General features: G+C 71.7%; 56 protein-coding genes and 1 pseudogene (2 of these 57 cut by a window edge). 32 read left to right on the forward strand and 25 right to left on the reverse strand.

Annotated elements, in window-relative coordinates; genetic code table 11:
* Positions 1–61, reverse strand: the beginning of a protein-coding gene (gene cydB / locus PUW82_RS06185) for a cytochrome d ubiquinol oxidase subunit II (protein ID WP_274221410.1). 971 nt of this gene lie to the left of the window's left edge; 61 of the gene's 1,032 nt are visible here — the first part of the coding sequence; its start codon is at positions 59–61; its stop codon lies off the left edge, out of view.
* A 10-nt stretch (positions 62–71) separates the two neighbouring features.
* On the reverse strand, positions 72–1,499 hold the full coding sequence (locus PUW82_RS06190; RefSeq protein ID WP_274221411.1) for a cytochrome ubiquinol oxidase subunit I: 1,428 nt from the start codon (positions 1,497–1,499) through the stop codon (positions 72–74).
* Positions 1,500–1,695: 196 nt separating this feature from the next.
* Between PUW82_RS06190 and moaA the strand changes: the two genes are divergently transcribed.
* Positions 1,696–2,706, forward strand: coding sequence for a GTP 3',8-cyclase MoaA (gene moaA, locus PUW82_RS06195; protein ID WP_274221412.1), 1,011 nt, complete (start codon positions 1,696–1,698; stop codon positions 2,704–2,706).
* A gap of 1 nt (position 2,707) precedes the next feature.
* Here moaA and PUW82_RS06200 read toward each other — a convergent pair whose 3' ends face one another.
* On the reverse strand, positions 2,708–3,868 hold the full coding sequence (locus tag PUW82_RS06200) for an MFS transporter (RefSeq protein WP_274221413.1): 1,161 nt from the start codon (positions 3,866–3,868) through the stop codon (positions 2,708–2,710).
* 23 nt (positions 3,869–3,891) lie between these two features.
* On the opposite strand from PUW82_RS06200, the gene PUW82_RS06205 reads away from it, so the two are divergent.
* Entirely contained in the window at positions 3,892–4,485 is a 594-nt protein-coding gene (locus tag PUW82_RS06205; protein WP_274221414.1) for a TetR/AcrR family transcriptional regulator, read from the forward strand.
* 15 nt (positions 4,486–4,500) lie between these two features.
* Here the strand turns inward: PUW82_RS06205 and PUW82_RS06210 are convergent, their stop codons facing one another.
* The 4 genes from PUW82_RS06210 to PUW82_RS06225 form a co-directional block, all read right to left on the reverse strand.
* Complete coding sequence (locus PUW82_RS06210; protein WP_274221415.1) at positions 4,501–5,127, reverse strand: helix-turn-helix transcriptional regulator; 627 nt, start codon at positions 5,125–5,127, stop codon at positions 4,501–4,503.
* A gap of 176 nt (positions 5,128–5,303) precedes the next feature.
* Positions 5,304–6,254, reverse strand: a complete 951-nt coding sequence (locus tag PUW82_RS06215) for an aldo/keto reductase (protein ID WP_274221416.1) — start codon at positions 6,252–6,254, stop codon at positions 5,304–5,306.
* A gap of 255 nt (positions 6,255–6,509) precedes the next feature.
* Entirely contained in the window at positions 6,510–6,791 is a 282-nt protein-coding gene (locus PUW82_RS06220) for a GlsB/YeaQ/YmgE family stress response membrane protein (RefSeq protein WP_274221417.1), read from the reverse strand.
* Positions 6,792–6,912: 121 nt separating this feature from the next.
* Positions 6,913–7,950: an LLM class flavin-dependent oxidoreductase gene (locus tag PUW82_RS06225; protein WP_274221418.1), complete on the reverse strand. Its 1,038-nt coding sequence runs from the start codon at positions 7,948–7,950 to the stop codon at positions 6,913–6,915.
* Between the two features lie 76 nt (positions 7,951–8,026).
* Between PUW82_RS06225 and PUW82_RS06230 the strand changes: the two genes are divergently transcribed.
* From PUW82_RS06230 to PUW82_RS06255, 6 genes are all read left to right on the forward strand, one after another.
* Positions 8,027–8,536 carry a bifunctional nuclease family protein gene (locus PUW82_RS06230; protein ID WP_274221419.1) on the forward strand — a complete coding sequence of 170 codons (510 nt, stop codon included), beginning with the start codon at positions 8,027–8,029 and terminating at the stop codon, positions 8,534–8,536.
* A 41-nt stretch (positions 8,537–8,577) separates the two neighbouring features.
* Complete coding sequence (locus PUW82_RS06235; protein ID WP_274221420.1) at positions 8,578–9,225, forward strand: SDR family oxidoreductase; 648 nt, start codon at positions 8,578–8,580, stop codon at positions 9,223–9,225.
* Between the two features lie 178 nt (positions 9,226–9,403).
* Positions 9,404–9,901 carry a GNAT family N-acetyltransferase gene (locus PUW82_RS06240; protein ID WP_274221421.1) on the forward strand — a complete coding sequence of 166 codons (498 nt, stop codon included), beginning with the start codon at positions 9,404–9,406 and terminating at the stop codon, positions 9,899–9,901.
* A gap of 70 nt (positions 9,902–9,971) precedes the next feature.
* Complete coding sequence (locus tag PUW82_RS06245) at positions 9,972–10,820, forward strand: aldo/keto reductase (RefSeq protein WP_274221422.1); 849 nt, start codon at positions 9,972–9,974, stop codon at positions 10,818–10,820.
* A 110-nt stretch (positions 10,821–10,930) separates the two neighbouring features.
* A complete protein-coding gene (locus PUW82_RS06250; RefSeq protein ID WP_274221423.1) occupies positions 10,931–11,662 on the forward strand; it encodes a sulfurtransferase in 732 nt (243 codons plus the stop codon).
* Position 11,663: 1 nt separating this feature from the next.
* Entirely contained in the window at positions 11,664–12,347 is a 684-nt protein-coding gene (locus PUW82_RS06255; protein ID WP_274221424.1) for an NAD-dependent deacylase, read from the forward strand.
* Positions 12,348–12,350: 3 nt separating this feature from the next.
* On the opposite strand, the gene map is transcribed toward PUW82_RS06255, so the two are convergent.
* Positions 12,351–13,121, reverse strand: a complete 771-nt coding sequence (map, locus tag PUW82_RS06260) for a type I methionyl aminopeptidase (RefSeq protein ID WP_274221425.1) — start codon at positions 13,119–13,121, stop codon at positions 12,351–12,353.
* Between the two features lie 71 nt (positions 13,122–13,192).
* Between map and PUW82_RS06265 the strand changes: the two genes are divergently transcribed.
* From PUW82_RS06265 to PUW82_RS06275, 3 genes are all read left to right on the forward strand, one after another.
* A complete protein-coding gene (locus PUW82_RS06265) occupies positions 13,193–13,456 on the forward strand; it encodes a helix-turn-helix domain-containing protein (RefSeq protein ID WP_420792735.1) in 264 nt (87 codons plus the stop codon).
* Between the two features lie 35 nt (positions 13,457–13,491).
* Positions 13,492–14,577, forward strand: coding sequence for a winged helix DNA-binding domain-containing protein (locus PUW82_RS06270; RefSeq protein ID WP_274221427.1), 1,086 nt, complete (start codon positions 13,492–13,494; stop codon positions 14,575–14,577).
* A 101-nt stretch (positions 14,578–14,678) separates the two neighbouring features.
* Complete coding sequence (locus PUW82_RS06275) at positions 14,679–15,134, forward strand: SRPBCC family protein (protein ID WP_274221428.1); 456 nt, start codon at positions 14,679–14,681, stop codon at positions 15,132–15,134.
* Positions 15,135–15,200: 66 nt separating this feature from the next.
* On the opposite strand, the gene PUW82_RS06280 is transcribed toward PUW82_RS06275, so the two are convergent.
* Positions 15,201–15,416 carry a hypervirulence associated TUDOR domain-containing protein gene (locus PUW82_RS06280; protein ID WP_274221429.1) on the reverse strand — a complete coding sequence of 72 codons (216 nt, stop codon included), beginning with the start codon at positions 15,414–15,416 and terminating at the stop codon, positions 15,201–15,203.
* A gap of 132 nt (positions 15,417–15,548) precedes the next feature.
* Here PUW82_RS06280 and PUW82_RS06285 point away from each other — a divergent pair, with 132 nt between their 5' ends.
* Complete coding sequence (locus PUW82_RS06285) at positions 15,549–16,373, forward strand: SDR family NAD(P)-dependent oxidoreductase (RefSeq protein WP_274221430.1); 825 nt, start codon at positions 15,549–15,551, stop codon at positions 16,371–16,373.
* A gap of 138 nt (positions 16,374–16,511) precedes the next feature.
* Here the strand turns inward: PUW82_RS06285 and PUW82_RS06290 are convergent, their stop codons facing one another.
* Complete coding sequence (locus PUW82_RS06290) at positions 16,512–17,150, reverse strand: isochorismatase family protein (RefSeq protein WP_274221431.1); 639 nt, start codon at positions 17,148–17,150, stop codon at positions 16,512–16,514.
* Between the two features lie 125 nt (positions 17,151–17,275).
* On the opposite strand from PUW82_RS06290, the gene PUW82_RS06295 reads away from it, so the two are divergent.
* The 3 genes from PUW82_RS06295 (at position 17,276) to PUW82_RS06305 (ending at position 19,947) form a co-directional block, all read left to right on the forward strand.
* Entirely contained in the window at positions 17,276–18,241 is a 966-nt protein-coding gene (locus tag PUW82_RS06295; protein ID WP_274221432.1) for a GlxA family transcriptional regulator, read from the forward strand.
* Positions 18,242–18,334: 93 nt separating this feature from the next.
* A complete protein-coding gene (locus tag PUW82_RS06300; RefSeq protein ID WP_274221433.1) occupies positions 18,335–18,712 on the forward strand; it encodes a hypothetical protein in 378 nt (125 codons plus the stop codon).
* On the forward strand, positions 18,712–19,947 hold the full coding sequence (locus tag PUW82_RS06305) for an NAD(P)/FAD-dependent oxidoreductase (protein WP_274221434.1): 1,236 nt from the start codon (positions 18,712–18,714) through the stop codon (positions 19,945–19,947). Before PUW82_RS06300 ends, PUW82_RS06305 begins: the two co-directional genes overlap by 1 nt.
* On the opposite strand, the gene PUW82_RS06310 is transcribed toward PUW82_RS06305, so the two are convergent.
* The 3 genes from PUW82_RS06310 to PUW82_RS06320 are packed head-to-tail and all read right to left on the reverse strand — an operon-like array spanning position 19,931 to position 22,205.
* The gene (locus PUW82_RS06310) at positions 19,931–20,557 is read right to left on the reverse strand and encodes a DUF2238 domain-containing protein (RefSeq protein WP_274221435.1); all 627 of its coding nucleotides are present in this window, start codon (positions 20,555–20,557) and stop codon (positions 19,931–19,933) included. The two genes, PUW82_RS06305 and PUW82_RS06310, sit on opposite strands and share 17 nt — an antisense overlap.
* Positions 20,554–21,417 carry an endonuclease/exonuclease/phosphatase family protein gene (locus tag PUW82_RS06315; protein WP_274221436.1) on the reverse strand — a complete coding sequence of 288 codons (864 nt, stop codon included), beginning with the start codon at positions 21,415–21,417 and terminating at the stop codon, positions 20,554–20,556. Before PUW82_RS06315 ends, PUW82_RS06310 begins: the two co-directional genes overlap by 4 nt.
* A complete protein-coding gene (locus PUW82_RS06320; protein ID WP_274221437.1) occupies positions 21,414–22,205 on the reverse strand; it encodes a glycosyltransferase family A protein in 792 nt (263 codons plus the stop codon). The genes PUW82_RS06315 and PUW82_RS06320 overlap by 4 nt, the downstream gene beginning before the upstream one ends.
* An 83-nt stretch (positions 22,206–22,288) precedes the next feature.
* Here PUW82_RS06320 and PUW82_RS06325 point away from each other — a divergent pair, with 83 nt between their 5' ends.
* Positions 22,289–24,022 carry an NYN domain-containing protein gene (locus tag PUW82_RS06325; protein ID WP_274221438.1) on the forward strand — a complete coding sequence of 578 codons (1,734 nt, stop codon included), beginning with the start codon at positions 22,289–22,291 and terminating at the stop codon, positions 24,020–24,022.
* Positions 24,023–24,035: 13 nt separating this feature from the next.
* Here the strand turns inward: PUW82_RS06325 and PUW82_RS06330 are convergent, their stop codons facing one another.
* The 3 genes from PUW82_RS06330 to PUW82_RS06340 form a co-directional block, all read right to left on the reverse strand.
* On the reverse strand, positions 24,036–25,553 hold the full coding sequence (locus PUW82_RS06330; RefSeq protein ID WP_274221439.1) for an MATE family efflux transporter: 1,518 nt from the start codon (positions 25,551–25,553) through the stop codon (positions 24,036–24,038).
* A gap of 109 nt (positions 25,554–25,662) precedes the next feature.
* The gene (locus PUW82_RS06335; protein WP_274221440.1) at positions 25,663–26,769 is read right to left on the reverse strand and encodes a sensor histidine kinase; all 1,107 of its coding nucleotides are present in this window, start codon (positions 26,767–26,769) and stop codon (positions 25,663–25,665) included.
* Positions 26,766–27,434 carry a response regulator transcription factor gene (locus tag PUW82_RS06340; RefSeq protein WP_274221441.1) on the reverse strand — a complete coding sequence of 223 codons (669 nt, stop codon included), beginning with the start codon at positions 27,432–27,434 and terminating at the stop codon, positions 26,766–26,768. The genes PUW82_RS06335 and PUW82_RS06340 overlap by 4 nt, the downstream gene beginning before the upstream one ends.
* A gap of 87 nt (positions 27,435–27,521) precedes the next feature.
* Between PUW82_RS06340 and PUW82_RS06345 the strand changes: the two genes are divergently transcribed.
* From PUW82_RS06345 to PUW82_RS06355, 3 genes are all read left to right on the forward strand, one after another.
* Positions 27,522–28,202 (forward strand): D-alanyl-D-alanine carboxypeptidase family protein, encoded by a 681-nt coding sequence (locus PUW82_RS06345; protein WP_274221442.1) that lies wholly within the window; start codon positions 27,522–27,524, stop codon positions 28,200–28,202.
* Positions 28,203–28,260: 58 nt separating this feature from the next.
* Positions 28,261–29,550 carry a M18 family aminopeptidase gene (locus PUW82_RS06350; RefSeq protein WP_274221443.1) on the forward strand — a complete coding sequence of 430 codons (1,290 nt, stop codon included), beginning with the start codon at positions 28,261–28,263 and terminating at the stop codon, positions 29,548–29,550.
* A gap of 100 nt (positions 29,551–29,650) precedes the next feature.
* Positions 29,651–30,925 carry an MFS transporter gene (locus PUW82_RS06355; protein WP_274221444.1) on the forward strand — a complete coding sequence of 425 codons (1,275 nt, stop codon included), beginning with the start codon at positions 29,651–29,653 and terminating at the stop codon, positions 30,923–30,925.
* A gap of 15 nt (positions 30,926–30,940) precedes the next feature.
* Here the strand turns inward: PUW82_RS06355 and chrA are convergent, their stop codons facing one another.
* Entirely contained in the window at positions 30,941–32,152 is a 1,212-nt protein-coding gene (gene chrA, locus PUW82_RS06360) for a chromate efflux transporter (protein WP_274221445.1), read from the reverse strand.
* A gap of 175 nt (positions 32,153–32,327) precedes the next feature.
* Here chrA and PUW82_RS06365 point away from each other — a divergent pair, with 175 nt between their 5' ends.
* Complete coding sequence (locus PUW82_RS06365; protein WP_274221446.1) at positions 32,328–36,851, forward strand: lamin tail domain-containing protein; 4,524 nt, start codon at positions 32,328–32,330, stop codon at positions 36,849–36,851.
* Positions 36,852–36,870: 19 nt separating this feature from the next.
* Here PUW82_RS06365 and PUW82_RS06370 read toward each other — a convergent pair whose 3' ends face one another.
* A complete protein-coding gene (locus tag PUW82_RS06370; protein ID WP_274221447.1) occupies positions 36,871–37,800 on the reverse strand; it encodes a GTP-binding protein in 930 nt (309 codons plus the stop codon).
* Positions 37,801–37,877: 77 nt separating this feature from the next.
* Between PUW82_RS06370 and ykgO the strand changes: the two genes are divergently transcribed.
* A complete protein-coding gene (gene ykgO / locus PUW82_RS06375) occupies positions 37,878–38,000 on the forward strand; it encodes a type B 50S ribosomal protein L36 (RefSeq protein WP_274221448.1) in 123 nt (40 codons plus the stop codon).
* 90 nt (positions 38,001–38,090) lie between these two features.
* Positions 38,091–38,870, forward strand: coding sequence for an isocitrate lyase/PEP mutase family protein (locus tag PUW82_RS06380; protein ID WP_274221449.1), 780 nt, complete (start codon positions 38,091–38,093; stop codon positions 38,868–38,870).
* A 48-nt stretch (positions 38,871–38,918) separates the two neighbouring features.
* On the opposite strand, the gene PUW82_RS06385 is transcribed toward PUW82_RS06380, so the two are convergent.
* Entirely contained in the window at positions 38,919–39,776 is an 858-nt protein-coding gene (locus PUW82_RS06385) for an SDR family oxidoreductase (protein WP_274221450.1), read from the reverse strand.
* 97 nt (positions 39,777–39,873) lie between these two features.
* Here PUW82_RS06385 and PUW82_RS06390 point away from each other — a divergent pair, with 97 nt between their 5' ends.
* The 4 genes from PUW82_RS06390 to PUW82_RS06405 all read left to right on the forward strand — a co-directional run bounded on the left by PUW82_RS06390 (position 39,874) and on the right by PUW82_RS06405 (position 43,439).
* Entirely contained in the window at positions 39,874–40,254 is a 381-nt protein-coding gene (locus tag PUW82_RS06390) for a winged helix-turn-helix transcriptional regulator (RefSeq protein ID WP_274221451.1), read from the forward strand.
* A 95-nt stretch (positions 40,255–40,349) separates the two neighbouring features.
* The gene (locus tag PUW82_RS06395; RefSeq protein WP_274221452.1) at positions 40,350–40,946 is read left to right on the forward strand and encodes a PadR family transcriptional regulator; all 597 of its coding nucleotides are present in this window, start codon (positions 40,350–40,352) and stop codon (positions 40,944–40,946) included.
* Between the two features lie 71 nt (positions 40,947–41,017).
* Positions 41,018–42,706 carry an ABC1 kinase family protein gene (locus PUW82_RS06400; RefSeq protein ID WP_274221453.1) on the forward strand — a complete coding sequence of 563 codons (1,689 nt, stop codon included), beginning with the start codon at positions 41,018–41,020 and terminating at the stop codon, positions 42,704–42,706.
* A 10-nt stretch (positions 42,707–42,716) separates the two neighbouring features.
* The gene (locus PUW82_RS06405; protein ID WP_274221454.1) at positions 42,717–43,439 is read left to right on the forward strand and encodes an NUDIX hydrolase; all 723 of its coding nucleotides are present in this window, start codon (positions 42,717–42,719) and stop codon (positions 43,437–43,439) included.
* A gap of 21 nt (positions 43,440–43,460) precedes the next feature.
* Here the strand turns inward: PUW82_RS06405 and PUW82_RS06410 are convergent, their stop codons facing one another.
* Positions 43,461–44,771: an SLC13 family permease gene (locus PUW82_RS06410; protein WP_274221455.1), complete on the reverse strand. Its 1,311-nt coding sequence runs from the start codon at positions 44,769–44,771 to the stop codon at positions 43,461–43,463.
* 99 nt (positions 44,772–44,870) lie between these two features.
* Here PUW82_RS06410 and PUW82_RS06415 point away from each other — a divergent pair, with 99 nt between their 5' ends.
* The 4 genes from PUW82_RS06415 (at position 44,871) to PUW82_RS06430 (ending at position 49,267) form a co-directional block, all read left to right on the forward strand.
* The gene (locus PUW82_RS06415; protein WP_274221456.1) at positions 44,871–46,253 is read left to right on the forward strand and encodes a serine hydrolase; all 1,383 of its coding nucleotides are present in this window, start codon (positions 44,871–44,873) and stop codon (positions 46,251–46,253) included.
* A gap of 9 nt (positions 46,254–46,262) precedes the next feature.
* Positions 46,263–47,447: a PQQ-dependent sugar dehydrogenase gene (locus tag PUW82_RS06420; RefSeq protein ID WP_274221457.1), complete on the forward strand. Its 1,185-nt coding sequence runs from the start codon at positions 46,263–46,265 to the stop codon at positions 47,445–47,447.
* Between the two features lie 50 nt (positions 47,448–47,497).
* Complete coding sequence (locus PUW82_RS06425) at positions 47,498–48,052, forward strand: NYN domain-containing protein (RefSeq protein ID WP_274221458.1); 555 nt, start codon at positions 47,498–47,500, stop codon at positions 48,050–48,052.
* An 87-nt stretch (positions 48,053–48,139) separates the two neighbouring features.
* Positions 48,140–49,267, forward strand: a complete 1,128-nt coding sequence (locus tag PUW82_RS06430; RefSeq protein WP_274221459.1) for a baeRF11 domain-containing protein — start codon at positions 48,140–48,142, stop codon at positions 49,265–49,267.
* Positions 49,268–49,346: 79 nt separating this feature from the next.
* On the opposite strand, the gene PUW82_RS06435 is transcribed toward PUW82_RS06430, so the two are convergent.
* Both PUW82_RS06435 and PUW82_RS06440 read right to left on the reverse strand, forming a co-directional pair.
* On the reverse strand, positions 49,347–51,110 hold the full coding sequence (locus tag PUW82_RS06435; RefSeq protein ID WP_274221460.1) for a pyruvate dehydrogenase: 1,764 nt from the start codon (positions 51,108–51,110) through the stop codon (positions 49,347–49,349).
* Positions 51,111–51,190: 80 nt separating this feature from the next.
* Positions 51,191–52,900 carry an AMP-binding protein gene (locus PUW82_RS06440; protein WP_274221461.1) on the reverse strand — a complete coding sequence of 570 codons (1,710 nt, stop codon included), beginning with the start codon at positions 52,898–52,900 and terminating at the stop codon, positions 51,191–51,193.
* A gap of 121 nt (positions 52,901–53,021) precedes the next feature.
* On the opposite strand from PUW82_RS06440, the gene PUW82_RS06445 reads away from it, so the two are divergent.
* Together PUW82_RS06445 and PUW82_RS06450 are read left to right on the forward strand one after the other, a co-directional pair.
* The gene (locus PUW82_RS06445) at positions 53,022–53,405 is read left to right on the forward strand and encodes a DUF3054 domain-containing protein (protein ID WP_274221462.1); all 384 of its coding nucleotides are present in this window, start codon (positions 53,022–53,024) and stop codon (positions 53,403–53,405) included.
* Between the two features lie 10 nt (positions 53,406–53,415).
* Entirely contained in the window at positions 53,416–53,913 is a 498-nt protein-coding gene (locus PUW82_RS06450) for a DUF427 domain-containing protein (protein ID WP_274221463.1), read from the forward strand.
* A gap of 52 nt (positions 53,914–53,965) precedes the next feature.
* Here the strand turns inward: PUW82_RS06450 and PUW82_RS06455 are convergent.
* The 3 genes and pseudogenes from PUW82_RS06455 to PUW82_RS06465 all read right to left on the reverse strand — a co-directional run.
* A pseudogene (locus PUW82_RS06455) lies at positions 53,966–54,616 on the reverse strand (NADPH-dependent F420 reductase); the annotation flags it as partial.
* Positions 54,617–54,655: 39 nt separating this feature from the next.
* Complete coding sequence (locus PUW82_RS06460; RefSeq protein WP_274221464.1) at positions 54,656–55,432, reverse strand: siderophore-interacting protein; 777 nt, start codon at positions 55,430–55,432, stop codon at positions 54,656–54,658.
* 36 nt (positions 55,433–55,468) lie between these two features.
* Positions 55,469–55,581 carry the 3' portion of a lactonase family protein gene (locus PUW82_RS06465; RefSeq protein WP_274221465.1) on the reverse strand. 910 nt of this gene lie beyond the right edge of the window, so 113 of the gene's 1,023 nt are visible here — the last part of the coding sequence; the start codon falls outside the window, past its right edge; the stop codon is at positions 55,469–55,471.

The following is a 55,581-nucleotide window of genomic DNA, read 5'->3' on the forward strand; positions in this document are numbered from 1 at the left end:
GGACGAAGTAGCCCACGAAGAGGACACCGACGATGAAGAACCAGACGTATGCGAGATCCATGGCGTGCTCCTCAGTAAACGGTGGTCTGGGTGTGGGAGGAGGAGGCGGCCTCTGCCTCGGGGGAGCCCGGCTCGGGCAGGGGGTCCGGACCCTTCTGCGCGGCCTTGCGGATGAGGCCGAACTCCACCACCGCGAGGGCGGCGTAGACCAGCGTGAACGCGATGAGCGAGATCAGCACGGTCCAGCCCGGAACGTTCGGCGAGACGCCGTCCTCGGTGAGCATGAGGCTGAAGACGATCCACGGTTGGCGGCCCATCTCGGTGAAGACCCAGCCGACGAGGCTGCCGAGCAGCGGCAGCGGCGCTGACCAGATGGCGACCTTCCACATCCACGGTGCGACGGGGCGGGTCGCCTTCGTGCGGGTGACCCACAGACCCGCGACCGAGATCAGCGTCGCGATGCCGCCGAGGCCGATCATCCAGCGGAACGACCAGTAGGTGACCCAGACGATCGGGCGGTAGTCGACTCCGGCGCCGAAGGTCTCGGTGTACTGGGCCTGGAGATCGTTCAGACCCTCGACGCAACCGTCGAAGCTGTGGGTCGACAGGAATGACAGCAGATACGGCACGCGCAGCGACCACACCTCGGCGCTGCCGTCCGGTGTGCCGATCGAGAAGATCGAGAACGAGGCGTCGGCACCGCAGGCGGTGTTGAACATCGCCTCGGCGGCCGCCATCTTCATCGGCTGCGTCGCGACCATGACCAGGCTCAGCTGGTCGCCCGAGATGGCGACGCCGACGAACGAGACGAGCATGCCCCACATGCCGAAGCGCAGCGCGGGGCGCATCGTCTCGATGTGCTGGGCGCGCGAGATGTGCCAGGCGGCCACGGCGATCACGACGGCTGCGGCGAACATCCACGCGGCGAAGATCGTGTGCGGGAAGGCGGCGAGCACGATCGGATTGGTCAGGACCGCCCCGAAGTCGATCAGCTCGGCCCGGCCGCCGTCGGCGGCGATCTGGTAGCCGACGGGGTTCTGCATGAAGGCGTTCGCCGCGAGGATGAAGTACGCCGACAGGGTCGATCCGAACACCACCATCCAGATGGAGAAGAGGTGCAGCGCCTTCGGCAGCTTGTCCCAGCCGAAGATCCACAGCCCGATGAAGGTCGCCTCGAAGAAGAAGGCGAGTAGGCCCTCGAACGCCAACGGCGCCCCGAACACGTCACCGACGAAGCGTGAGTAGGCCGACCAGTTCATGCCGAACTGGAACTCCTGCACGATGCCGGTGACCACGCCCATCGCGAAGTTGATGAGGAAGATCTTGCCGAACAGCCGGGTCAGGTGCAGCCACTTCACGTTGCCGGTGCGGTGCCAGACGGTCTGGAAGATCGCGACGACCAGCGCCATGCCGAGGGTCAGCGGGACGAACAGGTAGTGGTACAGCGTCGTGAGTCCGAACTGCCAGCGGGCCAGCAGGAGCGGATCGAGGAAGTCCATCGGGCGGTGCCTTTCGGGAGGCGAGGGTTTCGACAGGCTGAAGGTATCGAGCGGGATTTTTCCCGGTGAGGAAGACCGCCGGAAATAATGCTAAGCGTGGTCAGACCACAAAGCAAGCAGATGTCAGACCACAGGTTCCCCTGCGGGTTCACTCCGCTCGGCCCTCGGGGTGTCACCCGCCGTCTACGCTCGGACCATGCCGGAGCCGCTCGTCGACCGATTCGCCCGGGTCCACCGTGACCTGCGGATCTCGCTGACCGATCGCTGCTCGCTGCGCTGCACGTACTGCATGCCCGAGCAGGGCAATGAATGGCTCGCCCGGCAGAGCATCGTGACCGTCGACGAGATCGTCGAGGTCGCGACCGTGGCTGCCGCGGCCGGGGTCACGACGTTCCGCCTCACCGGCGGCGAGCCGCTCCTGCGCACCGACATCGTCGACATCGTTCGCCGGCTCTCGGCGCTGCGCGCCCCGACAGGACCGGTGCAGATCGCGATGACGACGAACGGCATCCGGCTGCCCGAGGTGCTGCCCGACCTGGTCGCCGCGGGTCTGAAGCGACTGAACATCTCGCTCGACACGGTCGACCGCGACCGGTTCGCCCGCCTGACGCGGCGCGACCGGCTCGATGATGTCCTCGACGGCGTCCGAGCGGCGCGCGACTCGGGGCTGCGCCCGCTGAAGATCAATGCCGTCGCCATGCGCGGTGTCAACGACGACGAGCTCGCCGACCTGGTGGCCTTCGCCGTGGCGAACGACGCCGAGATGCGCTTCATCGAGCAGATGCCGTTGGATGCCGGGCACACGTGGGACCGCTCGACGATGGTGACGCGCGAGGAGATCCTCGAGGCGTTGTCGCAGCGCTGGGAGCTCACGCCGGTGCCCGGTCGCGGCGGCGCCCCTGCCGAGCAGTGGCGACTGGACGGCGGCCCCCACGTCGTCGGTGTCATCGCGTCGGTGACCGCACCGTTCTGCGGCGCGTGCGATCGGCTGCGGCTGACCGCCGACGGCCAGCTGCGCAACTGCCTGTTCTCGAACGACGAGTACGACCTGCTGCCGGTCCTGCGCTCGGCCGAGCCGGAAGCGGGCCGAGCTTTCGAGATCGAGCGCGTGCTGCGCAACTGCGTCGCGGGCAAGCGCGCCGGTCACGCCATCGACGACCCGGGCTTCCTCCAGCCCGCGCGCGGCATGAACGCGATCGGCGGCTGACTCACCCGACGTCGCGAGCGGGTACCCGTCGCCATCCCGCGGCGAGGAGGCCCGCGCCCACGCTGAGCGCTCCGGCGGCGACGAAGGCGACGGTCGGGCAGGCAACCGGCAGGGCCGCCCCGAGCACTGTCGCACCGGCCGCCTGCCCGATCATGAAAACGACGAACAGGGCGGCCGTCCCGGCGGCGGCGCGATCGGCGTCGATGCCGGTCGTCCACCCGATGAGCGCTCCGGATGCCGCAACGTAGCCCCACCCGAACAGGGCGCACGCGACCGCGGCGGTCAGCGGCTGGCCCGGGAAAGCGCCGAGTGCCGCCGTTCCCACCGCGGCCACCGCGGTCGCGATGAGCCACACACGGCGCGGCGCGGCGCGACCGGTCAGCGGGGCCGTCGCGATGACCGCGGCCCCGCCGCATCCCACGCAGATCCAGGCCAGCACCGAGGCCGACTCTGTGGCGCCCGCATCCACCATGACCACGCGGCCGTAGTTCCATACCGCCGCAGCGCCGACCCCGAACAGCGCGGCGGCCGCCACGGGGCGGCGGTGGCGTCGCCACCATGGCGCGGGCGGCAGGCGACGGGCTGCGGCGCTGCGGGCATCGGCGGGACGGGCGAGAGCGAGTACGGCGAGTCCGGCGCCGAGCGTCGCGACCGCCGCGATCAGCCACGCCACGCGCCAGTCGGGCGTCACGGCGAGCGCGATGAGGCCGGCCGCGACGAGTCCCGGACCGGTTCCGGCGTTGACGATCGCCTGTGCCGCGTCGGAGTCATCGCCGTCGAAGGCGGCGTGGACGAGGCGCACCAGGGCGGGTGACGCCAGCCCGGCACCGGCCGAGCTCACCGCGGCTGACACGGCGAGCACCGCGGCGTCCGGCGCGAGGGCGATGCCGGCCGCGCCGCCGCCCGCCGTGAGCATCGCGAGGACGACGAGCAGTCGGGGCCGCGTGGCGCCGAGCACGAAGCCGAGCAGGGCTGCACCGCCGTAGACGAGCGAAGCCGCGGCCGAGATCTTTCCCGCCGTCGCAGTGTCGATGCCGAGGTCGGCGCTCATCTCCGGCAGGTGCAGGCCGTATGCCAGGCGCACGAGTCCGTACGTCGCGGCGATGAGGGCGGTCCCGGCAGTGACGAGGGCGACCCGTCGAAACAAAAACGGTCGTTTCACTTTCCCGAGCATAGAGTGCTGACATGGGATTGCGGCCGACGACCGAGGCGCGGATCCTCGACGCGGCGGAGGACCTCTTCTTCACTCGGGGCATCGCGGCGACGCCGATCGATGCCGTGACCGCCCGCGCCGGCGTTTCCGCGGCCACGCTGTACCGCGGCTATCCGAGCAAAGAGTCTCTGCTCGCCGCCGCGCTCGAGCGCCGGCAGCGATCGTGGCGAGCCGCGTGGGATGCCGCCGTGGAACGCGCCGGCGGCGCGGAGGAACGCCTGCTGGCGATCTTCGACGCGCTCGAGACGTTCCGCGATCGGCCGCGCGGGTCGCGGTGGTGCGCCTTCCTGGGTGCGGCGGCCGAGTATGCCGAGGCGCCACCCGAGGTGGCGTCGGCCGTGGGCGACGACACCGCCGGAATGCGCGCCCACCTGACCGAGCTCGCCGTCCCGGTCTCCGGCGCGGAGGGTGCCGCGGAGCTGGCCGAGCGGCTGCTCATCCTCGTCAGCGGCGACCTCGCAATGCGCTTGCGCGAGCCGGGCTACGGCTCGAGTCGCGCGCGGTCGACGGCTGCGATCGTGGTGGCTGCCGCCCGGTCGGACCGCGCCGCCCGCGCCGACGGATGACGGGGGGAGCGCGGATCAGTCGTGCGTCGTCGCGGCGTGCAGCAGCTGGATGATGCACACCGACGGGTCGCAGGACGAGCGCATGCCGTCGACGGCGAGCGGGCCGCCGGCCTCGGAGAGCACGCCCTGCAGCAGGCTCAGGTGCACGCTGCACAGCACCTCGCGGTGCGACGCCTGCGCCTCGGCGTGCGCGCACGGCGTCAGGTCGACGGTGAGGGCGCTCTCGTCGATGATCGGGTCGAACCCTTCGTCCTCGAGCTCCTCGACGAGCGCGTCGATCTGGTGCAGTGCCGCGGTCTCGAGCACGTCGGGGACGTCGAGCGTCAGCACCCGGCGCATGAGGTCACCGCGCTGGGCGGCGTCGCGGACCTTGCGGCGCTGGATCGCGCTGCGAGTCGCGTCGCCGTCGGCGGCGCTGTAGAGCACGCGCGGGCGTCCCCGGGTCGTCCGGTGCTCCTTCTCGGCGACGATGAAACCGTCGGAGATGAGCCGGGTGAGGTGCTCGCGGATGGTGTTCGGGTGCAGCCCCGTCGCTTCCTGGAGTTCCAGGATGGTCCGGCGCGGCTGCTCCTGGATCAGGTGCAGGATCTCCACGCGGGAGTAGCTCGAGATGACGCTGTATCCGACGGTCGCGGTGCTCATGCCCCCATTAAACACGGAAAAGACCGTGTGGTCATACCACACGCGAGCTTTTGGAGGATGTCGCCGGAAACAGGCGCCGGGAGCGGCAGGAAGTCCGCAGAAACCGACGAACCTCGGACGCCTGCGACAGCAGACTCCCGAGGTTCGTCGGTGTGCGAGGGACGGATGCCGGTGCGTCAGGCCTCGGGCGTCCAGGTCGACACACGCGTGAGCTCGGCGACCTCGTCGGCGGTGAGCTCGACCCGACCGCCGTCGAGCAGCGCGGGAACCTGGTCGAGACGCGACGCGCTGGCGATCGGCGCGACCACGGTCGGCTGCGCGCGCAGCCAGGCGAGCGCCGTCGCCGCGATGGAAACACCATGACCGGAACCGATCCGCTCGAGCGCGTCGACGATCTGCAGGCCCTGCGGCGTCGCGTAGACGGCCGCGCCCTCGGCGCGCGGAGAGTCGTGGCCGGAGGCATCCGTCGACCGGTACTTGCCCGTCAAGAACCCCTTCGCGAGGGCGAAGTAAGGGACGAGGCCGAGGTTCTCGCGCTCGGCGAGGGGAGCGATCGCCTCCTCCACGTCGTTGCGATGCACGAGGTTGTAGTGCGGCTGGATCGCGACGGGGCGGGCGACCCCGGTCTCATCGGCGATGCGCAGCCACTCCTCGATGCGCGCGGCGCTGTAGTTCGACACCGCGACATGGCGCACAAGGCCGTCGGCGACGAGCTGGCCGAACGCGCCCACGGTCTCGTCGAGCGGGGTCTCTTCGTCGTCGAAGTGGGCGTAGTAGAGGTCGATCGCGTCGACCCCGAGGCGCTTCAGCGACGCCTCCGCGGCGGCACGGACGTTCGGCGCGGACAGGCCGCGGAAGTCGGGATGCTGGCTGACCTTCGTGGCCACGACGACCTCGGGACGGCTGCGAGCAGCGAGCCACTCGCCGATGATCGTCTCGCTCTCGCCGCCGGCATGGCCGGGCACCCAGGCGCTGTAAGAGTCGGCGGTGTCGACGAAGTTGCCGCCACCCTCGACGAACGCGTCGAGAATCGCGAACGAGGCGTCGCGGTCGGCGGTCCACCCGAAGACGTTGCCGCCCAGTGCGAGCGGGAAAACGGACAGGTCGCTGTTTCCGATCGTGGTCATGCGGGTGTCAACGCGGCTGCGCCGGGGCTATTCCGCGCGGCGGTGCGCGGGGAGCGGTGGCGGGGGAGCGGTGTGCCGTAACTCCTCAGATCCAGGCCGATTCCGGCCGTAACGGCCCTCGGTAGCCGCATCAGGCCCGAATCTGAGGAGTTGCGGCGACCCAATCTCGGCAACGGGCCCCGGCTGCCGGCCCGGCAAATGCCGACGGCGGGGCCGGCAGCTGCCAGCCCCGCCGTCGCGGTGGGTGAGCGTCGCTCAGCGCTTGCGAGCGGACCCACGGCGGGTGACCGCCACGTAAATGCCGAGCACGATGATCGCGCCGATGATCGAACCGATGATGCCGGAGGGCTGCAGGAAGCCGCCTTCCGGGCTGTGGTTGAAGATCAGGAACCCGAGGAAACCACCGACGAACGAGCCGATGATGCCGAGCACGATGGTCATCAGGATGCCGATGCTCTGCTTGCCGGGGATGACGGCACGAGCGATGAAGCCGGCGATCAGTCCGACGAGGATGAGACCGAGGATCGTCCAGAGCATGATGCTTCTCTTTCTTCCGTGGAACTGGTGCAGGCACCCCGAACGGAGCGCCTCCGAGACAGTAGCCGCCTCTCGAGAAGGCCTCGACGCGCTTGAACTCGCGTCGGCAGTCCCTGTACCCTCAGCCGGCCGTCACGGCTTCGGGCTGCCAGCCCAACGCGGGAGCGACGTACTTCGCGAACGATTCGACGATGCGCAGGTTGAACTCGACGCCGAGCTGGCTCGGGATGGTCAGCATCAGCGTGTCGGCGCTCTGTACGGCGGCATCCTGCAGCAGCTGCTCGACGAGGACGTCGGGCGCCGCGGCGTAGGTCTTGCCGAAGGTCGAGCGCATGCCGTCGATGTAGCCGATGCCGTCCTGCTCGTTGCTGCCGCCGAAGTACAGCTCGTCCTCGGCCGTCGTGATGGGGAAGATGCTGCGGCTGACCGACGTGCGGGGCTGGCCCGCGTGCCCGGCCTCGCGCCACGCGGCGCGGAACGCGTCGAGCTGCTGCGCCTGCAGGATGTCGAACGGCGTGCCGTCGGCCTGGGTGAGGAGGGTCGACGACATCAGGTTGACGCCCTTCCGGCCGGCCCACTCCGCGGACTCGGTGTTGCCGGCGCCCCACCAGATGCGCGAGCGGAGTCCGGGGGAGTGCGGCTCGATGCGCTGCATCCCGCTGCCGCCGCCGAAGGGGCTGTTCGGGTCGCGCTCGGCGAGACCCTCACCCTCGATGGCGCGGAGGAACGTGTCGAAGTGCTCGCGGGCGATGTCAGCGCCGCGCGGGTCCTGCGACCCGGTGTAGCCGAACGTCTCGTAGCCGCGGACGACGGTCTCGGGTGAGCCACGGCTCACACCGAGCGCGAGTCGGCCGTCCGAGATCAGATCGACGGCGGCGGCCTCCTCAGCGAGGTAGAGGGGGTTCTCGTACCGCATGTCGATGACGCCGGTGCCGATCTCGACGTTCTTCGTCGTCGCGGCGATGGCGGCCAGCAGCGGCATGGGTGATGCCTGCTGGCGTGCGAAGTGGTGCACGCGGAAGTACACGCCGACGGCCCCGAGGTCGTCCATCCCCTGCGCCAGGTCGATCGCCTGCCGCATCGAATCGCCCGCCGTGAGCTCGCGCCCACCGCCGAGCGGACCGTAGTGACCGAACGAGAGAGTGCCGAAACGCTGCATGTCAAGCCGCAACGACGAGACCCCCGCCCGCATTCCCGCGTGCGTAGGCTGGGCGAAACCGACCCCGGGAGGTGTCATGGTCCAGGTCCGCGTCCTGGGGGTCGCCCTCGATCCCGCGCAGCAGCATGTGATCCTCCTCAAGCCCGTCGATGCGCTCTCCGACCGGGTGCTTCCCGTGTGGATCGGGTCGCAGGAGGCGACATCCATCCTCGTCGCCGTCGAGGGGGTGGCTCCGCCGCGTCCGCTCGCGCACGACCTGATGGTGCGCCTGCTCGATGCCACCGATGCGACGGTCGATCGGGTCGAGGTCACACGCATCGACGACGGCACCTTCTACGCCGAGATCACGGTCACCGCGCTGACCGGCTCGCGGGTGATCGACGCGCGCCCCTCCGATGCGATCGCTCTCGCTTCGCGCGCGGGTGCGCCGATCTTCGTCGCCGACGACGTGCTTGCCGAAGCCGGCATCCCCGACACGGTCAGTGAAGCCCCCGAGGGCGCCGAGACACCGGAGGCCGCGGAGCAGCGCGTCGCCGAGTTCCGCGAGTTCCTCGACGACATCGACCCCGACGACTTCCGCGGCTGAGCCCGCCCTCCGAACCCCATCCCCCGACGAAAGGAACACCCATGCCCCGCATCCTGATCATCGGCGGTCACGGCAAGGTCGCGCAGCGGCTCGAGCCGATCCTCGCCGAACGCGGTGACACGGTGACCGCGGTCATCCGCAATCGCGATCACGAGGCGGATGTCGCCGCGACCGGTGCCACGCCGCTCGTCGCCGACATCGAATCCTTCGACACCGAGCAGCTGACGAACCTCGTCAGCGGCAACGACGCGGTGGTCTGGTCGGCCGGCGCCGGCGGGGGAGACGTCGCTCGCACGTGGGCCGTCGACCGCGACGCCGCCATCCGCTCGATCGACGCCGCGGTCGCCGCGGGCGTGAAGCGCTACGTCATGGTGTCGTACTTCGGCGCGGGCCCCGACCACGGCGTGCCCGAGGACGACTCCTTCTACGCCTACGCCGAAGCAAAGGCCGAGGCCGACGCCCACCTGCGCGAGAGCGGTCTGGACTGGACGATCGTCGCCCCGAGCGCCCTCACGCTCGACGAGCCCACCGGCAGGATCACGGTCGGCGGTTCGGGCGAGCAGTCCGTTCCGCGCGGAGACGTCGCCGAGGTCGTCGCGGCGGTGCTCGCCGAGCCCGCCACCATCGGCCGGATGATCGAGTTCTCGAGCGGCGACACCCCCGTCGCCGACGCCATCGCGGCCGGCTGAGACCCCGCGCCGCGGCGAGGTACCGCGCCCGGTGCGGGCGTAACTCCTCAGATTCCGCCATCCTCCCCGCCGTTCATCCCGGGTTCCTCCGGGCTGGGCGGCGGGGCGGTCGCGTTTCTGAGGAGTTACGCCGCCGCCCGCCCCGTGCCGCGCCGGCCCGCCTCGGTACGCTGGGCCGATGGATCCGCGTGAACTCTCCGGTGGCGCCGTGCTGCGCGCCGCCGGTCCCGGCGACGAGGACGGCATCCTCGGCTGCATCCGCGCGCTCGCGGTCTACGAGCGCGAGCCCGACGCGGTAGCGAATACCGCCGATGCGTTGCGGCAGACGCTCTTCGGCGACGAGCCGCGCGCGTTCTGCCATGTCGTCGAGCGCGAGGGCGCGATCGTCGGCATCGCGATCTGGTTCCTCACCTACTCGACCTGGACCGGCCGGCACGGCATCTGGCTCGAAGACCTCTACGTCGACGAGGCGCAGCGCGGTCGGGGTTACGGCAAGCAGCTGATCGCCTCGCTCGCGGCGGTGTGCGTCGAACGGGGCTACTCGCGGCTCGAGTGGACGGTGCTGGACTGGAACGCTCCATCGATCGCCTTCTACCGCTCGATCGGCGCCGAGCCCATGGACGAGTGGACGACTCAGCGGCTCGCCGGCGACGCCCTCGCCGCACTCGCGGGCTGATCGCGTGACGGGCCGTCCGGGCGGCGTCAAGCCCGGAGCCGGCGGTCGCTCGCGCTTCTAGGCTGAGGGCATGGCAGATCAGATCCACGTCCCCCACGTGTCCCTCAACTCCGGCTTCGAGATCCCGCAGCTCGGCTACGGCGTCTTCAAGGTCGACCCCGCCGAGACCGAGCGTCTCGTCTCCGAGGCGTTCGAGGCCGGCTACCGCCACATCGACACCGCGGCGATCTACGGCAACGAAGAGGGTGTCGGTCGGGCCATCGCCGCCAGCGGCATCCCGCGTGACGAGCTGTTCATCACCACGAAGCTCTGGAACGACCGCCAGGCCGGCGACGAGCCCCGCGCCGCGCTGTCCGAGAGCCTCGAGAAGCTCGGACTCGACTACGCCGACCTGTACCTCGTGCACTGGCCGGCCCCCGACAACGGCAACTACGTCAACGCCTGGCAGAAGCTCGTCGAGCTGCGCGACGCCGGCCTGACCCGCTCGATCGGCGTGTCGAACCACCTCGTCGAGCACCTCGAGAAGATCCACGCCGAGACCGGTGTCCTGCCCGCGGTGAACCAGATCGAGCTGCACCCGGCCTACCAGCAGAAGGATGTCGTCGACTGGGCCGCCGACAAGGGCGTGCGCATCGAGTCGTGGGGTCCCCTCGGTCAGGGCAAGTACGACCTCTTCGGTGCCGAGCCCGTCGCCGAGGCGGCCGCCGCGCACGGCAAGAGCCCCGCTCAGGTCGTGCTGCGCTGGCACCTGCAGCGCGGGTTCATCGTCTTCCCGAAGACCGTGAGCCGCGAGCGCATGGTCGAGAATGCCTCGCTGTTCGACTTCGAGCTCACCACCGCGCAGGTCGACGCCATCTCGGCGCTCGACCCGGGCGACGGCTCGGGCCGGGTGAGCGCGCACCCCTCCGAGGTGCACTGACCCACCGCCGTATCGGGCGCAGGTCTCGGCGTCGCGCGCAGTTGGATCTGCGGCGGATGCCGGGAACTGCGCCCGACGCGCGTCCGGCCGGGGTTTCGTAGGCTGGGGCGGTGGCATCCGTCCTGAACGTCTCGGCGTACCTGTTCACGCACATCGCCGATCCGGCCGACCTGCGCATCACGCTGCGCGGGCGCGCGGAGGCGGCGGCGCTGCGGGGGACCATCCTGCTCGCGCCGGAGGGCATCAACCTCTTCTTGGCGGGCCGCGCCGACGCGGTGCGCGGGTTCGTCGACGACCTCCGCTCCGACGAGCGGTTCGTCGCCCTGACGACGAAGGAGAGCTGGTCGGACGATCAGCCCTTCGGCCGGATGCTCGTCAAGGTCAAGCGCGAGATCATCCGGATGGATCGTCCGGCGATCCGTCCCGAAGCGGAGCGCGCTCCGGCCGTCGCGCCGGCCCAGCTGCGCCGCTGGCTCGACCAGGGGCACGACGACGCCGGCCGCGAGGTCGTGCTGCTCGACACCCGCAACGCCTTCGAGGTCGACTACGGCACGTTCGAGGGGGCGGTGGACTGGCGGATCGAGCGGTTCACGCAGTTCCCCGGCGCTGCCGCGGAGCATCGCGAGCAGCTCGCCGGCAAGACGGTCGTCAGCTTCTGTACGGGCGGCATCCGCTGCGAGAAGGCGGCGATCGTGCTGCGCGACGAGGGCGTCGACGCCTACCAGCTCGAGGGCGGCATCCTGGGCTACTTCGAGCACGAGGGCGGCGCGCACTGGAACGGCGAATGCTTCGTCTTCGATGAGCGCGAGGCGCTGACGCCGGACCTCGCGGCGCGGGGCTGACATGGCTCGGATCGTGGTGCTGACGGGGGCGGGGATCTCGGCCGAGTCGGGCATCCGCACCTTCCGCGCCACCGACGGACTGTGGGAGGACCACCGAATCGAGGATGTCGCGACGCCCGAGGGCTTCGCGGCGAATCGGGCCCGCGTGCAGGCGTTCTACGACGAGCGTCGCCGCGTGGCCCGGGTGGCCCGGCCGAACGCCGCGCATCGGGCGCTCGCCGAGCTTGAAGCGCGGCATCCGGGTGAGGTGGCCGTCATCACGCAGAACATCGACGACCTGCACGAGCGCGCGGGCTCGCAGCGGGTGCTGCACATCCACGGGCGGCTCGACCGGGCGCGGTGCGAGCGGTGCGGGACCCGGATGCCGGTAACCGGCGAGCTGGCGGACGAGCCGCCGTGCCCCGCGTGCGGTGCGCGATCCCTGCGTCCCGATGTGGTCTGGTTCGGCGAGGCGGTCTACGGCCTCGAGGAGATCTTCGACGTGGTGTCGCTCTGCGAGGAGTTCTGGGTCGTCGGGACGTCGGGCGCGGTGACCCCCGCGGCATCCCTCGTCGCCGTGGCCGCCGAGGCCGGCGCGCGCACCGCTCTGCTCAACCTCGACGCGCACGATGACACGCGCCTGTTCGACGAGGTGGTGCTGGGTCCCGCGACCGAGACCGTTCCCGTCTGGGCCGCGCGGTTCTGATCCTCAGCGGGGGAGCGTGAGGATCTCGGCGGCACCCTCGGTGATGGCGACGGTGTGCTCGGTGTGCGCGGTGCGGCAGCCGGTGGAGCTGCGGAGCGTCCAGCCGTCGGGGTCGGTGACGAGGATGTCGGTGTCGTCCATCACCCAGGGCTCGAGGGCGAGCAGGAGCCCCGGGCGCAGGCGGTAGCCGCGTCCGGGGCGGCCGATGTTGGGCACGTGGGGATCGCCGTGCATGACGCTGCCGATGCCGTGGCCGCCGAACTCGGTGTTGACGGCGTACCCCGCTCCGGTAAGCACGGCACCGATGGCGGACGAGATGTCGCCGATGCGATTGCCGGGGCGCGCGGCCTCGATCCCCGCCGCGAGGGCGCGTTCGGTCACGTCGATGAGGGCGGCGTCGCGCGCCGGCTGCGACGGGCCGACGGTGAAGCTGATCGCGGCGTCGGCTGCGACGCCGTTTCTCGTGATCGCGAGGTCGAGCGTGAGCAGGTCGCCCGAGCGCAGGGCGTAGTCGTGCGGCATCCCGTGGAGGACGGCGTCGTTGACGGCGGTGCAGATGTGGTGGCCGAACGGGCCGTCGCCGAACGAGGGCGCGTAGTCGACGTAGCAGGATGTCGCACCCGCTCGCACGATCAGCTCGCGAGCCCACGCGTCGATGTCGAGCAGGTTCACGCCGACGGTCGAGCGTTCGCGCAGCTCGCGGAGGATGTCGCCGACCAGGGCGCCGGTGGCGCGGGCGTGGCCGAGCTGCGTCTCGTTCAGGATCTCGATCATGGGCTGCTCTCCGTCGGGTCGTCGGCGTCATTAAAATACCGGGCCGATAATACCGCTATGCTCGCGCCATGATGGTTCGCCCGGCGCACACGCCCGAGACGATCGCCCGAGGCCGGCGTCTGGGCGCCTTCCTGCGGCAGGCACGCGGCGATCGCTCGATCGCCGAGGTCGCGGCGGCGGCGCAGATCTCGGCCGAGACGCTGCGGAAGATCGAGACCGGACGGCTCGCGACCCCGTCGTTCACGACGGTCGCCTCTGTCGCGACGGCGCTGGACCTGTCGCTGGATGAGATCGCCGCGCACGCGCGCCGAACGGATGCCGCGCTGCCGGCGTGAGTGCGGATGTCGGCGGGCGCCGCTAGCGTCGGGGCATGGAACCGCACCGGCTCACCCGCGAGCAGGCGCGCCGCATCATCGTGCGGGCGCAGCTGCTCGACGCCGACCGCCCGGGTGACGTCGTCGAGGTCGCCGAGCAGCTCGGCGCGATCAAGATCGATCCGACGGCGGTCATCGCTCCGAGCGAGCAGACCATCCCGTGGACGCGCATCGGCTGGGGGTACGAACCCGGACAGCTGACGAAGGCGGTCGAGGACGACCGTCAGCTGTTCGAGTACGCCGGGTCGTTCTATCCGGCGAGCCTTCTGCCGCTCATGCGCGTGCGGATGCGGGGCCGGCCGCTGCGCGAGAGCACCGCCGCGTGGCTCGACGCCAATGCGGCCTTCCGGGCCGACGTCATCGCACGGCTGCGCCGCGACGGCCCGCTGCTGGCTTCGGCGATCCCCGACACCGCCGCCGTGCCGGCGGGTAACGAGAGCGGTTGGTACAGCGACAACCAGGTGCCGCGCATGCTCGATCTGCTCGAGCGGCTCGGCGAGGTCGCGGTCGTCGGACGCGCGGGGCGCCTTCGCCGGTGGGACATCGCCGAGCGCGCGCGTGGCCCCGAGCCCGACGGGCCCGACGTCGACCAGGCCGGTGCGCTGCTCGACGAGCGTCGCCTGCAGGGCGCCGGACTCGCGCGGCAGCGTTCGTCCTGGGCGGCGGTCGGCATGGCGGGGGAGCCCGCCGTGGTCGAGGGGAGCGCGTGGAAGTGGCGCGTCGATCCGCGAGCGCTCGAGGCGATCGACGACGACCCCGGCGGGCGGATCGCGATCCTCAGCCCCTACGACGGCATGCTGTTCGATCGTCCGCGCCTCGTCGAGGCGTTCGACTTCACGTTCAAGCTCGAGCAGTTCGTGCCCAAAGCTCAGCGCGTCTACGGCTACTTCGCCCACCCGATCCTGTGTGGCGACCGGTTCATCGGTCTGCTCGATGCCGCGCTCGACAAGACGAAAGAGAACCTCGTGGTGGCGGCGGTGCACGAGCTCGTGCCGTGGGAGAGCGAGGAACGCGACGCGGTGGATGCCGAGATCCGCGACCTCGCCGGCTGGCTCGGGGTGCCCGTCCGCGGCCTGGACTGACGCCTACCAGGCGACCGCCGAGGTCGCAACCAGGTCGCCGTGCCGACCGTGACGGCGAAGCATGGGATCAGCCCCGAAATCGAAACCGAAAGGAGCCGCCCATGGCCCGCATCATCGAGACCATCGACGTCGACGTGCCCGTGTCGGTCGCGTACAACCAGTGGACGCAGTTCGAATCGTTCCCGCACTTCCTGAGCTTCGTCGAGTCGGTCACCCAGCTCGACGACGGCACCACGCACTGGAAGGTGAAGATCGGCGGGGCTGAGCGCGAGTTCACCGCGAAGATCACCGAGCAGCACCCCGACGAGCGCGTCGCGTGGAACAGCGTCCAGGGCAAGGACGAGCACGCCGGTGTCGTCACGTTCCACAAGCTCGGCGACAACGAGACGCGCGTCACCGTGCAGCTCGACTGGAAGCCCGAGGGCTTCGTCGAGTCGGTCGGCGCTGCCATCGGCATCGACGACCACGCCGTGAAGAAGGACCTCACGCGGTTCAAGGAGTTCATCGAGTCGCGCGGCACCGAGACCGGTGCCTGGCGCGGCGACATCGAGAACTGATCTCGATCCACGAAAGACACGAGGCCCCTCCGCTCAGCGGAGGGGCCTCGTGTGTGTCGCCGGGGGTCAGCTGCTGAGCTTCCGCAGCGCAGACCGCTTGTGAGCGGCCTGGTCGCCGCTCTTCTCCGACTCGACGATGAAGGCGGGGTCGTCGGCGGACGCCGTGAACTTCTGACCCGCGAACTGGAAGTCCTTCTCCTTCTTCTCGACGATCGTCCCCTGCGTCCGCCCCTGGGAGGTGCCCCAGCTGACGCGGTCGCCCTTCGACAGTTCCTGAGCCATGCCGGCTCCTTCCGTTGTGCGTTCGTTGCGGCGATCCTGCCGCGCCGCACGGACGCCGGGTTAGTCGTTGACACAGTCCGCTCCGATGCGCCAGCGGTCGCCGGAGAGGATGCGTCCTGCGAGACTGCGGACATGCGCACGATCGTGATCACGGGAGCCAGCGACGGAATCGGAGCCGCCGCCGCGCGGCGTCTCACCCGCGAGGGGCACCGCGTGGTGCTCGTGGGTCGGTCGCCGGAGAAGACCCGCGCCCTCGCCGCGGAGCTGGGCGCTCCGTTCCACCTCGCCGACTACGCCGAGCTCGCCCAGGTACGCCGACTGGCGGGGGAGCTGCGTGAGGCGTATCCGCGCATCGACGTGCTCGCCAACAACGCGGGCGGCATCTTCGGGCCGCGCCACCTCACCGTCGACGGCTTCGAGCAGACGTTCCAGGTCAACCATCTCGCCGGCTTCCTGCTGACGAACCTGCTGCTCGACCGGCTCGCCGACAGCAGCGCTTCGGTCATCCAGACCGCCAGCGTCGCCGCGCGGATGTTCTCGCGCTTCGACGTCACCGATCTCAACGCCGCGGGGCGGTACTCGGGCCGTGTCGCGTACGGCAACGCGAAGCTCGCGAACATCCTCTTCACGCGAGAGCTGCAGCACCGCGCCGGCGACCGCGGCATCTCGGCCGCCGCCTTCCACCCGGGCGTCGTCGCGACGCAGTTCGCCGCGAACGTGCCCGGACCGTTCCGCTGGATGTATCACAACCCCGTCGCCCGACGCGTGATGACCACCACGGACGAAGGCGGAGCGCGGATGGTCTTCCTCGCGTCCGGTGAGCCGGGGCGCGACTGGGTTCCGGGCGGGTATTACGAGAAGGACCGGCTCACGCGGTCGCACCGCGACGCCACCGACGCCGTCCTCGCCCGAGAGCTGTGGCAGCGCAGCGCCGAGATGGTCTCCCTCGCGCACTGAGCGGCGCAGGCGCCACCGGCAGAACCTGGACGACGTCGTGTTCGATCAGGGCGTCGAGATGGATGGCGGCCATGTCCTGCGCCGTAGCGAGGAGGCGATCGATGGCCCTCCGCAGCTTCCGCGCGCGTACGGTGGGGGTCATCGCTGACGAGCGCGCTCAGCGCCTGCTCGCGCGGACTGCACGAGATTGTCGCGATCGAGCGCGACGTCGTCCGCCACGGCACGCAGCCATCGGCTCGTCGGTGCCACCGCGGCGAAGTTCGAGTGGAGCAGGGTCATCAGCGTCGCATGGACGGTCTGAGCATCCGCGAAGCCGACAGCGTTGGCGAGGTGGATCGCGCCCGTGGCATCCGAAAGCACCTCAACCGTGAGACCGTGCGTCTCCGCCTCGGCGGCGGACGCCAGGATGCAGTTGTTCGTCATGTAGCCGACGAGCGAGATCGTGTCGATCGCGTGTGCCCGGAGCCAGGCGAGGAGGTCGGTGCCGCCGAACACGGTGCCGTACTCCTTCGTGACCCGCTTCGCATCGGCGTCCAGACGGCTCTCGACCTCGGGGTGGAGATCGAAGCCGGCTGTCGCCGGGTCGAACACGGGCGAGCCGTCGCCGCCCCGGTGCTGAACGGCGACGATGGGGATTCCGGCCTTCCGGGCACCGTCGATGGCGGCCGTGATCCGCGGCAGTGACTGCGCGTGCGGCGGGCACTGCACCTCGAGCGGGCCGGCGAAGTAGTCCTGCTGCACGTCGACGAGGATCAGTGCGCGGCGGGGAGTGGTCATGGTCATCTGCTCTCTGGGATGTCACGCAGCTCGATCGCTGCCTCCCTCAACGATCGTGCGGACGGCCGCCGTCCGCCATTGGCACGAATGACGGAATACGATGAATTCGGGCCAGGAGGACAGACGTGAAAATCGCCATCTACGCATTCGACGGCGCGACGATGTTCCATCTGTCGACGCCGCAGCTCGTCTTCGACGAGGTGCGTCGCCAGGGGGTGGCCGACTGGACGTGCACGCTCTTCTCGGACCGCGCCGGCTCGATCCGCACCGCGGAGGGGTACACCGTCGAGGGTGTTCAGGGGCTTGCGGCGATGGACGAGGCGGACATGGTGGTCCTGCCCTCCTGGGAGCGCCGGGGCAAGGAGGTCAGCCCCGAGCTCCGGCGGTCGCTGCAGGACGCTCATCAGCGGGGAGTGTTCATCGCCGGGCTCTGCCTCGGCGCGATCGTCGTGGCCGATGCGGGCATCCTGGCGGGGCGGACCGCGGTCACGCACTGGCAGGCCGCCGACGAACTCGCCGCCCGCCACCCGGACATCACCGTCGACGCGTCGGCGCTCTATGTCGATCTCGGAGATGTGCTGACCTCGGCGGGAACGGCATCCGGCCTCGACGCCTGCCTGCACATCGTGCGTACCCGCCTCGGAGCCGATACGGCGAACCACGTGGCGCGCTCGCTGGTCGTCGCTCCCCATCGCGACGGCGGCCAGGCCCAGTACATCGAACGGCCCGTGGCTCCGAACGTCGGCGGTCACCCCGTCGCGGACTCCCTCGAATGGGCGCTCACCCACCTCGCGATGGAGATCGACGTCGAGCAGTTGGCGTCGCGGGCTCACATGAGCCGGCGATCCTACGTCCGGGCCTTTCGCGCCGCGACGGGCACGACGCCCGCCGCCTGGGTGCGATCACGTCGGCTCGACGAGACCCGGCGCCTGCTGGAGACCACGGACCTCAGCATCGATCAAATCGCTGATGCGAGCGGGTTCGGAAGCCCGGTCACCCTGAGGCAGAACTTCCTCGCGGCGTTCGGCTGCACTCCCTCGAGCTACCGCCGTCGATTCGACGCCCGTGCGCTCACCTCGCGCAGCACATAGCCGCCGTGTTGCGGCATCCGAGGCCCGAGCGCAAGGGGCTCCGGTCCGGCGGAGCGACGGCATACGGTGGGGATCCCACGAACGGAGGACCCCATGGTCGACAAGCGCACGGAGGCCCACGGACCCGGGCAGCTGCCCGACCGGCAGCCCCGCCCGGACCCCACCGACCTGACGAACCAGGCGAGCTTCCGCCAGGGCTCGTCGTCGCGCTGGCTGATTCCCGCCGGCGTGCTCGCGGTCGTCGCAATCGTCCTGTACGCGCTGGCGTTCCAGCTGCAGGTCGTGCTGCCGGCGATCGGCATCGTGTTCGTCGTCGTCGCGTGGGCGATGATGCTCGTCGCTGCCCGGTCGTCGGGCGAAGCGCCCGTACGCAACCGGCGGCTCGCGGTCGCGATGGGCATCCTCGCCGTGGGGGCGCTGGCGATCTTCATCGGGATCTACCTGGTCGAGACGCTCGGAGCCGCAGGCTGATGACGACGGCGCACACCGACCTCACCGGTGCGGACGCACGACCCGCTGCTCATCACCGCGTCATCGTCGTGGGCGGCGGCAACGGCGGCGTCTCGGCCGCGGCGCGCCTGCTGCGCCGGGGGGTGGCGGATGTCGCGCTCATCGAGCCCCGCGACGTCCACGAGTACAAGCCGCTGTTCTCCCATGTCGCCGGCGGCACCGCGCGCATCAGCGAGACCGTGCGGCCGCAGCGATCGGTCATGCCCGACGATGTCACGTGGATCCGCGACGCCGTCGTGCTCGTCGATCCGGCGCGTTCGGTCGTCCAGCTGGCCGGGGGCGGCGAGGTCGGGTACGACCAGCTGGTGCTCTCGCCCGGCATGCAGAAGGACTGGGCGAGCGTCCCGGGCCTCGCGGAGTCGATCGGCACCGGTGACGTCACGACGCACTACGAGGGCGATCTGGCCGCTCGCACCTCGCTGCGGTTGCGCGACCTGCGTCGCGGCACGGTCGTCTTCACCCAGCCCGCGGGGCCGGCGTCGTGCGCGGGAGCGGCCCAGAAGCCTCTCTACCAGGCGTGCGACTACTGGCAGCGCACGGGCGTGCTCGGCGACATCCGTCCCGTCCTGGTCGTGCCCGAGAAGACGGTGTTCGGCATCGAGCCCTTCGATCGCGAGATCCAGCGGGCCATCGACCGCTACGGCATCGAGCTGCGCACCGACAGCGCCCTCATCGAGGTGGATGCCGGCCGCTCCGAGGCCGTGATCGCGTCACCGGCCGGCATCGAACGCGTGCCGTACGACCTGCTCAGCGTCACGCCACCGCAGTCGGCACCCGAGTGGATCCGCGCATCGGGTCTAGCGGCCGCCGACGACCCCGACGGCTTCGTCGAGGTCGACCCCGAGACGTTGCAGCACCCGCGCTTCGCCAACGTCTGGGGACTGGGGGATGCCGCCGCCACGACGAACTCGAAGAGCGGCGGCGCCCTGCGAAAGCAGACGATGGTGCTCGCGAAGAACCTCACGGCGGTGCTGGCGGGGAAGAAGCCGACGGCGCACTACGACGGCTACGGCGTATGTCCGATGACGGTGTCGCGGTCGAGTGTCGTGTGGGCCGAGTTCGGGCCGGCGGGCGAGTTGATGCCGACGATCCCGTTCCTGCGGCGGATGTACCGCGAGAGTCGGCTGTCGTGGTTCTTCGACCGCCGCGTGCTGCCGTGGGTCTACTGGAACCTGATCCTCACCGGGCGCGTCTGACCGGGGTATCGTCGCGGCTGACGTCGGTCTCGGCTGTCAGCCGCACCCGGGCGACGAGGATGCCGGCGAGGATCGAGCCGGCACCTCCCACAGCCATGTCGCCGATCGTGTCGTCGTAGGCGACGAAGATCGTGTCGACGAAGACGGCCCCCAGCCACTCGATCATCTCCCACACGGCGCTCAGCGCGAGTCCGAATGCCGTTGTCACGACGACCCCCGTACGTCGACGGTAATCGGGTGCGCCGGGCAGCGGGACGACGTGCAGCCGGCCCGCAGCGAGGTAGCCGAGAGCCGCGAGCACGCCGGTGCAGAGGAAGTGCATCGGGATGTCCCAGGCGGGGTAGGTGCGGTACAGGTCGGCGATGTTGCTCCACGCGGCGACGAGCACGGTGACGCCGCAGACGATGTCGAAGGCGGGCCGCGCCCCGAGGAAGCGGGGGATGACGAGCGCCGGGAGGGTCAGGGCGAGCACACCGGCATCCGTCAGCTCGAACCAGATCGCGGCGATCGCGACGCTGAGCAGCCCGGCGAAACGCACCGCGTCGGCGATGATCGCGCTCGCCGAGCGTGGCGGGCGCAGGAAGTTCTCGATCATCACGGGGCGGTTCACGACGTCTCCTCGTCGAGTCCGAGCACGACGTGCACACCGAGGTGGTCGGAGGGTGCCGCGCCGTGGACCGTCCGCGTGTCGATCGCCGCTTGCCGCACGGTCGTGCCCCGGTCCACCGCGATCCAGTCGATCGGCCCGCGCCGAACCCGCGGCTCGTGGTAGCCGCCGTAGGTGTCCCACAGTGGGGTCGTCCGCTGCGCCGCGGCCGCCCAGGCGTCGACGAGGTCGCCGCTGAGCAGCGCTGCGAGCGGGGCCGAGCCGGGACCGGCGTTCATGTCGCCCATCACGACGACCGTGCCCGTCGCCTCCTCGGCGAGGTCGTGCAGCAGCCACGCCGAGCGCAGCCGCGACTTGGCGGAGAAGACGTCCAGGTGCGTGTTGAACACCGTCAGCGTCGCGCCCGTGACGCGATCGCGGAAGCTCACGCGGACGACGATGCGAGGAACCGGGTTGCCCCATGAGACAGACCCGGCGACGCCGGGGGTCTCGGACAATGCGAGCTGCGCGTGGCCGGTCAGCTCGAGGCGATCAGCGTCGAAGAAGATCGGGCAACCCTCGCCGCGGCCGTCCGCGTTGCGCCCGTGGCCGACGAGGCGATAGCCGGGCCCGAGCGACGCGCGGACGAGGTCGGCCTGATCAGGCATCGCCTCTTGCGTGCCGAGGATCGCGGGCGGGTCGGCGCGCAGCACGGCTGCCAGGCGCGGCGCCCGTACCTTCCACCGGTCGTTCGGCGGCCACGTCGGGCCGTCGATGCGACGACGGATGTTCCAGCTCGCGATGTGCAGGTCGCCCGGCGCCGTCTCGTTCGGCGCCGGGAACAGCGGGCGGACGGCGGTGTCGGCGACGACGGAAGCGGTCATGCGTGCCCTCTCGTTGCGGACGGACGGGATGCCGCGACGCGCAGCCATCGTCGCACGAGGCGGATCGGCGGCAGGTCGACCGGCCAGTGGATGACGACGCTGCGGAAACCGCGCGCGACCCGCTCGCCGAACGCGCGACGGTCGAAGAAGGGGCGCATCGACATCCCCATGGCCGCGTGCCGGGCATAGCGGACGGGGTAGTACTCGCCGAGGTGGAAGGCGAGGTCGAAGTCGTCGTGCAACCGGGGATCTCGGTGCACCCGTGCGCTGACGCGGAGCCACGCCGACCGCCGGAACGCGAGGTTCGAGCCGAACAGCGGAAGGTGGCCGAGGGCGGTGAAGCCGACGGCCGCGTAGAGCCCGAGATACGCGGCGGCGAGCGGGATGCGCAGGGGCCGGGGGCCGTCGATGAAGCGGGCGCCGCCGGTGACGACCGCGGTGTCGGGGCGGCGCTCGAACTCGCCGCGGACGCGTTCCACCCACGAGGCGGCGGGCATGCAGTCGGCGTCGAGCCGGAGGATCACCTCGCCCGTGGCGTGGTCGTAGCCCGTCGCCGCGGCGGCGGGGATGCCGGGGTCGGCGCAGGGGACGACGCGGGCGCAGCCGGCGCGGGCGACATGCGCCGAGTCATCGCTCGAGCCGTTGTCGACCACGACGATCTCGTCGGGCGGATCGGACTGCAGCGCGAGGGCCCGCAAGCACCGCCGGAGGGCGGGGGCGTCGTCCTTGACCGGGATCACCACCGACACCGTCGGTCGCTCGGATCGCGGGGCAGGGGGGTGCGGCATCCCTCCCTACGTTAGGCGGACGGTCGGGGAGGGGCGAACCGGTTGACACCACGGCATCCGGTCAGCAGTGACATGCTGGAGGCATGCCTCAGCAGAGCGATCTCCTCGCCGTCCTCGTCGATGCCGACAACGTCTCGCCATCGCGGATCGGCGCCGTCCTCGCCGAGATCGCCACCTACGGCACCGCGTCGGTCAAGCGCGTGTACGGCGACTGGACCAAGACGCAGCTGCGCGGATGGAAGGACGCCGCGAGCGAGCACGTCATCCAGCCGATGCAGCAGTTCGACAACACGACCGGCAAGAACGCCACCGACAGCGCGCTCATCATCGACGCGATGGATCTGCTCTACACGCGGCGTTTCCAGGGCTTCTGCATCGTCTCGAGCGACAGCGACTTCACCCGGCTCGCGTCGCGGATCCGCGAGGAGGGCGTGACGGTGTACGGGTTCGGGGAGCGCAAGACCCCCGAGGCGTTCCGCAACGCGTGCGATCAGTTCACCTACCTCGAGGTGCTGGGTGCCGCGAACGAACCCGATGCCGCCCGGTCGACGACGCCGGCGCGGTGGTCCTCCGCCGCCCTGCGGGGCGATGCGCGGCTCGCTTCGCTGCTGCGCAGCAGCGTCGACACGGCCTCGGCGGACGACGGCTGGGCCGACCTGGGCACCGTCGGACAGCTCATGCGCAAGCAGCAGCCCGACTTCGACCCCCGCAACTGGGGCTACGCGAAGCTCTCCGACCTGCTCAAGGCGGTCGACCTGTTCACGATCGAGTCCAAGCCCGGCGGGATGTCGCTGCGCCCCCGCACCGGCAAGGGGACGAAGGCATCGGAGGCGCCGACGACGGCCACCGGCGGCGAGGCCGAAACCGAGGCCGCCGCAGCACCGGCTCCGGAGCGGACGAAGCGCGCCCCGCGCAAGCGGGGATCGGCGCGCGGCGGATCCGCATCGGACACCGCGGACGCCGCGCCGGCGGGCGAGGCGGAGACCGCCCCCGCAACGGACGCGTCCGCAACCGACGGTGATGCCGTCCCCGCCCCCAGCCCCGCCGCCGAGGCCAACGCCGCCGAGAGCCCTGCCGCCGAGAGCAACGCCGCCGAGAGCAACGCGAACGAGACGGATGCCGCGCCGACGGACGCCGCGACCGACGTCGCCGCCGGCGATGCCGGTGAGTCGGCCGCCCCCGCCCCCGCGGCCGCGCAGCGCCCGCGGAAGAAGAGCACGCGCAGCCGCGCCGCGGCCCCCGAGCCGGAGCAGTCCCCGGCCGCAGCGAGCGAGGCGGACACCGACGGCGCGGGTACCGAGGCGACCGATCCCGACGCGGTGACCGAGGGTGCGCCGGCCAAGCGCGCCTCGGCTCGCGCCCGCGGCTCGCGCCGCCCCATCGAGCAGCTCACCCTCGACCAGGCTCTCGATGCTGCCCTCGATGCCGTGTCGGACGCCGCTCGCCGAGCCGGAGCCGGCCCGACAGTCGACTCGGCGGCTGCGGCGCCCGATGCGGGCGCTGAGCCGGCTCAGACGGAGGATGCGCCGCAGTCGGTCGCCGATGCGCCGACGGAGGACGCAGCCCCCGCGCGCCCGAAGCGCGCCCCGCGCAAGCGGACCCCGAAGGCCGCGGCGTCCGAACCCGCGACCGCCGCTGCCGCGGAGGCGGCCCCGGCGACCGGCGCTGCCGCCGTCGTGGAGCAGCCCGCGCCCGCCGCATCCGATGCGGGTGCGGCCGAGGCGGGCGCGACGGAAGCAGCGGGCGCCGATGCGCCCGCGCCGGCGCGCAAGCGCGCCCCGCGGCGTGCGTCGCGTCCGGGATCAGCGGCCGGCTGATCCGCAGCGCGCGTCAGCGGCGCCGGGCGCCGGCCCGTCGGCGACGGAGCGCGGCCGTGAGCCCGCGGCGGCCGCGAGCGGTGGCCGGGACGATCGGCACGGGCTGCGTCACCACCGCGTCGACGACCATCGATCCGTTCTTCGGACCCACCACCGGCACGGGCGTGGTGGCGGTGGTCAGGTGGTCGGCGACGGCGACCGGCATCGACGCCAGTTCCCGTCGTGCGCGAAGGTAAGCGGGCACGAGGATCGCCGTCGCACCGAGCCACGCGAGCGGATTGCTCCAGGCCACGCCCGCGAACCCGATGAGGGCGCCGAGGACGACGGCCGCGCCGGCACGCATGAACAGCTCGACGATGCCGGTGATCGTCGGGACGAGTGTGTGCCCGAGCCCCTGCAGAGCGCCGCGGAGGACGAAGAGCACGCCGAGGGCGGTGTAGGTCGCGCCGTTGATGATGAGCATGAGGGCGGCGAGGGCCACGACCCCGTCTGCTCCGTCGCCGACGAACAGGCGCACGAGCGGAGCGCCGAACGCCACGAGCACGACCCCCAGCAGCACCGACCCGATGACGGCCATCCACGTCGCCTGCGTCACGCCCTGACGGATGCGGTCGGGGCGACCACCGCCGTAGTTCTGCGCGACGAACATCGACACGGCGAGGCCGAGCGACTGCAGCAGGGCGATCGCCAGGCCGTCCACGCGCGATGCGGTCGTGTACGCCGCCACCGCGTCGGCGCCGAGCTCGTTGAGGCGCACCTGCACCGCGAGGGTGCCGATGGCGATGATGGAGGCCTGGAACCCCATGGGCAGGCCGAGACGCAGGTGCACGGCGAGGTCGGCGCGCGTGACCCGCCAGTCCGCCCGCGCCATCTGCAGCACCGGGATGCGTCGGCGGATGTAGCCCAGGCACAGCAGCACCGACAACGCCTGCGACACGACCGTCGCGAGCGCTGCGCCGCCGACGCCCCAGTCGAGCGGGCCGACCATGAGCACGACGAGCGCGATGTTGAACAGGCACGCCACGGTGAGGAAGATCAGCGGCGTGCGGGAGTCGCCGATGGCACGGATGATCGCGGCCAGGTAGTTGAAGAACATCGTCGCGCCCGCACCGAGGAAGCTCACGACGGCGAACGTCGTGGCGTCGTCCAGCAGCTGCGGGGGAGTCTGCAGCAGCTCGAGCAGCGGGCGCGAGAGGAAGGGAGCGACGACGGTCAGGACGATGCTCGTGATCGCCGTCAGCGCGGTACCCGCCGCCACCGATCGCCGCACGGCCGCATGGTCGCCGGCGCCGAAGGCCTGCGCTGTCGGGATGGCGAACCCCGAGGTGAGCCCCCAGGCGAAGCCGATGAGCAGGAACAGCATCGACCCCGTCGCACCCACCGCCGCGAGCGCATCGACGCCGAGCCAGCGGCCCACGACGATGGCGTCGACGACGTGGTACATCTGCTGCACCACGTTGCCGATCAGCAGCGGCACCGAGAAGGCGAGGATGACCCGCCACGGACTGCCGGTGGTGAGAGTGCGGGACATCGGCTGACCTTCCGAGATCGAGCGGGCACGACAACGGCGGTGCCCGAGCACCGCCGGATCGAGTGTATCGAATCGATTCGACCTTGTCGTTACCGCGGTCCGGAATGCGTCAGGCCGCGGGCAGCACGACCCGGACGTCGAGGCCGCCCGACGCGGGCGCCGTGATCTCGAGCTCACCCCGGTGACTGCGGACGATCGCCGCGACGATGGTCAGGCCGAGCCCGACGCCCGGGTCGCCGGCCCGCGTGCGCCCGCCGCCGCGAACGAACGGTTCGGTCAGGGTCGCGGCCACGTCCGGGGCGACGACCGGTCCCGTGTTCGCCACCTGCAGCGTCACCTCGCCGGCGGACGTGGCTCCCGTGCGCAGCACCACGTCGCCGTCCTCCGGGAGGTTGTACGCAAGGGCGTTGGCGACGAGGTTCGCGACGAGCTGGCGCACCAACGCCGGATTCGCGTGCGCCACCGCCGCTCCCGCTTCGAGGCGGATCGTCGGCGTGAGCCCGTCGCCGCGGCCCCCGCGGGCTCCGGCGGCGCGAGCCTCGGCGACCACCTCGGCGACGAGCGGCGGCAGCTCCACTGATTCGAAACGGAGCCCCGCGCGCCCCGCCCGCGCCAACGCCAGCAGCGCCTCGGTCGTCGCGATGGCGCGCTCGTTCGTCGCGGCGACGCGTTCGAGCACCCGGTCGACATCGCGCCCCGCCGGATCGGCGCGAGCCACCTCGACGATCGTCCGGATCACCGCGTGCGGGGTGCGCAACTCGTGCGACGCGTTCGCGGCGAACCGGCCCTCTTCCTCGACCGCTCGCTCGATGCGGTCGAGCATGCCGTCGAAGGCGTCCGCCAGCTCGGTCAGTTCGTTGCGCCGACCGCGCAGCGCGATCCGCCGTTGCAGGGTGCCGGCGTCGACGCGGCGCACCACGTCGGCGATGCGGCCGACCGGAGCGAGCATCCAGCCCGCCAGCAGCCACCCGCCTCCGAGGCCCACCACCGTCAGTGCGGCGAACGCCCACCCCGCATACTTCATGAACACCTCGGCGAGGTCGGCGCGGCCCGGGGCCCAGGTGCCCGTCGGCCCGGTGAAGAGGTGGCCGTCGGGCACGAATCGCAGCATCAGCAGTCCCGCGACGAAAAGTGCGACGCCGGCGAGCAGCAGGAACCCCGCGTAGCTGAGCGTCAGCGTCGCCCGCAGTGACAGCCCCCGGCGCCGCGCGATCACGCGGACGCGTCCGTCATGCGGTAACCGACGCCGGGGACCGTCTCGATGACCCCGGGCTCGCCCAGCCGCTTGCGCAGCGTCGAGATCGTGATGCGCACGGCATTGGTGAACGGGTCGGCGTTCTCGTCCCACGCCCGCTCGAGCAGGGCCTCGGCGCTGATCACGCCTCCCTCGGCCGCGACCAGCACCTCCAGGACGGCGAACTGCTTGCGCGTGAGCGCGACGTAGCGCCCGCCGCGGTAGACCTCGCGGCGGAACGGGTCGAGGCGCACATCGCCGAACTCCCGCACCGGTGGGGTGGCGGCGGGCGACCGGCGCGCGAGGGCGCGCAGCCGCAGCACGAGCTCGCGCATCGCGAACGGCTTGGTCAGGTAGTCGTCGGCGCCGGACTCGAAGCCGCTCGCCTTGTCGTCGAGCCGGTCCGCGGCGGTGAGCATGAGGATGCGCGGACTCTCGGGATGCGCCGACAGGCGGCGGGCGATCTCGTCGCCGTCGGGACCGGGGATGTCGCGGTCGAGCACGACGACGTCATAGGTCGTGAGGGCGAGCTGTTCGAGCGCGGTGTCGCCGTCGCCGGCGAGGTCGGCCGAGATCGCCTCGAGTCGGAGGCCGTCGCGGATCGCCTCGGCGAGAAACAACTCGTCCTCGACGATCAGCACACGCATGCCAGCCAGGATAGGCCGGTCGGGATATCGCCACCGTATGCAGAATCGACGACGCCGCGACAACATGCCGCCGGGTCGACTGGGACCATGAGCACCTCCTCCGCCCCGAGCTCGCGTCGCCCGGCCCCGTTCGACTCCGCGCGACGCACGACGTTCGTCGCCCCGCGCACCCACCGGTCCCGGCCCTCGCGGCGCGTCCGGCGGCGCCGGCTCGCGGTGGCCGCCGTCGCCGCGACGGGAGTCGTCGCGCTCGCCGCCGGGCTCATGGGCGTCTTCCCCTCGGTCTCGGGATCGTCGCTGCCGTCCGTCATCCCTGGCACGGCATTCTCCCCATCCGCCGACGACGGCTTCATCGGCGACGGCGCCGGGGTCGACCTCGCCGATGACGACCTGCCCGCGATCGCCCGGCTCGACCCCGAGCTGTTGGCCGCGATGCGCGCAGCCGAAGCGGATGCCGCCGGCGACGGCATCCGCTTCCAGGTGACGGGCGGGTGGCGCAGCGCCGCGTACCAGCAGTGGCTGCTCGACACCCGCATCGCCGAGGTGGGGGAGGAGACGGCGCGCGCCTACGTCGCGACCCCCGAGCAGTCGCGGCACGTAAACGGCGATGCCGTCGACATCGGCCCGGTCGATGCCCAGTACTGGCTGATCTCGTACGGGTCGGGCTACGGCATCTGCCAGACCTACGCCAACGAGCCGTGGCACTTCGAGCTCGCGACCGAGCCGGGTCGGGCGTGCCCCGACATGCGCACCGATGCCACCGGCTGAGCCCCTCGGACGCGGACGCCTACGATCGAGGGACGCCCGTCCCGTCCGAGGAGTACCCGTGTCAGCCGTCACCGCCGCCGCCCGTGCCCACGCCGACGACCTCGCCGCCTTCGTCGCGGCTTCGCCGTCGAGCTTCCACGCCGCCGAAGAGGTCGCCCGCCGGCTCACCGACGCCGGTTTCACCGCGCTGGACGAAGAGGAGAGCTGGCCGGAGCAGCCGGGCGGCCGCTACCTCGTCGTCCGCGACGGTGCCGTGCTGGCCTGGGTCGTGCCGGCGGCGGCGACCCCGACCACCCCGGTGCGGGTCTTCGGCGCGCACAGCGACTCGCCCGCGTTCAAGCTCAAGCCGCGCCCGACCACCGGTCGCCTCGGCTGGCTGCAGGCCGGCGTCGAGATCTACGGCGGGCCGCTGCTGAACTCGTGGCTCGACCGCGAGCTGCGCCTCGCCGGCCGTCTCGTGCTCGAGGACGGCACCGCCGTGCTCGCGGCGACGGGGCCCCTGCTGCGCCTGCCGCAGCTGGCGATCCACCTCGATCGCGAGGCGAACGACCGCCTCGCGCTCGACAAGCAGACGCAGACGCAGCCGGTGTGGGGACTCGGCTCGGCCGATTCGGCCGACCTGCTGGGCGAGCTCGCCGACGCGGCGGGCGTGGATGCCGCCCGCATCCGCGGCTACGACATCGTCACGGCCGACGCCGCCCGCGGAGCCGTGTTCGGCGCCGGTGACGTGTTCTTCGCATCGGGCCGGCTCGACGACCTGGCTTCGGTGCACGCCGGGGTCGTCGCGCTCGAGCGCGCGGCCGAGGGGTTCGATGCGGAGCACATCGCGATGCTCGCGGTCTTCGACCACGAAGAGGTCGGCTCCGCGACGCGGTCGGGTGCGGCCGGTCCGTTCCTGGCCGAGGTCATCGAGCGCGTGCAGCTCGGCCTCGGTGCCGACCGGTCCGAGCAGCTGCGGGGCCTCGCGGCATCCTGGTGCGTCTCGAGCGACGTCGGGCACTCGGTGCACCCGAACTACGCCCACAAGCACGACCCGGTCGTCCAGCCGGTGCTCGGCTCGGGTCCGATCCTGAAGATCAACGCGAACCAGCGGTACGCGACGGATGCCGTCGGCGCGGCGGCCTGGAACGGGTGGTGCGCCGCGGCAGGGGTCGCCGGCCAGGAGTTCGTCTCGCACAACGGCGTCCCCTGCGGTTCCACGATCGGGCCGATCACCGCGACCCGGCTCGGCATCCGCACGGTCGACGTCGGCATCCCGATCCTCTCGATGCACTCGGCGCGCGAGCTCGCGGGGGTCAGCGACCTGCACGACCTCGCGCTCGTGGCCGAAGAACTGTTCCGCCGGTAGAATGGTCGGGTCCGCGGCACCGGCCCGGGCCAAGCGATGCAACTACCTGCTGATGGAGCAAGGCGGCACGTGATCACGAGCTGACCTCCCGGAGGCGCGCATGACGATGCACGATCGTTCCCTCATCCAGCACACCGGCTGGGGTTTCTTCCCCATCGCCTTCATCGCCCGCCTCCCCTTCGCCATGATGGTGGTCGGCGTGCTCACCCTCGTCGTCTCGGCGACCGACTCGGTCGGTCTCGGCGGGCTCACCTCGGCCGCCGTCGGCATCGGCGTGGTCATCGCCGGGCCCGTCATCGGCGACGCCGTCGACCGCTTCGGCCAGCGTCGTGTGCTCGTGCCGCTCGGCATCGCCAACGGCATCCTGCTCGCTCTGTTCCCCGTCGTGGTGACCGCGGGTCTTCCCGACCCCGTGATCCTCGCCGCGGGGGCCGCGATCGGCCTGAGCGCACCGCAGGCCGCGGCGATGTCGCGCAGCCGCCTCATGGGCATCATCCGCATCCGGATCGGAGCCGACCACCGCCCGCGCACCCTCTCGCGCGTCATGTCATACGAGTCCGCCGCCGATGAGACGGCGTTCGTCATCGGGCCGTTCCTGGTCGGCATCCTCGCGGCGGCCATCGCCCCCTGGGCGCCGATCGCCATCGCGGCGGCGTTGAGCCTCGTGTTCGTGACCGCCTTCGCCCTGCACCCGAGCGGTCGGATCGCCGCGGCGCTGCCGGCGGGCGAGGTCGAGGAGCGCGCGCCGATGTCGGAAGTGCTGCGCGGTCGCATCCTCGTGCTCGTCGCCGCGACGTTCGGCGTCGGACTGTTCTTCGGCGCGACCCTGACGTCGTTGACGGCGTTCGCGCGAACGGCGGGAGAGGGCGTCGAAGCGGGCCTGCTGTACGGGCTCATGGGCATCGGCTCCGCCGCGCTGGCGTTGGCGGTCGTGCTGCTGCCGACCCGGTTCGCCCTGCGGCATCGGTGGCTGGTGTTCGCCGCCGTGCTCGCCGTCTCGGCCGGCGGCTATGCGGCCGCGGACTCGCTGGGTCTCGTCGTGGTCATGCTGCTGCTCATGGGCCTGGGTGTCGGACCGACCCTCGTCACACTCTTCAGCATCGCCGGTCACCGTTCGCCGGTCGGCCGCTCCGCGACGACGATGACCCTGCTCGGGTCGGCGCTGACGCTGGCTCAGGCACTCGCGTCGGCCGTCACCGGGGCGATCGCCGAAGCGGGCGATGTCCGCCTCGCGATGCTGCTGCCGACCATTGCGGGTGTGCTCGTGCTGACGCTGGGCGTCGTCAACCTCATCATCGAGCGCCGCGAGCGCGCCGCTCGCGCTGCCGCGGGGCCGGTCGCGCCCGAGCCGACCCCGGTGCTCGCCGACCGGTGAGCCGACCCGGCCCGGTCAGAGCCAGGACGACGCGGCGCCCACGGCGGCCCCGAGGACGACGACCGCCCACGCCGGGCAGCGCCAGAGCGTGAGCAGCCCGAAGCAGACGAGAGCGAGCGCGAACTGGTCGACCCGGGTGACCGAGGTCGTGAACACCGGGTCGTAGAGCGCGGCGCCGAGGATGCCGACCACCGCAGCGCTTGCACCCCGAACGGCCCCCGTGGCTCGAGGTCGGCGGCGGATCGCGGCCCAGAGGGGAAGCGCGCCGAGCAGGAGCAGGAAGCCGGGCAGGAAGATGCCCGCAAGCGCGATGGCCGCACCCGCGACGCCTCCCGGCCCGACGTCGGAGAGGGCGCCGAGGTACGCGGCGAACGCGAACAGCGGCCCCGGCAGCGCCTGCGCCGCGCCGTATCCGGCGAGGAACGTCTCGGCGTCGACCCACCCCGGCCCGACGAGGGCGCTGTCGAGCAGGGGCAGCACCACGTGACCGCCGCCGAAGACCAGAGCGCCCGAGCGCAGGAACGCATCGAACAGGGCGACCGCCTCGACGCCGCTGGTCGCGGCCACGATCGGGCTCGCGACGAGCAGGACCGCGAGCGCGACGAGAGCGCCGACCCCGATCCGCATCCCCGCCGTCGGCAGCGCATCGGGCGCCGCGACCGCGGATGCCGAGGCCGGATGGCCGTCGTTCGATCCTGTCTCGCGCAGCCAGACCGCCCCGGCGATCGCTGCCAGGGCGATCGCCACGAGCTGCGCGTACGGTCCGCCCACCAGCAGGACGCCCACGGCTGCGGCGATCGCGATCGAGCCTCGCGGGCGGTCGGGCGCGAGGGACCGCGCCATGCCCCAGACGGCGTGCGCGACGACCGCGACCGCGACGACCTTCAACCCGTCGATGACGCCGCCGGCGAGCGGGCCCGACACGGCGTCGACGCTCGCCGCCGCCCAGACCATGAGGGCAGCCGAGGGCAGCGTGAACGCGGCGAAGGCCGCGAGCGCCCCGGCCAGTCCGGCGCGGCGCAGTCCGATGGCGAAACCGACCTGACTCGACGCGGGGCCGGGCAGGAACTGGCACAGCGCCACCAGCTCGCCGTAGGCGTCGTCGCTGATCCACCGGCGGCGGGTCACGAACTCGTCGCGGAAGTAGCCGAGGTGCGCGACGGGCCCGCCGAACGACGTCAGTCCCAGTCGCAAGAACACCGCGGCGACGGCGGCGAGGTTCGACACGGCGCCAGCGCACCATCCGCGGGTGAACGCGCGGTGAACGCCGCGCGCGAGTAGCACACCGAGGTGACCGACCGCGTCACCGGCCGGCAACCGGGGTGCGCCCCCGCGTTCACCCGCCGCTGGTGCGCCGTGCCTAGCCTCGGCGGCATCCCTCCCTGCACCGAAGGTGGTCGTCATGCCCGCTGAGCGCCCGCGCGCCCGTTTTCTCACCGTCGCGTTGACGGCGACCCTGGCGACGGGAGTCGGTGCGGCGTTCGCTGCGCCGGCGTTCGCCGCGCCCGGGGACGCGACGCCTGCCGCCGCTGCCCCCGCGCTCGGGTCGCTCGTCGTGACCGAGATCGCCCCCGACAACGTCGGCGCAGACGATTACGAGTACTTCGAGGTGCACAACCCGACCGGCCGTGACATCGATCTCGCCGCCGACGGGTTCTCGTTCGCCTACACGTACGTCGACGGCGCCGACCGTGGGCGCGATGTGGCGCTGTCGATCGCCGAGCCCGTCGTCATCCCGGCCGGTGGCACCGTCGTTCTCTGGCTCAGCTATGCAACCGGCAGCGTCGATTCCTTCGCCCGCTCGGTCGACGACTTCCGGGCGCACACGGGCGCGACACCCGACACGACGGTCGTTCGCGTGACGGGGCAGCCCGGTATGGCCAACAGTGCGCCGCGCGGCATCCGGATCCTGCAGAACGACGCGATCGTCGGCTGGTCGACGTACGGCCGGACGGCCGCGGCCGCGGGACAGTCGGCGCACTTCCGTCTCCCCGCCGAGCGCACCGACGGAGGCATGGACATCCTCGTCGAGCCGGCGCCGGCGAGCCCGGGGGTCGTGGCACCCGAGGCCGTGACCCCGCCCGCCGGCGAGCCCGGTGAGCCGGAGTTCGACCCGCAGCCCGATCCGTCGGTCGTCACCGCGCCGCTGCAGATCACCGAGGTGCTTCCCGACTCGGCGAACGTGTCTGGCTTGGACGGATTCGAGTTCATCGAGGTCTACAACGCCAGCAGCGATCCGGTCAGCTTCTCGGACTACACGATCGACTACCTGTACCCCGTCGAGGGCACGTCCAGCACCTGGCCGGCGGCGCCGAGCGGCGTCGTGATCCCGGGCGGCGAGACGCTCGTGTTCTGGATCAAGAACGGCGCCAACGACGCGCTGACGGCGGCCGACTTCAACGCGCACTTCGCCTCGAACCTCGTGCTGGGCGACGACCTCGTCGAGATCTCCTCCGCCGGCATGGCCAACGGCTCGCCGCGCGGCATCGCGGTCGAGACCAACACCGGTCGCCACGTCAGCACCGCGATGTACAACCTCGACGGCGCCGACGACACCGTCGCCGATCAGGGCATCCGTTACACCGTCGGCGACGACCTCGCGACGCAGCGGATCGTCGATCTCGCGCCCGCGACGCCGGGCGCCGTGCAGGCCGACCAGGTTCCCGCCGGTCTCATGATCGTCGCTCCGGACACGCAGGCACCGACCATCGTCGATCGCACCGCCGGCGAGATCCAGCCCGGCACCGACTTCACCATCACCGCGACGGTGACCGACGACGTCCTCGCGCGGACGGTCAGCCTGACCCTCGCGAACGACGTCGACACCGTGAGCTCGCCGGTGCGCGCCAACCTGCTCGACGCCGGGGACGGGACGGTGTCGTTCGTCGTGAACGCGGCCGACCTCATCGGGAAGACCTGGTACGAGTACACCCTCACCGCCAGCGATGGAACGAACCGTGCCTCGACCGAGACCCGGCGCGTGCCCGTCGCCGGTGCGAACACCGACCCGGTGCGCCTGAACCTCGAGGACGGCCAGTTCGTCGCCGGCACCACCGAGGTCGTGGCCGCCGGCGACGCGTACCCGAGCCCGATCGACCTGTCGATCGACGGTGCGGCGATCGACACCGAGCCCGCGCTCGAGGCCGAGCCGCGGTTCGTGTTCGAGACGACCAACGTCAACTACTACTTCAAGAACGGCGTGCGCATCGGCGACGACGTGCTCAACATCTTCGAGATCGGCACGGAGGGGTGGGAGACGATCATCACGCCGGTCCCGCTCGACTACGTCGTGCAGGGCGACGAGCTCGTCGTCAGCGTCTGGGCGGGCACGAAGAAGGCCCCCGAGATCGACCTCGCCGAGAACAACGACGACTTCGAGATCCGTGGCCTGCGTCTCGTGCTGCCCGACGGCCGCACGTTGACCCCGACCGGCTACGACGACCCGGCGGCGGTCCTCCGGATGGGTGACAGCGTCACCGCCACCGGTGCGCCCTCGGGCAAGCTCGACTTCTACGAGGCGCGCTTCGCGCTGCCCGACGACGCCTTCGCCGCCGTCGCGGCGCAGTGGGACACCACCGAGCACGCGGATGGTCCCGCCGTGGTCACCGCCACCGATGGCGCCGCAGCGGTCTCGCGGACCGTCGTCGTCGACAACACCGCTCCCGTCGTGGCATCGCAGATCGTCGACGGCACCGCCTACCAGGGGCCGATCGTCATCGACGCCGAGGTGGCCGATGCGGGGTCCGGCGTCGCCGAGGTCGTGGCGCGCCTCGACGGCGCCGAGATCGCCCTGCCGTACGAGACGTCGTCGGTCGATCTCGCGGCGGGCGACCACGAGGTCGAGATCACCGCGACCGATCACGCGGGCAACGCCGACACCTGGACGGCGGCGTTCACCACTTACGACGAGCAGCCGAGCGCCGGCGCGCTCGCGCCCGCCGAGGGGGCGGAGGTACCCGCCGGTGACGTCACGCTGCAGGCCAAGGTCGAGGACCCGACCGGCGACGTGCTCGACGTGGCCTTCCTCGAGGGGCGCCGCCTCGACCTGTCGGACGGCGACATCTCCGTGCAGTCCGGCACGGTGCAGGACGCCCGCGCGGTCGACCGCGCCCCGGCCGAGCCGCTGACCACCGACCAGCTGCGCACGCTGGCCGCGGTCGACGGCGTGGCCGAGCAGATCTCCAGCGATCGGGCTTTCCCGTACCAGCTCTTCGACGTCGCGGTCACCGACGCCGACGCGGGCGCGGATGTCCGCTCGACGTGGTCGGGCCGCGCGAACACGGGCGCGACGGTCGTGCTCTACGCCCAGCGTGCCGATGAGTCCGGCTGGGACGAGGTCGACCGGCACGTGGCGGCGTCCGATGACGAAGCGTTCTCGCTCGATGCCGTCGTCGCGGTCGACGACTATGCGTTCGCGGCGGCGGAGGGCCGGGTCGTCCGGATGCTCGTGCAGCACTCCGAGGGCTTCGCCGGCGCCGACCTCAGCGACCGCACGACCCCGGTGGCGCCGCACAACGTCGCCGATGTGCCGCGCAGCGACTACGACTTCACGTTCGCCTGGGAGTCGGACACCCAGTACTACAACGAGAACACGATGCCCGGCGAGCCGTACCGCCACCAGCAGGCGATCCACTCGTACCTGCTCGACCGGCGCGACGAGCTGAACCTGCAGTACCTCTTCCACACCGGTGACATCGTCGACGATTTCGACGTCTCGGAGCAGTGGGACCGCGCGGATCCGGAGTACCGGCGCCTCGACGTGGCCGGTCTTCCCTACGGCGTGCTCGCGGGCAACCACGATGTGGGTCACCACCTCGAGGACTACACGAACTACGGCGCGTACTTCGGTGAGCAGCGCTACGCCGGCAACCCCTGGTACGGCGGCAGCTTCGAGAACAACCGCGGCCACTACGATCTCGTCTCGGCCGGCGGCATCGACTTCGTGATGCTCTACACGGGCTGGTTGCCCGGCGACGCGTCGATCGCGTGGATGAACGAGGTGCTCGCGCAGTACCCCGACCGCGTCGCGATCATCGCGCAGCACGAGTTCATCCTCACCACCGGCGGGCTCGGCGCGATCCCGCAGCGGGTCATGGACGAGGTCGTCGCGGTCAACCCGAACGTCCGCATGGTGCTGTCGGGGCACTACCACGATGCCTTCCTGCGCGAGGACGGCTTCGACGACGACGGCGACGGCGTGAACGACCGGACGGTGTTCTCGATGCTGTTCGACTACCAGGGCCTCCCGGAGGGCGGCCTCGGGTTCCTGCGACTCCTGCACTTCGACAACGAGGGTCGGCAGATGCTCGTGCGCACCTACTCGCCGTCGCTCGATGTCTACAACTCCGACGAGGCGAGCCTGCTCGGCCCGGGCGGCGCGGGGGACTACTCCCCGCAGCAGTTCGCGCTCACCTACGATCAGCTCCGCATCGACCCGGGCACCCGCAGCCTCGGCACCGACGCGTTCTCGGCCGAGATCCTCGGCGACACCGAGATCGCCTCGTTCTCCGACGTCGCCAGCGGCTCGATCCTGTCGGCCTCGTGGCCGCTGGCCGAGACGGGTGAGCGCGGCTGGTACGTGCGCACGAGCGATCCCTACGGGGCCGTCGACTTCTCGCGCGTCTCGCTGTTCGCCGTGATCCCTGCGGCCGAGCCCGAGATTCCGGGCGGATCGGACGGCGGCGCGGGTACCCCGGCGCCGCAGCCGGGTGGCGGTGCCGCCCCGGGCGACGGGGGAGCAGGACGACCGGATGCCGGTGCGGTCGGCGTCCCGGCCGGCGCGGCCCGTCCCGACGGGCTCGCCGCCACCGGCGGCTCGTCGAGCCTCGTGGGCTTCGGTGCCCTCGCCGCGGCGGCGTTGATCCTGGCGGGCGGCGCGCTGACGGTCGTGCGTGGCCGGCGTCGCCGCGAGAGCGCCGCGGGCTGATCGGCGCGGGTGGTGGGCGTCACACGGTCGAGCCGTCGTCGGAGCCCACCACCCGGTGCCAGTCCGGCAGCGGGTCGGGCAGGGTCTGCCATCGGGCGGGGCCGGCCGCGAGCTCGTCGTCGTCGAGCACCGCGTCATCGATCACTCGACGCAGGTGGCCGCTGTTCAGGTCGATACCGGTCATCGCGAGATCCTGTCCGACGTCGTCGAGGCCGTGCCCCTCGCCCAGTGGGTCGATCCACATCGCTGATCCGGCCTGCTCCCAGCGGGCAGGGGTAGCCGCTCGCGTCGCGAGGCGGCAGACGCCCACCGAGCGCAGCAGGATGCCGCAGGCGCCGGAATCGAGGATCTCCAGCGCGCGGACGAGTCGAGCGGGGTGGAAGGGGCGCAGCTGCTCGTAGCGCAGCGTCGTGACGCGGCGGTCGGTGAGGAACGGCTCGTGCTCGCCGTTGAGCACGCGGGTCCACCCCGCGCGGTCGTCGCGCCGGCCCACCGGGAGCGTGGTGCCGAATCCCAACGCGGCCAGGTCGTCGCGCACGCCCCGGCTCAGTCGCACGCGCGCGGTCGGCGCAAGGTGCGACGCGACGGCCATGAGGATCGAGAGGTCGGGTGTGGGCAGGTGCTCCCCGTTGACGATGACGACGGCGCTCGCGCCCTCGATGAGCTGAGCGGCCAGCCGTGCGCGGGCGCCGACATCGGAGCGGGCGTCGCCGGTGGGCACGGCGCGGCGCACGGGTGCGTCGTCGCGGAGGTCGTCCAGCGCGTGGCGGGCGTCGACGACGCACAGGGTCTCCATGCCGTGCAGGGTCGAGTGGACCAGCAGCGGGTCGGCGGCGCTCGGGAGATCGATGACGTGCAGCGAGCGGTGGCGTCCGGCGGCGGCGCCCAGCCGCGCGTAACGACGGCGCTCCGCGCTGCAGACTCCGGTGATGGCGAGATGTGTGGTCACGGCGTGCTTTCCGAGCTGTGTGGCTTCGTCGACCACCGTACCTTGTTGTTGAGAAACGTTATCAATAGGAGGTCGCCATGAAGGTCCGTGCATCGATCAGGTCACTCAAGAACCAGCCCGGGGCGCAGGTCGTGCGCCGCCGCGGCCGCGTATTCGTGATCAACAAGCTCAACCCGCGGTTCAAGGGTCGCCAGGGCTGAGCGCGAGTGTCGCGGTCGCACAGCGATGGCACGGTGGCGGCCGCGAGGCAACCGCTCGTCGGTGTCGGTTCTGGCAGCTAGCGTGGCGGCATGAGCACCCCCGCTGAGCGCGCCCAGACCCTGTCCGAACTCCACGCCGCCCCCGAGATCCTGCGGGTGGTGAACGTGTGGGATGTCGTGTCGGCCGAGGCGATCCTCGCCCTGCCCGAGACCCGCGCCATCGCCACCGCCGGCCACTCGATCGCCGCCACCTTCGGGTACGAGGACGGCACCGACATCCCGCTCGAGCTCGTGCTCGACATGGTCGGACGCATCGTGTCGGTCGCGGGCGACATCCCCGTGACCGCCGACCTCGACGCCGGATTCGGCGACGCGGGCGAGACTACCCGCCGCGCGATCGGTGTCGGCATCGTCGGTGCGAACGTCGAGGACCGGCTGCAGCCGCTCGCCGACTCCGTCGCCGCCGTCGAGGCGATCGTGCGGGCCGGTGAGGCCGAAGGTGTTCCGTTCGCCCTCAACGCCCGCACCGACGCCTTCGTCCGGGCGGGCGACCGCTCCACCGAGGAGTCGATCGCCGACGCCATCGAGCGCGGACGCGCCTACCTCGGCGCGGGTGCCGACCTCGTGTTCGTCCCCGGCGTCCTCGACGCCGACATCACCCGCCGGCTCGTCGATGGACTCGGTGAGCGCAAGCTCAGCGTCATCGGCCTGCCCGGTGCGTTGACGGCGAGCGAGTACGAAGACCTGGGCGTCGCCCGCATCTCGTACGGCCCCACGACGCAGCGGGTCGCGCTGACGGCCTTGCAGGATGTCGCCCAGCAGCTCTACGCGAACGGTGTCATCCCGCCGTCGACCCGTCCGCTGAACTGACGCAGGGCGCGCCGCGGCATCCGAGGAGCCGCGGCGCGCCGCGTGGGGTCAGGCCCGTGCCGCGCGCAGCCCGTCGACGAATCGGGTCGTCGGCCGACCGATGAGATCGGCCAGCGGGCTGTCGGAGATGTCGAGAACGCCCTCGCGGATTCCGGTGTCGATCCCGGCCACGAATGCGGCGGTGCCCTCATCGAGCCCGGCGCTCGTGAGCGCGGCGATGTGCTCCTCCGTGCTCAGCCGCACATACGAGACGTCCCGGCCGACGACCTCGGATGCCGCTGCGGCGATGTCGTCGTAGCTGATGGGGGTGTCGCCGGCGAACTCGTACACCCGGCCGATGTGCCCGTCCTCGACGAGCACGACGGCGGCGCCCTCGGCGAAATCGGCCCGGCTGGCCGGCGCGATGCGCGCGTCACCCACCGATGCGGCGATGACGCCGGTGTCGGCGGCGCGCTGCACGTCGGGGAGGTAGTTCTCGATGTACCAGTTGTTGCGCACGATCACGGCCGGGATGCCGCTTTCGGCGATCGCCTGCTCCGTCGCGCGGTGGTCGGCGCCCAGCGCCCAGTCGACGCTGGTGGCCTTCGGTGCGCTGGTGTACACGAGCTTGGTCACGCCTGCGGCGGCCGCGGCGTCGATGACGTTCCGGTGTCCCTCGAGACGCGCGCCCGGCTGCGAGCCCGAGATCAACAGCACCGAGTCGACGTCCGCCAGCGCGGCGCTCAGCGAGGCAGGGGAGTCGTAGTCGACGTGAGCGGTGCGCACGCCGCGCTCGGCGAGATCGGCCACGCGTGTCAGGTCTCGGGCGCCGGCGACGATGGCGTCGGGAGCCGTGCCGCGGGTCAGCAGGGCGTCGACGACGAGGCGGCCGAGGTGTCCGTTCGCGCCGGTGATGAGGATCGTCATGGGTGTTCCTTTCGGTCGGGTGATCCTCCGCGACAACCGTGTTCGTCACGAGGAGCATTCCCGGCGTCAGGTACCCACTTCTGGGTAAGCTACCCACGTGACGGTGAGTTTCGCGGAATTGCAGCAGCGCTCGGATCAGGTCTTCACCGAGAGCTGTCCGACGCGCGTCGTGCTCGATCACGTCATGAGCAAGTGGGGCGTGCTCGTCCTGCTCGCCCTCACCGACGGCACGGCTCGCTGGGGCGAGCTGCGCCGGGCCGTGGCGGGCATCAGCGAGAAGATGCTCGCGTCCACCCTGCGCACGCTCGAGGCGGACGGCATCGTCCGCCGTACGGCCTACCCCGAGGTTCCGCCGCGCGTCGAGTACGCCTTGACGCCGCTCGGCGACGACCTCTTGGAGCGGATGATGCCCCTGATGCAGTGGATCGCCGAGAATGCCGACGGGATCGTCGAGCAGCGCGCTCGGCCCCTTGCCTGAACGCCACCCGGGAATGCCGCGCGGGGGGTTCCTTCGCGGGGCTGAGCGATATATCGTCGAGTATCGCTAACGCATCGACGACCCGGGAGGTCAGCATGAGCGGAACATTCCCCAACGGCGGTTTCGGCGGCCGAGACAGCATCTTCGGCGGCCGCGGCGGCTTCAACGTCTCCGACCTCGGAAACAACGTGTTCGAGGCCTTCGACCAGCTGCGCTCGACCTTCGAGCAGAAGGTCAACACCCGCGTCGGTCGCGGCGACGTCCGCGCTGCGGTGCTCGCGCTTCTCGCCGAGCAGCCGATGCACGGCTACCAGATCATCCACGAGATCGACCAGCGCAGCGGAGGCTCGTGGAAACCCAGCGCCGGCTCGGTCTACCCCACCCTGCAGCTGCTCTCGGACGAAGGTCTCATCAGCGCGCAGGAGTCGAACGGCCGCAAGACCTACTCGCTCACCGAGGCAGGCCGTGCCGCGGCGACCGAGTCGGGCGAGAAGCCCGCACCGTGGGAGGGTGCGAGCCGCGACCAGAGCCGTGACCACGGCCGCATGACCGCGCTGCCGAAGGCCGGCGTCGAGCTGGCCCAGGCTGCCGCGCAGGTGGGCCGCAGCGGTTCGCCCGAGCAGGTGCAGCAGGCCGTCGAGATCCTCGACGACGCGCGACGCAAGCTGTACGCCCTGCTCGCGCAGGCTTGACCGGGGTGGCCTCGGCCCACCCGCATCCGTCCGCATCACCCGGCGCGCGTCCCGCGCCGGGTGATGCGCGCATGCGCGCTCGGTACCGCCGCATCCTGCGCTTCGCCGCGCGTGCGCTCGTGCAGACGTGGTGGTTCGAGCTCGTGCTGCCGCGTTTCGGGCTGCACCGCCTCGCCGACCGCCGCCGCGCCGTGCGCATGCGCCGTCTCGCACGGCGCTTCCACGTGCTCGCCGTCGAGCTCGGCGGACTGATGATCAAGGTCGGTCAGTTCATGTCGTCGCGGCTCGACGTGCTGCCGCCCGAGGTGACCACGGAGCTCGCGGGCCTGCAGGACGAGGTTCCCGCCGTGCCGTTCGCGCAGATCCGCGCCGCGGCCGAGGCCGAGCTCGGCATGCCTGTGCACCAGGCCTTCGCCGCGTTCGACGAGACGCCGGTGGCGGCGGCATCCCTCGGGCAGGCCCATCGGGCCCGCCTCACACCGGAGCTGGCGCAGGATGCCGGCTTCGCCGACGTGATCGTGAAGGTCCAGCGACCCGGCATCTCAGCGATCGTGGACGTCGACCTCGCGGCACTGCGCCGTGTCGCCCGCTGGCTGCGGCGCATCCGCATCGTCGCCGAGCGCGCCGACATGCCCGCGCTCGTCGAGGAGTTCGCCGTCACGAGCCTCGAGGAGATCGACTACCGCCACGAGGCCGCGAACGCCGAGCGCTTCCGCGCCGAGTTCGCCGGCAACCCGCGGGTCGCCGTCCCCGAGATCGCCTGGGAGCGGTCCACCGCGCGGGTGCTCACCCTCGCCGACGTGACCGCCATCAAGGTGACCGACGTCGACGGCCTGCGTCGAGCGGGCATCGACCCGCACGAGGTCGCGTCGGTGTTCGCCTCGGTCATGTTCGACCAGTTCTTCGGTTTCGGCTTCTTCCACGCCGACCCGCACCCCGGCAACGTGTTCGTCACCGTCGTGCCGCCGGAGGAGCGCGGCGAGGCCGACCCGCCGTGGGTGCTGACCTTCATCGACTTCGGCATGATGGGCGAGATCCCGCCGTCCACGCGCGAGGCGCTCCGCACCGTCCTGGTCGCCGCGGCCAGTCGCGACGGGCGGGGCCTCGTCGCCGGCATCGACCAGGTCGGTGCGCTGCTGCCGTCGGCCGATGTGCGCGAGCTCGAGCGAGCGATGACCCAGCTGTTCGCCCGGTTCGGCGGCATGGGGTTCGCGGAGCTGAAGCAGATCGATCCGCGCGAGTTCCGCGACTTCGCGGGCGAGTTCGGCGAGCTCGCGCGTGCGCTGCCGTTCCAGCTGCCCGAGAACTTCCTGCTCGTCATCCGTGCGGCCTCCCTGACGTCGGGGGTGTGCACCTCGATCGACCCCGCCTTCAACCTGTGGGACGCCGTCGAGCCGTACGCGACGCGACTGCTGCGGGAGGAGCGCGGTGACCTCATGCGCGACGTGGCGCGACGGGCGATGACGGTCGCCGATGTGTCGATGCGGTTGCCGCAGCGTCTGGACGGACTCATCACCCATCTCGAGGACGGGAACCTCGACTTCGACAGCGGGCGCCTCGAGCGCCGGATGTCGCGGCTCGAGCGCCTCGGCCGGCGCGCCGTGTCGGGCATCCTGTTCGCCGGCCTCCTCGTCGCGGGCGTCCTGCTGCGCCCGGACGACGAGACGTTCGGCACCGTGCTGATGGGCGCGTCGGTGCTGCCCCTGCTGCACGTGCTGTTCGCGGGTCTGTTCACCGGCGGCGGCGGGCGGCGCGACTAGCGTGGGCTCCATGCCCCGCGATGTCTCGAGCCCTGCTGCGCGGGAGCAGCTGCGAGCGCTCGCGGCTCGCGCGGCTCGGCCGGTCGCGGAGGGCGGCCCGGGTGTCGCGAGCCCGTCGGCGGCGGACGCTGCGCTGGAGCCCGGCACGCGCGCGGCGGCGGTGCTGGTGCTGTTCGGCGTGCTCGACGGCTCGCCCAGCGATCACGCTGCCGACGCGGCTGTGTCACGCGATCTCGATGTGCTGCTGCTGGCGCGCGCCGCGACGCTGCGCTCGCATCCGGGGCAGGTGGCGCTGCCCGGTGGACGGATCGACCCCGGCGACGCCGGCCCGGTCGAGGCGGCGCTGCGTGAAGCGCGCGAGGAGACCGGGCTCGACACCGCCGGCGTCGAGGTGCTCGGTGAGCTCTCCCCGCTTCCCCTCGAATATTCGCGGCACCTCGTCACGCCGGTGCTGGCATGGTGGCGTCGACCCTCGCCGGTGCGGGTCGTCGACGTCGCCGAGTCGGCTGCGGTCTTCCGCGCGCCCGTCGCCGACCTGCTCTCGCCGGCGCATCGCGTCGTGACGGTGCTGCACCGCGACGGTCAAGAGTGGCGCGGCCCCGGGTTCGTCGTCCACGATCCGGCGGGCGACCACCTGGTGTGGGGTTTCACCGCCATGCTGCTGGACGGGCTCTTCGATGAGCTCGGCTGGACCGAGGACTGGGACCGCGGCCGTGAGCTGCTGCTGCCCTGACCGCGGGCGGGGCCCACCGGGTCAGAAGCGCCAGATGAGCGGGACGTACAGCACGGCGGTGGCCAGGAACAGCGCCGCCAGCGGCAGCCCGAGGCGCCAGTAGTCGCCGAACCGGTAGCCGCCCGGGGCCATCACCATGAGGTTGGCGGGCGTGGCGACCGGGGTGAGGAAGGATGCCGCTCCCGCCACGGTGAGCGCCATGAGGAAGGGCAGGGCGCTGACCTCGAGCGTCGCCGCGATCGAGGCGGCGACGGGCGCGATGATCAGCACGGTGGCGACGTTCGAGATGAACTGCCCCAGCACCACGACTGCGATGCAGATCACGAGGAGCGCGAGGTGGGGGTCGGCCTCGCCGACGAGGGAGAGCAGGCCGGCGGCGACGACATCGGCTGCGCCCGTTTCGAGGAAGGCCACCGAGAGCGGGATCATGCCCGCGATGAGCACGAGCGTCGTCCACGAGATGCCGTGATAGAGCTCGGGCAGCCGCACGACGCGGGTGGCGAGGAGCGCCGCGGCCGCGAGCAGGCCCGCCGCCGCCGGCGGTGCGATGCCGGTCGCGAGCAGCACCACCATGGCCGCTGTGATGACGAGGGTGCGCCGCGAGCCGCGGCCCAGACGCCGGTCCCGCACGGTGGCGACGGCGCCGGTGCGCACCGATTCGGGCAGCAGCGAAAGCGTCTCGGTCTCGCGCTCGGTGTGTGCAGCCGGCGCCGTGTCGGGTCCGTGATGCGGCAGCAGCCGCGGGCCGAGGACGATGATGATCGCGATCGTGGCGATGACGAGAGGCACGCCGACGAGTGCGAACTCGAAGAAGCCGAAGGGCCGCCCTGCCTCGGTCGCCGCGAGATCGGACACGACGACATTGACCGGGGTGCCCGTCAGCGTCAGCAACGACGCCGCCGAGGCCACGAAGGCGAGCGGGATCATGAGCTGAGAGGCGGGGACCTTCGCACGCCGCGCGATGACGGCGGCGACCGGGATGAGCGCCGCGACGGCGCCGTTGATGCTGATGAGCGCCGTGAGGACGGCGACGATGCCGCCGACCCAGAGCAGGATGCGCCCGCGCCGGGTGCCGGCCCGGGCCAGGATCACGCTGCCCACCCAGCGCGTCACTCCGCTGGTCTCGAGGGCACTAGCCAGCACGAACAGGCTCGCGATGAACAGCACGGTCGGATCGCCGAAACCGGCGAGGGCTTCGGGCAGGGTCAGCACCCCCGTCGCCCACAGCGCCAGCGCGACACCCACGGCCACGATCTCCAGCGGGACGCGGGCGGAGAGGAACGCGACGATCGCGGCGGCGAGGATCAGGAATGTCGCGACGATCGGGTCCACGCGATCCACGCTACTGGGGGCCTCCTCCGAATCCGCCGGGACGGCGGTCTCCGTCGCGCGGGGGAGGCGCGGAGACGCCGCGGGCGGCAGGCTGGCAGGGTGACCGCCCCCCTTCGCCCCCGTTCCGTCCCCCTCCGACTCGCGCGCATCGCCGGTGCCGCCACGGTCATCGCCCTGGCCGCCTCGGCTCTTGCCGCCTGCGCGTCGCCGAACGCCCGTTCGACCCCGGCGCCGACCGCCGCCGTCGAGATCCCGAGCTCACCGGTCGGCGCTCAGGCGGCCTGGGTGCTCGACGAGATCAACGCCGACGAGGAACCGCGCATCGACGAGATCGAGCGACGATTCGATCCCGCGACCCTCGAGCAGCTTCCCGCTGCCGACCTGCAGTCGGTGCTCGTGCAGCTGCAGGATGCCGCGCCGTGGACGCCCACCGCGTACGAGGAGGGGGACCGTCAGGCCCGCGTCACGATCACGTCGGCCGAGGTCACCTACGACATGACCCTCTCCGTCACTGCCGACGACCTCATCGACGGGCTCCTGTTCGGTCCGACCCCGCCCGAGCGCGAGCCGGCGGCGTCGTGGGAGGAGCTGCGCGAGCAGGTCGAGTCGGCACCCTTCGACGCGACGGTGCAGGTCACCGACGTCGGCGGCGAGACCCTGCAGTCCTTCGGGCGTCCGGGCGCCGCCCCGATCGGCTCGATCTTCAAGCTGTGGGTGCTCGGGGCCGTCGCCGACGCCGTCGGCGGCGGGAGCCTGACGTGGGACGACCCCCTGGTCATCGATGCGGGCGTCCGCAGCCTGCCGAGCGGTGAGCTGCAGAACCTGCCGGACGGGGCGACCGTGACCGTCCGCGAGGCCGCCGAGAAGATGATCGCCATCAGCGACAACACCGCCACCGACGCCCTCATCCGGGCGGTCGGGCGGGACGCCGTCGAGCAGGCCATGGCCGCGATGGGGCACGCCGACCCGTCGCTGAACACGCCGTTCCCGACCACGCGCGAGCTTTTCTGGCTGCTTCTCGGCGACGCCGACCTGCGCACGCTGTGGGGCGGTGCCGCAGGCGACGCCGAGGCCCGGCGCTCGGTGCTCGAGCGCCTCCCCGCGGGCGTCCCCGATCCTGCGGCGATGAGCGGGGCCCAGCCCGCGTGGCGCGACGGTGTCGACTGGTTCGCGACCGCCGACGATCTCACCGCCGCGCACGCGGCCCTGCAGGAGCGAGCGCTCACCCCCGCCGGCGCGCCGCTGCGCGACATCCTCTCGGCCAACCCCGGCGTCGAGTTCGGCGACCGGTGGAGCTACGTGGCGTTCAAGGGCGGCAGCTCCATCGGCGTGCTCGCGGGCTCGTGGTACCTCGAGCGCGAGGGAGCGACGCCCGTCGTCGTGACCGTGCTCGCCCGCTCGGACGACCCCGCGGCTCTCGTCCACCCGAGCGTCGTTTTCGGCTGGGCCCAGGACGCAGCGGCGATTCTCGGCGCCCCGTAGCCTGAAGCGATGAAGCGCTTCGGTCCTCGCGGCATCCGTCGTCGTTCGGCCCGCCCGGTGCTGGCGGTCTCGGCCCTCGTCTCGTCGGTCGTGCTCATCGCCGGCTGCGCGGCGCCGCCCGAGCCCGTTCCGACGACGCCACCGTCCACTCCGAGCCCGGTCGCGACCACGCCGGTCGCCGACGCCACCACGTGGCGGCCGTCGGGCGATCCGGTCGACATCGCGACGCAGCTCGAAGTGCCCTGGTCGGTCGTGGTGATGCCCGACGGGACGCAGCTGGTCAGCCAGCGCGATACGGGCGACGTGCTCGAGGTCGAGCCGGGCGCCGCGCCCCGCGTGGCCGGCCGGATCGACCTGACGGCTGCCGTCGGCGAGGGCGGCCTGCTCGGCATCGCCGTGCCCGATCCCGCCGGATCCGACGAGGAGGAGGGCACGCGCCTCTACGCGTATGTGACGACCGCCGACGACAACCGGGTCGTTCGGATGTCGCTCGAGGGTGAACCGGGCGATCGGCGCCTCGGCGACCCCGAGGTCGTCATCGACGGCATCCCGCGCGACCGGGTGCACAACGGCGGCCGGATCGCATTCGGCCCCGACAGCCTGCTCTACGTCGCCACGGGAGATGCCGGCGACCCGGATGCCGCGCAGGATCCCGACTCGCTCGCGGGCAAGATCCTGCGGCTCACGCCCGACGGCGATCCGGCACCGGGCAATCCGTTCGACTCGCCGGTGTACTCGCTCGGTCATCGCAACGTGCAGGGGATGGCCTGGACGCAGGACGGCAGCCTGTGGGCGAGCGAGTTCGGACAGGACACGTTCGACGAGCTCAACCGCATCGAGCCGGGCGGCAACTACGGCTGGCCCGTGCACGAGGGCATGTCGGACGAGCCGGGCTACCTCTCGCCGGTGGCGATCTGGACGCCCGACGAGGCCAGTCCCAGCGGCATCGCCGCGCGCGGCAGCACCGTCTTCGTCGCGGGCCTGCGCGGGGAGCGCGTGTGGCAGATCGACGTCACCGACGCCGGGGTCGTCGGCGAGCCGGTCGCGCTGTGGCCGGGTGAGCTCGGCCGGGTCCGCGACGCGGTCGTCGCGGGCGACGAACTGTGGCTGCTCACCGGCAACACCGACGGCCGCGGCAACGCCGCCGCCGGCGACGACCGGCTCGTCCGCGTGCCGTTGACGCCCGGCGCATGAGCGCGGACTTGATAGCGTTCGAGGAACACTCTTACGAACAGGGGACCCGGGTGACCGAACGCGTGACGTGGCTGCTCATCGACGGCGAGAACATCGACGCGACACTCGGACAGTCGATCCTGGGGCGGCGCCCCTTGCCCGACGAGCGTCCGCGGTGGGACCGCCTGCTGCAGTTCGTCGGCGACCAGTGGCAGCAGCCGGCGCGCGGCCTGTTCTTCCTGAACGCCAGCAACCACCTGCCGATGTCGTTCGTGCAGGCGCTGCTCGCGCTCGGCTACAAGCCGGTGCCGCTGTCGGGCGACGCGGACGAGAAGGTCGTCGACATCGCCATCCAGCGCACGCTCGCCGCGCTGAAGGACCGTGCCGACGACGTCGTCCTCGTCAGCCACGACCGCGACTTCGTCGGCGAGGTCGCAGCGCTCACCGGGCCCGACCGCCGCGTCGGCGTTCTGGCGTTCGCCGAGTTCCGCAGCAGCGAGCTGACGGCACTGCCCGGGGTCGAGTTCTTCGACCTCGAGTACGACGCGCATGCCTTCGACGCGCCGCTGCCGCGCGTCCGTGTCATCCCCATCGAGGCGTTCGACCCGTGGGAGTTCCTCGGCTGACGCAGCCAGCAGGGCTCCGTCTACCGGCATCGCCGGACGCTCGCAACCCCTCGACGCCGCAGGGGCGCCCCCGCGTAGCCTGTGGCGATGTTGGCATCAGATCTTCCCGATACCGCAACCCTGCTCGACCTCATCGATGCGCGGCATCCGGCGAGTGTGACCATCGTCGCGCCGTCGTCGCCGATCCCGTCCGACCGGCGTCTGGCCCAGCTGCAGCTGCGCGAGGGCATCGACGCGGCCGCCCGCCAGCTCGCCGACACCGACGTGCCGGCGGAGGAGCGCGGCAGCGTGATCGCGTCGCTGCGCGGGCTCGTCGACGACGAGGAGTTCTGGCAGAGTCAGTCGCGCTCGATCGTCGTGTTCGCCGCACCCGGCCGCGTCGCCGCCTTCCGGCTGCCGAGTCGCCTCGACGCCCGCGCGGCTGTGGGCGACCGGTTCGACGCGGGGCCGCTGCTGCGTGCCGTGACCTTCCCGCGTCGGGCGTTCATCGTGCGGCTGTCGCGCGAAGGCGCACGGCTGAGTGAGATCGGACCGGACCAGGGCCTGACCGAGCGCGCGATCGAGCTGCCCGACGATCTGTGGGCCGCGCTCGCACACACCACGACGGACGGCCAGCGCGACATGCCGCGGCCCCAGGGGACGACGGGCGATCGCATCGAGCGCGAGAAGTTCAGCCGCATCGTGCAGGACGCGGTCGTGCGCGTCGTGCCCGAGGGGGTTCCGCTCATCCTCGCCGCTTCGCAGGACCTCGAGCCCGCCTACCGCTCGGTCAACACGCACCGCGGCCTGCTCGAGCGCGGCATCCACGCCCACCCCGACTCGCTCTCGGACGCCGATCTCGAGCAGGCCGCTCGCGAGGTGCTCGACGCGCACGAGCACGGCGAGCTCGCTGCCTGGCGCGAGCACTTCGGGTCGCTGCGCGCCCAGGGCCTCGCGACCTCGTCGGTGCGCGAGGCGGCGGTGGCCGCGAGCACGGCGGCCGTCGATGAGCTGCTGTTCGACGTCGGCTTCGAGCAGGAGGGCGTCATCGACGAGACCGGGCATATCACCCGTGCGCCGGACGCCGGCCCCGGCACCTACGCGATCCTCGACGAGATCGCGGCGCGCGTGCTGCGCGCGGGCGGCCGGGTGCGTGCCGTGCGCAGCGCCGACCTGCCCGACGGCGCACCGGTTGCGGCGGTGCTGCGCTTCCCCGTGCCGACCGGCCTCGTCTGACCCGAGAGGTCCGTCGGATCGGCCTCCCGCCTCCGACGGACCTCTCGGCAGACCCGGCGCGGCGCGGTCCGGCGGCCGCTCAGAGGCTGCGGATGTGCTTGATGTTGGATTTCGCGGTGTCGATGACGGCTCCGACGCCACCGGAGTCCTTCGCGCCGAGCACCATCTTGGCCATCGACATCCCGAACCCGGCGACCTGCTCCGCCGTGATGGATGCCGGCATCGACAGCGCATCGGGATCGGTGACGATGTCGACGAGCGAGGGGCCGCGGTGGCTCAGGGCCGCTGCGACAGCGGCATCCAGGTCGCCCGGGTCGGTCACCCGCTGCGCGTGGAAGCCCAGGGCAGTGGCCACGGCGGCGAAGTCGACCATGGGGACGTCCACACCGAAGTCGGGGAAGCCGGCGACGAGCATCTCGGCCTTGACCATGCCCAGCGTCGAGTTGTTGAACACGAAGACGTTGAGCGGCAGGTCGTACGCGGCGACCGTGATCAGCTCGCCCAGCAGCATCGACAGCCCGCCGTCGCCCGCGATCGCGATGACCTGGCGGTCGGGGTAGGCCAGCTGCGCGCCGAACGCGTGGGGGAGCGCGTTGGCCATCGAGCCGTGCCGCCACGACGCGAGCAGTCGGCGCTGCGGGGTGGGGGTGACGTAGCGTGCCTGCCAGACGTTTCCCATACCGGTGTCGGCGGTGAAGACGGCGTCGGGTGCGGCGGCCCGATCGATCGCCGTCATGGCGCGCTCGGGATGGATGGGCTGCGCGTCCGAGTCGGTGTACGTCGCGACGGAGTCCGTCATCGCCTTCCGGTAGCGCTTGCGGGTGTGCTCGAGGAACCGGTCGTCGCGCTTGGCGGCGGTCTTCGCGCGGAGAGCCGCGAGGGTGAGACCGACGTCGCCGTGGACGGGATGGGTCACCCCGGCGCGCCGTCCGAGGCGGCGGGCGTCGACGTCGATCTGCGCGATGGTCGTCGTCGCGCCGTCGGGCAGGAACTGGTCGTAGGGGAAGTCGGTTCCCACCAGCAGCAGCAGGTCGGTCTCGTGCATCGCGTGGTCGATCGCGCCGTAACCGAGCAGCCCCGACATGCCGACGTCGTACGGGTTGTCGTACTGGATCCACTGCTTGCCGCGCAGCGAGTGCCCCATCGGGGCCTGGAGGTGCTCCGCGAACGCGATGACCTCGTCGCGGGCGTCGCGCGCCCCCTCGCCGACGAACAGGGTGATCTTCTCGGCCTCGTCGATCGCGGCGGCGAGCTCGGCGACGGTGCGGTCATCCGGCGCGACGCGTCCCGGTCGCGCGGGCACGAACGGGGCGGGCGCGCCGCTGGACCGGTGCTCGGCGAGGTCGCCGGGCAGCACGATCACCGAGACCGCCGACCCCGCCGTCGCGTGACGGATGGCGGAGCCGACGACGCGCGGCGACTGCTCGGGCGTCAGGATCATCTCGCAGTAGTCGCTGCACTCGGTGAACAGCCGCTCCGGATGCGTCTCCTGGAAGTACCCCGATCCGATCTGGACGCTCGGGATGTGGCTGGCGATCGCGAGCACGGGAACCCCCGACCGCTGCGCGTCGAAGAGACCGTTGATGAGGTGCAGGTTCCCGGGGCCGCAGCTGCCGGCGCACACGGCGAGCTCGCCGGTCAGCTCGGCGTCGGCCGCGGCGGCGAAGGCGGCCGCCTCTTCGTGCCGGACATGGATCCAATCGATGCCGCCCTCGGCAGCGCCGCCCGTTCGTCGCACCGCATCGACGATGGGGTTGAGCGAGTCGCCGACGATGCCGTAGATGCGCTTCACCCCCGCATCGATCAACTGGGCGACGATCTGCTCGGCGACGTTCTGCGGCACGGGAACTCCTTCGGCTGAGGCTGACGGGATGCCTCCAGTCTCGGCCCGCTCGCTATGCGCCAGCCAGGGGTTGCGTGAGGTCAGCCTTTGAGATCGGGGAAGTCGCTCTCGCGCCACTCCGTCTCGATGCGCTCATCGCCCGCCGCGATCTCGCGGTCGCGCAGCTCGACGCGGCGGATCTTGCCCGAGATCGTCTTCGGCAGCTCGAAGAACTCCAGACGACGGACGCGCATGTAGGGGGCCATGTGCTCGCGCGCGTGGGCGAGGATCGCGCGGGCCGTCTCGGGCGAGGCCTCCCAGGACGCCGCGAGGGCGACGTACGCCTTGACGACGTTCAGCCGCACGGCATCCGGTGCTCCCACCACACCCGCTTCGGCGACGGCCGGGTGGGTGAGCAGCACCGACTCGACCTCGAACGGCGAGACCTTGTAGTCGCTCGCCTTGAACACGTCGTCGGTGCGCCCGACGAAGGTCAGCTGCCCGTCGGCATCCCGCGTCGCGACATCGCTCGTGTGGTAGTACCCGTCGTAGTCGACGCGCGCCGTGCGTTCGGGTTCGCCGAGGTAGCCGGGGGTCAGGTTCAGCGGGCGCGTCGGCGCCGTCGGCAGGCAGATCTCGCCCTCGTCGCCGATGCGTCCGGTCAGCGGATCGATGAGCACGACGTCGTTGCCCGGCAGCGGGCGGCCCATCGCACCGGGCTTCAGCGCGACGCCGGGGGTGTTGCCGACGACAGCGGTCAGCTCGGTCTGCCCGTACCCGTCGCGGATGGCCAGCCCCCACCAGCGGTCGATCGTCGCGATGACCTCGGGGTTGAGCGGCTCGCCCGCCGACAGCAGCTCGCGCAGGGCGCGCGGACGGCTCTCGAGATCGGCCTGGATCAGCATCCGCCACACCGTCGGCGGCGCGCAGAACGTCGTGACCGCGTTGCGATCGAGCTGAGCGACGAGCGCCGCCGCATCGAAGCGCGCGTAGTTGTAGACGAAGATCGTCGCCTCGGCGATCCACGGGGCGAAGAACAGACTCCACGCGTGCTTGCCCCAGCCGGGCGCGCTGATGGTCATGTGCACATCGCCCGGGCGCACGCCGATCCAGTAGGTCGTCGACAGGTGCCCGACCGGATAGCTCACGTGTGTGTGCACGACCATCTTCGGCCGCGACGTCGTGCCCGAGGTGAAGTAGATCAGCGCGGGGTCGTCCGAAGCGACCACGACGCCGGGGGCCGCGTCCGACGCCGCGGCAGCGTCGGCGAAGCCCAGCCAGCCGGGGCGCTCGGCGCCGACGACGACGCGCACGAAATCGCCCGGGATGGCGTCGAACTTGGCGGCATCCGTGTCGTCCGCCAAGACCGCCCGGATGCCCGCGCGCTCGACGCGCTCGATGAGGTCCTCGGTGCCGAGGACGACCGAGGTCGGCAGGATGATCGCGCCGATCTTGAGGATCGCCAGCATCGCCTCCCACAGCTCGACTCGGTTGCCGAGCATGAGCATGACGGCGTCACCGCGCCCGACGCCCTGCCGGGTCAACCAGTTCGCGACGCGGTTGGAGCGTGATCGCATCTGCTCGTACGTGACACGGGACTCGGTGCCGTCCTCATCGACGACGTGCAGCGCGATGCGGTCGTTGCCGGCGGCGACGGCGTCGAACCAGTCGACGGCCCAGTTGAAGTGCGCGCCGACCTCGGGCCACGAGAACCCGGCATGGGCGCTGTCGGGGTCATGGGCATGGTCGAGGAGGAAGTCGCGGGCGGCGCGGAAGGCGTCGGTGGGCGTCGGGGCGGCGGGAGAAGACATGGGCCTCGGATCTGTCGTCGCGTCCGGCGCACGGCGCGGGGACGCCCTCCCGAGTCTAAGAAGGGCCGGATGCCGCGGGCCACATGCGCCGCAGCCGAGGTGCGACCGCGAAGATGGATGCATGGTCCTCGCCCTCCTGCTCGATGCCGTCTTCGTCGTCGCCTTCGCCGCCACGGGGCGGGCCAGCCACGACTCCGACATCCTCTCCGGCCTGTGGCAGACCTCGTGGCCGTTCCTCGCCGCTCTGCTGGTCGGGTGGCTCGCCGTGCGCGGATGGCGTGCTCCCGCGGCGCCGGTGCGGACAGGCCTCGGTGTCGCGGCGGTGACGGTCGCCGGCGGGATGCTGCTGCGCGCGGCATCCGGTCAGGGAACGGCGCTGCCGTTCGTCATCGTCGCGACCCTCACGGTGTTCACCCTGCTGATCGGCTGGCGCGCCGTCGCCCGTGCGCTCGCCGCGCTGCGGGCTCGGCGCTCTCTCAGCCGCGGGGCCGGATCCCGCGCGTAGCGTGGAGCGCATGCGTCATCCCGTTCCCGATCCCGTCGGCGCCGGCCAGGAGTCCGTCTGGGACTACCCGCGGCCGCCGCGCCTCGAGCGCATCCCCGTGCGCGTGACGATCGACTTCGCCGCGGTGACGATCGTCGACACCGACGACGTCGTGCGGGTGCTCGAGACCAGCCACCCGCCGGTGTACTACCTGCCGGCCGCAGCCTTCGTGCCGGGCTCGCTCGTGCCGACGGCGGGCTCGTCGTTCTGCGAGTTCAAGGGTGCGGCCGAGTACTTCGACGTCGTGCGGGACACCGCCGTCGCGGCGCGCGCGGCCTGGGGGTACCCGACCCCGGCGCCCGGCTACGAGGAGCTCGTCGGACGCGTCGCGGTGTACGCGGGAGGCATGGACCGGTGCACGGTCGACGGTGAGGTCGTCACGCCGCAGCCGGGCGGGTTCTACGGCGGCTGGGTGACGGCGAACATCGCGGGGCCGTTCAAGGGCGTGCCCGGCTCGATGGGCTGGTGACGGCCGGCGCCGTCGAACCGGGCACGGGGATGCCGCGGGCAGCGGCGACGCGTCAGAGTTCGGCGCGCGCGAGGTTGGCCCGCAGCTCGTCGGCGTCCTGGCGCACGACGTAGGCGGGCTGGTCGCGCTCCACGCGCCAGCTCTCGGCGAGGGAGCCGATGTCGACGGTGTCGAAGCCGAACTCGTCGTAGAGCGCGGTCACGTGCGCAACGGCGTCGGGGTGGTCGCTCGCGGTGGCGAGAGCCCGACGGCCGGGCGTGCCGGCGGGGGAGCCGTCGGTGGTGATGTCGGCGGCCGGGATGTGATTGAACGCCTTGACGACCTTCGCGTCGGCGAAGTGGCGCTGCGCCATCTCGGACGTCGTGGTCGTCTTGTCATCGAGGTCGGCGATCCGGCCGTCGCGCTCCCAGTAGTAGTTGTTCGTATCGAGCACGATCTTTCCGGCCAGCGGCTCGGCGGGAATGTCGCCGAGCGCCTTGAGCGGCACCGTCACGATCGCCCAGTCAGCCGCCTCCGCGGCCTCGCGCGCACTCGCCGCGCGTGCGTGCTCGCCGAGCCGGCCGACAAGGTCCGCCAGGGTCTCGGGCCCCCGCGAGTTCGCGATCACGACGTCGTAGCCGCGTTCGACGAGACCCGCCGCGAGGGCGCTGCCGATGTGTCCTGCTCCGATGATTCCCACTGTGGTCATGGCGGGGTCAACCGAGCCTGTCGCGGCGACATTCCCCGCCTGGGCGCGACGCGGTCAGAGGATCTGGCCGATGGGCTCGCGCTTTTCGGCCTGGAACCGGTCCTCGGTCCGCCCGCGCGCCCAGTAGCCCGACAGCGACACCCGGGCGCGGTCGAGCCCGCGCTCGTCGAAGAGCACGCGCCGGAGCGCCTTCATCGACTCGCGCTCGCCGTGCGCGAAGACCTGCACATCTCCTGCCCGCCAGTCGCACTGGCGCACGACCGCCGCGAGCGCTTCGGGGTCGTGCGCCGGGTCGACGACCCACTCGACCTCGACGCCCGCCGGCGCGGTGAGCGGCAGGATGGCGTCATCCGCGGGCACCTCGACGAAGGCGCGGCCCACGGCGTCTTCGGGCAGCGCCTCGAGCGCTGCGGCGATGGCAGGCAGTGCCGACAGGTCTCCCGCGAGCAGGTGCCAGTCGGCGGCGGCATCCGGCAGGTAGCCCCCACCCGGACCCATCAGCTCGATCGTGTCGCCGACCTGCGCGCGTGCCGCCCAGGGCCCGGCGAGGCCCTCGTCGCCGTGGACGACGAAGTCGATGTCGAGCGTGCCGGCCACGGCGTCGACACGGCGCACGGTGTATGTGCGGGTCACGGGCGCCGATTCGGGCGCCGGCGTCGTGAACTTCAGCTTGACGTACTTGTCGGTCTCGGGGCGGTTCTCGAACGCCGACATCCCGGGTCCGCCGAGCGTGATCCGGACGAGGTCAGCCGACAGGCGTTCGGTCGCGACGACCTGGAGGTCGATGCTCGGACGAGGGGCACGGGGAGCGGTGCGCGAAGATAGGGCCACCTTACTTACGGTACCCGCGCCGGCGGGCGGCCGGGTTCAGAGGAAACGCACCCAGTTCGCGCCGGCGCCGGTCTCGATCTGCTGCAGCAGCGTCAGCTTCACGCCGTCGACGGCGTAGAGCGAGACCGTCGCCGACCGCTCGCCGGCGG

Origin of the sequence: Microbacterium thalli (assembly GCF_028737325.1) — a bacterium.
Classification (GTDB): domain Bacteria; phylum Actinomycetota; class Actinomycetes; order Actinomycetales; family Microbacteriaceae; genus Microbacterium; species Microbacterium thalli.

Bases quoted from the DNA above. Each gene is read 5' to 3' on its own strand.
- PUW82_RS06265 (WP_420792735.1), top strand. From the start codon at position 13,193: ATGGTTCGCCCGGCGCACACGCCCGAGACGATCGCCCGAGGCCGGCGT.
- PUW82_RS06355 (WP_274221444.1), top strand. From the start codon at position 29,651: ATGACGATGCACGATCGTTCCCTCATCCAGCACACCGGCTGGGGTTTC.
- PUW82_RS06320 (WP_274221437.1), bottom strand. From the start codon at position 22,205: ATGCCGCACCCCCCTGCCCCGCGATCCGAGCGACCGACGGTGTCGGTG.
- PUW82_RS06235 (WP_274221420.1), top strand. From the start codon at position 8,578: ATGCCCCGCATCCTGATCATCGGCGGTCACGGCAAGGTCGCGCAGCGG.
- PUW82_RS06380 (WP_274221449.1), top strand. From the start codon at position 38,091: ATGAGCACCCCCGCTGAGCGCGCCCAGACCCTGTCCGAACTCCACGCC.
- PUW82_RS06215 (WP_274221416.1), bottom strand. From the start codon at position 6,254: ATGACCACGATCGGAAACAGCGACCTGTCCGTTTTCCCGCTCGCACTG.
- ykgO (WP_274221448.1), top strand. From the start codon at position 37,878: ATGAAGGTCCGTGCATCGATCAGGTCACTCAAGAACCAGCCCGGGGCG.
- PUW82_RS06240 (WP_274221421.1), top strand. From the start codon at position 9,404: ATGGATCCGCGTGAACTCTCCGGTGGCGCCGTGCTGCGCGCCGCCGGT.
- PUW82_RS06420 (WP_274221457.1), top strand. From the start codon at position 46,263: ATGAAGCGCTTCGGTCCTCGCGGCATCCGTCGTCGTTCGGCCCGCCCG.
- PUW82_RS06220 (WP_274221417.1), bottom strand. From the start codon at position 6,791: ATGCTCTGGACGATCCTCGGTCTCATCCTCGTCGGACTGATCGCCGGC.
- PUW82_RS06255 (WP_274221424.1), top strand. From the start codon at position 11,664: ATGGCTCGGATCGTGGTGCTGACGGGGGCGGGGATCTCGGCCGAGTCG.
- PUW82_RS06345 (WP_274221442.1), top strand. From the start codon at position 27,522: ATGAGCACCTCCTCCGCCCCGAGCTCGCGTCGCCCGGCCCCGTTCGAC.
- PUW82_RS06280 (WP_274221429.1), bottom strand. From the start codon at position 15,416: ATGGCTCAGGAACTGTCGAAGGGCGACCGCGTCAGCTGGGGCACCTCC.
- PUW82_RS06430 (WP_274221459.1), top strand. From the start codon at position 48,140: ATGTTGGCATCAGATCTTCCCGATACCGCAACCCTGCTCGACCTCATC.
- PUW82_RS06440 (WP_274221461.1), bottom strand. From the start codon at position 52,900: ATGTCTTCTCCCGCCGCCCCGACGCCCACCGACGCCTTCCGCGCCGCC.
- PUW82_RS06205 (WP_274221414.1), top strand. From the start codon at position 3,892: ATGGGATTGCGGCCGACGACCGAGGCGCGGATCCTCGACGCGGCGGAG.
- PUW82_RS06270 (WP_274221427.1), top strand. From the start codon at position 13,492: ATGGAACCGCACCGGCTCACCCGCGAGCAGGCGCGCCGCATCATCGTG.
- PUW82_RS06275 (WP_274221428.1), top strand. From the start codon at position 14,679: ATGGCCCGCATCATCGAGACCATCGACGTCGACGTGCCCGTGTCGGTC.
- PUW82_RS06210 (WP_274221415.1), bottom strand. From the start codon at position 5,127: ATGAGCACCGCGACCGTCGGATACAGCGTCATCTCGAGCTACTCCCGC.
- PUW82_RS06330 (WP_274221439.1), bottom strand. From the start codon at position 25,553: ATGTCCCGCACTCTCACCACCGGCAGTCCGTGGCGGGTCATCCTCGCC.
- PUW82_RS06325 (WP_274221438.1), top strand. From the start codon at position 22,289: ATGCCTCAGCAGAGCGATCTCCTCGCCGTCCTCGTCGATGCCGACAAC.
- moaA (WP_274221412.1), top strand. From the start codon at position 1,696: ATGCCGGAGCCGCTCGTCGACCGATTCGCCCGGGTCCACCGTGACCTG.
- PUW82_RS06245 (WP_274221422.1), top strand. From the start codon at position 9,972: ATGGCAGATCAGATCCACGTCCCCCACGTGTCCCTCAACTCCGGCTTC.
- PUW82_RS06305 (WP_274221434.1), top strand. From the start codon at position 18,712: ATGACGACGGCGCACACCGACCTCACCGGTGCGGACGCACGACCCGCT.
- PUW82_RS06400 (WP_274221453.1), top strand. From the start codon at position 41,018: ATGCGCGCTCGGTACCGCCGCATCCTGCGCTTCGCCGCGCGTGCGCTC.
- PUW82_RS06230 (WP_274221419.1), top strand. From the start codon at position 8,027: ATGGTCCAGGTCCGCGTCCTGGGGGTCGCCCTCGATCCCGCGCAGCAG.
- PUW82_RS06285 (WP_274221430.1), top strand. From the start codon at position 15,549: ATGCGCACGATCGTGATCACGGGAGCCAGCGACGGAATCGGAGCCGCC.
- PUW82_RS06290 (WP_274221431.1), bottom strand. From the start codon at position 17,150: ATGACCACTCCCCGCCGCGCACTGATCCTCGTCGACGTGCAGCAGGAC.
- map (WP_274221425.1), bottom strand. From the start codon at position 13,121: ATGATCGAGATCCTGAACGAGACGCAGCTCGGCCACGCCCGCGCCACC.
- PUW82_RS06340 (WP_274221441.1), bottom strand. From the start codon at position 27,434: ATGCGTGTGCTGATCGTCGAGGACGAGTTGTTTCTCGCCGAGGCGATC.
- PUW82_RS06445 (WP_274221462.1), top strand. From the start codon at position 53,022: ATGGTCCTCGCCCTCCTGCTCGATGCCGTCTTCGTCGTCGCCTTCGCC.
- PUW82_RS06405 (WP_274221454.1), top strand. From the start codon at position 42,717: ATGCCCCGCGATGTCTCGAGCCCTGCTGCGCGGGAGCAGCTGCGAGCG.
- PUW82_RS06450 (WP_274221463.1), top strand. From the start codon at position 53,416: ATGCGTCATCCCGTTCCCGATCCCGTCGGCGCCGGCCAGGAGTCCGTC.
- PUW82_RS06385 (WP_274221450.1), bottom strand. From the start codon at position 39,776: ATGACGATCCTCATCACCGGCGCGAACGGACACCTCGGCCGCCTCGTC.
- PUW82_RS06190 (WP_274221411.1), bottom strand. From the start codon at position 1,499: ATGGACTTCCTCGATCCGCTCCTGCTGGCCCGCTGGCAGTTCGGACTC.
- PUW82_RS06395 (WP_274221452.1), top strand. From the start codon at position 40,350: ATGAGCGGAACATTCCCCAACGGCGGTTTCGGCGGCCGAGACAGCATC.
- PUW82_RS06225 (WP_274221418.1), bottom strand. From the start codon at position 7,950: ATGCAGCGTTTCGGCACTCTCTCGTTCGGTCACTACGGTCCGCTCGGC.
- PUW82_RS06300 (WP_274221433.1), top strand. From the start codon at position 18,335: ATGGTCGACAAGCGCACGGAGGCCCACGGACCCGGGCAGCTGCCCGAC.
- PUW82_RS06315 (WP_274221436.1), bottom strand. From the start codon at position 21,417: ATGACCGCTTCCGTCGTCGCCGACACCGCCGTCCGCCCGCTGTTCCCG.
- PUW82_RS06365 (WP_274221446.1), top strand. From the start codon at position 32,328: ATGCCCGCTGAGCGCCCGCGCGCCCGTTTTCTCACCGTCGCGTTGACG.